This window comes from Limnohabitans sp. Rim8 (genome assembly GCF_943326455.1).
Classification (GTDB): domain Bacteria; phylum Pseudomonadota; class Gammaproteobacteria; order Burkholderiales; family Burkholderiaceae_C; genus Limnohabitans_A.
This window is the reverse complement of sequence record NZ_CALPTI020000026.1, coordinates 1-46,138: the sequence shown is the minus strand read 5'-3', so window position 1 is coordinate 46,138 and position 46,138 is coordinate 1. Positions and strand designations below refer to the sequence as shown.

Below are 46,138 nucleotides of genomic sequence, written 5' to 3'. Positions count from 1 at the left end.
CCCGAAGGCAAGACCATGTGCAGCCTGTGCTCGCGCCTGCGCCGGGGCATTTTGTACCGCGTGGCGCGCGAGTTGAAGTGCAACAAGCTGGCGCTCGGCCACCACCGCGACGACATGTTGCAGACCTTCTTTTTGAACATGTTCTTTGGTGGCAAGCTCAAGGGCATGCCACCCAAGCTGGTCAGCGACAACGGCGAGTTCATGGTGATCCGCCCACTGGCCTATGTGGCCGAGTCCGACCTGATACGTTGGGCAGCGCACCGACAGTTCCCTATCATCCCGTGCACCCTGTGTGGCAGCCAAGAAAATTTGCAACGTCTGCAGGTGGGCAACATGCTGCGCGAGTGGCAAAAGAAGCACCCTGGACGGATTGAAAACATGTTCTCGGCTTTGCAAAATGTGGTGCCCTCGCATCTGATGGACGCCAAATTGCACGGCTTCAAGGACCTGAAAATCACAGGCATCGAATCAGACGACGGCGATAAGGCTTTTGACGAGGAAGAGTTCAAGGAATCCTCCTTGCCTGGCATCCAGGTCATTTCAATGTGAACCACCAAGAGAGCATCTTCATGAACACGATCGTTCGGCGTTTTTTGTTGGCCTTGGCCGCAGCGGCCCTGGGTCTGCTGTCGGGCTGTGCTTCGATGCGCCTGATCGACAGCGATGTGATTTCGGTGCCAGCCGTTCCAGCGGGCATGAACCTGCAAGGTGCTACCTACCGTTTTGAGCGCCTCCCCTCTCAAGCCAGCAACCCGGAAGCGGGCTTGGCCGAACAACAAGCCCAAGCCGCCATGACCGCCGTAGGCTTGGTGCGCGACGATGCGGGGGCCCAATTGAGTGTGTTGGTGGGCTTCGTTGGCAACCGCTATTTAGCCGACCCTTGGGGCCGACCGCTCGCCCCAGGTTGGGCACCTTATGGCAGCATCGCCGTGGGTTCGGGCTTTGGCGGTGGATTTGGATCGCACATTGGCGTGGGCATGGGCATGCGCTTTCCGCCACCCACCCATTACCGACGAGAAGTCAGTTTGATCCTGCGTGACCTCAAATCTGGCCAAGTGGTCTACGAAACGCGGGCGAGCCACTCTGGGCCATGGAGCGACAGCGTGCCGATTTTTGCCACACTTTTTCAAGCCGCACTGGCCAATTTCCCCAACCCGCCATCGGGCTTGCGGCGGGTCAACATTGAATTGCCGCGCTGAGCGCATCCCCTATGGACGTCACCCGCATTCTGGCGATTCGCCACGGAGAAACCGCTTGGAACGTAGACACACGCCTCCAAGGTCACTTGGACATTCCACTCAACGAGACAGGGCTGCTGCAGGCCGATCGCTTGGCACGCGCATTGACTGGTCGTGAAATGGTGGATGCCATTTATGCCAGTGACTTGTCACGGGCGCACGCCACAGCACAAGCCCTGGCCAATGCCATGGGACAGACTGTGCGTACGCATGTGGGTTTGCGCGAACGGCATTTTGGCGTGTTCCAAGGGCGGACGTTTGCAGAAGTAGAAGCAGAGTGGCCTGAGCACGCTGTGCAATGGCGCAAACGCACACCCGAGTGGACGCCACCTGGTGGCGGCGAATCACTGCTGGTTTTGCATCAGCGCATCATGAACAGCGTGAACGAGTTGGCAGCTCAACATAAAGGGCAACAAATTGTGTTGGTGGCCCATGGCGGTGTGCTCGACATCTTGTATCGCGCGGCCACCCGCCTGGACCATCAGGCCCCGCGCACTTGGTCGCTCACCAACACCGCAGTCAACCGCTTGTTATGGACACCTGAAGGCCTGTCCTTGGTGGGATGGGGAGACACATCCCACCTGGACGCATTGGCCAAAGACGAGACGTCTTTATAAGGCGCTGTTTTGCAGCGCGGCGATGCGCTCTTCAATCGGCGGGTGCGTGCTGAACAACTGACCAATGCCACCCGCAATGCCCATGGCGGCCATGGTCTTGGGCAACTCGGCGGTGTGCACCCCCCCCAAACGGGCCAAGGCGTTGATCATGGGCTGCTTGCGCCCCATCAACTGCGCAGCGCTGGCATCGGCGCGGAACTCACGCTGACGGCTGAACCAGGCCACGATGATGGCGGCCACAAAGCCCAACAAAATGTCCATCACGATGGTGGTGATGTAGTAACCCATGCCGGGGCCCGTGTTTTCGCTGTCGCCTTTGCGCAAAAAGCTGTCCACCGCATAACCAACCACGCGCGAGATGAACACCACAAAGGTATTCATGACGCCCTGGATCAGGGTCATGGTGACCATGTCACCATTGGCAATGTGCGCCACTTCGTGTGCAATCACCGCTTCAATTTCCTCGTGCGTCATGTTTTGCAGCAAGCCTGTGGACACAGCCACCAAGGCGGAATCGCGGAAAGCGCCGGTGGCAAACGCATTGGGGTCTCCCTCAAAGATCCCCACTTCGGGCATGCCGATACCAGATTGGTCGGCGAACTTGCGCACCGTGTTCAAAATCCAGGCTTCGTCGGCATTGGCGGGCTGGGTAATGACTTTGACGCCCGAGGTCCACTTGGCCATAGGCTTGCTGATCAACAAGGAGATGATGGCGCCGCCAAAGCCCATGATCAGGGCAAAACCGAGCAGTGCGCCCAAGTTCAGACCATTGGCCGTCAAGAACCGGTTGACGCCCAGCAGGTTGGCCACAATGCCCAGCACGACCACCACAGCCAGGTTGGTCATGACAAAAAGAAAAATGCGTTTCATATTGAGTTTCACTTTCAGCCCGAAAGACGCGGGCACGTGGGATTGAATATTAGGGTCTCAAAATACAAATTCAAGACAGTGCTTCGTAATCCTGATCGGCGTGTGGTTTTTCGTTGGGGGTTGAGCGCCGTTTGGGCCTGAAAACGGTGGGGTCGGCGTAAAAAGAAGGGTTTTTGTTGTCGGGCCACCAACCGGGCAAGCCCAGCATCGGCAAAGGGCTGAAGGGTTTTTGCGACAGCTTGGTCTCGGTCAAGTCTTGCGCCAGCCAAGCATCGATGTCTTGTGGCGGCACACCCTGCGGCACACGCCACATGTGCACTGTGATCGACTTGTAGGGCTGCACGGCTTTCTCTAAAGCTGCATGGCCAAAGGCCCACACGCGTGTGTGCGCCCACTCACTTCTCAATCCCAGCAAGGCGTCAGCCCATCGGTGATCGGTCAGCGCCTCCCACAAAGCGTCAGACGGCTGGACCAGCAAAGCATTTTCATCGAACACGGTCGCCGCATCGCGCACCTTGCCGCGCACCTGACCCACACCAGCACGGGCGATTTCTTGGGCTTGCAACTGGTTCAGGCGCTTTTTGGCCAAAGGGAAATGCATCCAGCACAAGGCGTTGAAAAAGTCGTGCAAGCCTTCGCGGGTAGGCACTTGGCGCGTGGCAAAGATAAAGTCCTCGTAGGCTTGGCCTTCAGGCAGGTCGTCTTGGGGCACAAAACGCACGGGCGCACATTGGGCTGCATTCAACGCCTGGTGCTGAGGGCAACCCCACGCCACTTGTCGGGCCATGGGTTCGCCCACAGCGCGCCAGTCAGCCAGCCAAGGGGCGCACCAATTGATGTCACCCACGCGCAGCGCCGAAGCAGCTGCGCAGCGGCTCGCTGAACGGTTGGGGTTCAGGCGCTCAGCAGACGCCACGGCAGGCTCTCACCGGCGCGCAGGGGCTTGAGTTCGGCCTCACCAAACGCGTAACTCTCGGGCGGCGTCCAGTTTTCACGGCGCAAGGCGATGCGGTCGGTGTTGCGCGGCAAGCCGTAAAAATCGGCCCCAAAGAAGCTGGCAAAGCCCTCCAGCTTGTCCAATGCACCAGCCTGGTCAAATGCTTCGGCGTACATCTCGATGGCCGCGTGCGCGGTGTAACAACCGGCGCAGCCCGTGGCGTGCTCTTTCAAGTGGGCCGGATGGGGCGCACTGTCGGTGCCCAAGAAGAAGCGCGGGTCACCCGAGATGGCCGCCTGCACCAGCGCCTGGCGGTGCGTCTCGCGCTTGAGCACAGGCAGGCAGTAGTAATGCGGGCGAATGCCCCCCGTGAAAATCGCATTGCGGTTGTACAACAAATGGTGCACCGTGATGGTCGCCGCCAAGTTGCTGTCAGCTGCAGACACGTACTGCACAGCCTCCGAGGTGGTGATGTGTTCCATCACGATCTTCAATGCGGGGAAATCCCGGCGCAAAGGCATCAAGTGCCGCTCAATGAACACCGCTTCGCGGTCAAACAGGTCGATGTCGGACGTGGTCACTTCGCCATGCACCAAGAGCAACACGCCTTCGCGTTGCATGGCTTCGAGCACAGGGTAAATCTTGCGCAAATCCGTCACACCCGCGTCGCTGTTGGTGGTGGCACCCGCCGGATACAGCTTGCAAGCAACCACGCCTGCGGCTTTGGCACGGGCGATCTCTGCCGGGTCCAAGTTGTCTATGAGGTACAGCGTCATCAGCGGCTCAAAGGCCATACCCGGAGGCACGGCGTCCAAGATGCGCTGCTTGTAGGCCATCGCTTGCTCGGCCGTGGTCACGGGCGGCTTGAGGTTGGGCATGATGATGGCGCGGGCAAATTGCGCAGCGGTGTGCGGCACCACCACGTTCAGGGCGGCACCATCGCGCACATGCAGGTGCCAGTCGTCGGGACGGATAAGGGTGAGTTCTTGGGTCATGGGGCGTATTGTCGCAAACCTACAGGCAGGTCATTGGGGTTCACTGATTGGAACCAGAGTTGGGGTCACAGGCCGGGGCTCATACTCGCAAGCTCGCCAAATCGCCCCAACCCGTGACCCCAACACTGGTGCGAACGTTTGCGGTGGAATACTCTCAATGCCCGAGGATCTTGGACAAAAAGTCTTGTGCCCGGTCGGTTTGTGGCGCATCAAAGAATTGCTGAGGCGGGGCTTGTTCGACCACCTGACCCTGGTCCATGAAGATGACGCGATCGGCCACCGCCTTGGCGAAGCCCATTTCATGCGTCACACACAACATGGTCATGCCCTGGCTGGTCAGCTCGATCATCACATCCAACACTTCCTTGATCATCTCGGGGTCGAGCGCCGAGGTGGGCTCATCGAAGAGCATGATCTTGGGCGTCAAACACAGCGCACGGGCAATCGCCACGCGCTGTTGCTGGCCGCCGGACAACTGCAGGGGGTATTTGTTCGCATGCTCAGAAATCCGCACACGCTCCAGCTGCACCATGGCTTTGTCGATGGCTTCCTTGCGCGGCATCTTGGCCACCCAGGTGGGTGACAAGATCAGGTTCTCCATCACCGTCAGGTGGGGAAACAGGTTGAACTGCTGGAACACCATGCCGACTTCACGGCGTACTTTGTCAATGCCCTTGAGATCGTCACCCAGCAAGGTGCCATCTACGGTCAGCGTGCCTTCCTGGTACTCCTCGAGAGCGTTGATGCAGCGGATCAAGGTGGATTTGCCCGAGCCCGACGGGCCACAGATCACAACCTTTTCGCCTTTGGCAAATTGCAGGTTCACGTCGCGCAGTACGTGGTAGCCATTGCTGGCGTACCACTTGTTCACGCCTTTGAATTCAATGATAGGGTTCGCGTTAGAGGTCATAGGTGTCTTTCGTTCAGCGGACTTTGCTCACGGCCGTGCGTTCTTCGATCCACAGGCTGTAGCGCGACATGGCAAAGCAGAACGCGAAATAAATGAAGGTGATGAAGAGGTAGGCTTCGATCTTGAAGGGGCGCCAGTCGGCGTCCGAGTTCAGCGCCAAGCCCAACGCACCGGTCAGCTCATAGAGCGACACAATGGTGACCAACGAGGTGTCTTTGAACAAGCCAATGAAGGTGTTCATGATGGAGGGGACCACGGTGGCCAAGGCTTGCGGTAAAACAATCATGCGCTGGGTCTGCCAATAAGTCAGACCCAAAGTGGCTGCAGCTTCGGTTTGACCCTTTGGCAAGGCCTGAAGGCCACCACGAATCACCTCCGCCATGTAGGCCGCAGAAAACAGCGTGATACCCACTACCACGCGCACCAGCACGTCGATTTTCACGCCCTCGGGCATGAACAAGGGCAGCATGAACGAGGCCATGAACAGCACAGTGATCAGCGGCACGCCGCGGATCAACTCGACATACAGGGTGCACAAAGCCTTGATGGCGGGCATGTTGGAGCGACGGCCCAGCGCCACAAAGATGGCCAGCGGGAACGCCAGCGTCATGGAGATCACCGTGAGCATGACCGTGAGCGGAAAGCCGCCCCACTGGTCGGTGTCCACCTCGGTCAGGCCCATCCAGCCGCCCTTCATGAGAATGAAATAAACCACCAGCATGAGTGCCCAAATCAGTGGCAGCGCCTTGTTCCAGAAGCGCGGCATGCAGCTGATCACGACCACGCCGAGCATCAAGGCTGTGGCGATCACAGGACGCCAGTGCTCGGCCTCCGGATAACGACCCATCACGATCAAACGGCCTTTTTCGGTGATCACGCCCCAGCAGGCGCCAACGCCGCGCACGTCGTTACACGCCTGCAAATTGGCACCGAAAACCGCTTGCACCACGGCCCAGTCCATCGATGAGAACAAGACCCACAGGCACACGGCCAACAACAGCACCGACAACAGGCTGTTGCCAACGCTGGAAAACAAGTTGGCCCGAAACCAGGCCACCAGACCTGCGCTGCGCCCTGGCATGGGTCGCGCATCAGAGGATTTGAAAACAGTGGTCATGTCAGCGCTCCTGGATGGCGGCACTGGCGTTGAACCAGTTCATGAGCGCCGAGGTGATGAGAGAAAGGGTCAGGTACACCAACATCACAATCGACAGCGCTTCAATGGCGCGGCCGGTCTGGTTGAGCGTGGTGTTGGCAATCGACACCAGTTCGGGGTAGCCGATCGCCACGGCCAAAGACGAGTTTTTGGTCAGGTTCAGGTACTGGCTGGTGAGCGGCGGAATGATCACCCGCAAAGCCTGCGGCAACACCACCAAGCGCATGGACTGGTTTTTGGTCAAGCCCAAAGAGGCTGCGGCCTCATGCTGACCCAGCGACACCGAAGCGATGCCCGAACGAACCACCTCGGCAATGAAGGCGGCTGTGTAAAACACCAAGCCAAACAACAAGGCCATGAACTCGGGGCTGAAGGCGCCACCATCTTCGATTTGGAAATCACCCACCTTGGGCAAATCCCACTCCGAAGGGGCACCCCCTGCCAGCCAGCCCAACACAGACAAGCCCAGGGTAGCGGCCAGAGCTACCCACAAAACGGGACGCGGCTGACCTGTTCGGTCAAAGTGCGCGCGCGCCAAGCGCCGGTAATACAGCCCAAACACCAGGCCCAAACCCGCCCCCACCAAGGCCAGTGTTTGTCCCAACTGCCAGACAGGCCAAGGGAAAGAAATACCGTTTTTGCTCAGGTAAAAATGACCGGCATTCCAGGCGTTTTCCAGGTCCGGTAAGGCTTCAGCGAACACCAAATACCAGATCAGCAACTGCAAATAGACCGGCACGTTGCGGAAAAACTCCACAAAGGCATAACAAATTTTCTTGACCAAAAAGTTGGTCGAGAAACGGCCCACACCAATCAAGACCCCCAGCACGGTGGCCAAGGCGATGCCGATGATGGCCACCTTCAAGGTGTTGAGCATGCCAATGGCAAACGCCACAAAGTACGAACTGTTGTGTGCGTACTCGATCACCGTCTCGCTGATGTCAAAGCCAAACGGTTGGAATAAAAAGTCGTAGCCACTTTGGATACCTCGCAAACGCATGTTGGCAAGGGTATTGCGCACCAACAACGCCACCAGCGCAAAAGCCGACAAGATCGCCACGATCTGATAGATCACCGATCGCCCTTCGCGGCTTTTCCACGAAATCGACCGGTTTTTCTTATCGGGTGAGGGTCTGGCCTCGATCATTGAAAAATGGGACATGCTAGCTGCCTGATTAAAAACGGATTGGCAAAAAATACGCCCCAAGAAGGGGCGTATTCAAAGCCTTCAAAAAAGGCAGGACATCAACGCAGCGGTGCCGAATACAGCAAGCCGCCCTGATTCCATTGACGGTTCATGCCGCGTGGCAGGTTGATGGAAGTCTTGGGGCCGACATTGCGCTCAAAAATTTCACCGTAGTTGCCGGTAACTTTGATCGCACGGTAGAGCCACTCTTTGTCCAGACCCAAATGCTTGCCCAAGTCTTCGGTCACGCCCAACAAACGGCCCACTTGTGGGTTGTCGCTGGTCTTCATCTGGTCAGCATTGGCTTGGGTGATGCCGTACTCTTCGGCTTCGATCAGACCAGCCAAGACCCACTTGTTGATGGCCAACCACTCGTCGTCACCACGGCGAACCATCGGGCCCAAGGGCTCTTTGGAGACCAGGTCGGGCAAGATCACGTGGGCTGCTGGGTCCTTGGCTTCCTTGGCACGCACAGAGGCCAAGCCGGAAGTGTCGGTGGTGTAAGCCTGGCAACGGCCCGCGAAGTAAGCGCCAGTCGCGGCTTCGACTTTTTCAAACACCACAGGCTTCAGGTTGAGTTTGTAGGTGCGTGAGTAATCGGTCAGGTTTTTCTCGGTGGTGGTGCCAGATTGCACGCAGACCGTAGCGCCTTTGAGTTGCTTGGCGCTGGTGATTTTGCCTTTGGGAACCATGAAGCCTTGGCCGTCATAGTAGTTCACGCCAGCAAAGTGCAGACCCAAAGAGGCGTCACGGCTGAGCGTGCTGGTGCTGTTGCGGGCCAACACGTCGATCTCGCCAGACTGCAAGGCCGTAAAGCGCTGTTGGGCGGTCAGGGGCACGTATTTGACTTTGGTGGCGTCGCTCAAAACGGCAGCAGCCACTGCGCGGCAATGGTCCACATCGAGACCCGACCAGTTGCCGCTGGAGTCAGCGGCCGAAAAACCTGCCAAGCCTGTGTTCACCCCGCAAACAATCTGACCACGCTGCTTGATTTGGTCCAGAGTTTTGCCGGCCATCGCAGATGTGCCTGCCAACAAACCGGCCGTAGCCAGTACGGTACCGATCACGGTGTGTGCATATTTCTTCATAGGTTGAATCCTCTTCATAACGATTGAGCAGCAAAACGCCACACTCAGATTAAATGACAAATCCGGACATGGATTGCCTAGGTAAGTTCCCTAGGTCTTTTGATGAACAAGGGTTTCAGCAGGATTTGCACCAAGATGGCGCATCACCCTCTCCTCCACACCGGTCTTTTGCACAAAGCGTGCCTGTCCAGTCAAGGGAGTGAATATAGCCTGTTGTGAGGTCTTTTTTTCTCAGGTTTTCCCTGAGAGTCGAACAGCAAACATTAACAAAAGATGAACACTCAACGAGAAGAATGAATGGGGCCAGTGCTTTGAGTCAAATGCTGCCAAAGCAAGTACGCTGGGCTTGGTGCTGAAGGTTTTGAGAGCGGTTTTTCCCGGTAAGCCCGCACCTCCATGTTGAGCGCCAAAGATTGTCCTTCAGGCAGCGCCAGCTCGACCAAGGCACCCGCATGGACTTCTTTCTTCACCGCACTGCGGGGCAAAAATGCCACGCCATGCCCTTCCATCGCCATCACCTTCAAGCCCTCGGCCATGTCGGTCTCGTAGACCCGCTCTAAATGCACCGGCGTTCCGGCCTGCTTCAAGATCCAGTCAGTGATCTCACCCAAATAAGCGCCTGGCGCATAACCCAAATAAGGCAGTGGCTTGGCAGCGAGACCTGGCAAGCTGAACAGCGCGCGCCCATCCGGGCGAGAGGGGGCGTAAGGCGCCAAGACCTCGTGCCCCAGCACGACCATGTCATAACGCTCCGGGTCAATCTGCAAAGGCAGCGACGGGTGGTGGTATGCGATCAGCACATCGCACCCGCCTTCGGCCATGCGCATGGCCGCATCGTGCACATGGAGCGCGCTCAATCGGCTTTTGATCGGACCAAAGCTTTCTCGCAAAGCCGCCATCCAAGCCGGGAAAAAAGTGAAAGCCAAGGTGTGGGGCACAGCAAACTGGATGAAATCTTGACCCACGGCATTGTGGCCACGCAGCATGGCCCTGGTGTTTTGCAGCGCCTGCAGCATTTCCAACGCCTGCGCGTACAGGGTCACGCCCGCTGGCGTGAGTTGGGTGGGGTAAGAACTTCGGTCCACCAAGTTAGCTCCCGCCCAAGCTTCGAGCGACTGGATGCGGCGTGAGAACGCGGGTTGTGTGACATGGCGCAGCTGCGCCGAACGGCTGAAACTGCGGGTTTCAGCCAAGCTCACAAAATCTTCCAACCACTTGGTTTCCATAAACGCCTCAGAGCAAACGCACTTTCACACTCTTGCCTTTGATCTTGCCATGTGACAACTGGGCTTCTACCTTCTTGGCCAAGCCCGCTTGCACCGCCACATAGGTCGAAAACTCGTTCACATTGATTTTGCCCACCTGCTCACGCGTCAAACCGCACTCACCCGCCAACGCACCCATCACGTCACCCGCGCGAATCTTCTCTTTGCGTCCACCCACAATTTGCAAGGTACGCATGGGCGGCTGCAGCAGTCCACCCGCACCAGGCACCAGGTCGGCCAAAGGTGCCCAGGTTGATTCGCGGCCCTGCATCACCTCGATCTTGCCGACCGAGCCCATCTCGTCCATGCTGGCCAGCGTGAGCGCCAGGCCTTCGGCATCGCCCCGGCCCGTGCGACCAATGCGGTGGATATGGATTTCCGGGTCGGGCGTCACATCGACATTGATGACCGCCTCCAGCCCTTCCACGTCCAGCCCGCGCGAAGCCACATCGGTGGCCACCAGCACTGAGCAACTGCGGTTGGCAAACTGCACCAGCACCTGGTCGCGCTCGCGCTGCTCCAACTCGCCAAACAGCGCCAGCGCGCTGTAGCCTTGGGCCTGCAGCACCGCCACCAAGTCGCGGCACTGCTGCTTGGTGTTGCAAAAAGCCAGCGTGCGTTCGGGGCGGAAATGCGCCAACAGTTTGGACACGGCATCCAGGCGCTGGCTTTCGTTCACTTCGTAAAAAATTTGACGGATCTTGTGCGCGCTGTGTTGCGCCTGCACCTTCACGGTCTGCGGCGACCGCATGAACTGCGCGGCCAATTTGGCGATGCCTTCGGGGTAGGTGGCCGAAAACAGCAAGGTCTGGCGGTCTTTGGCGCACTGGCGCACGACTTTGGCGATGTCGTCAAAAAAGCCCATGTCCAGCATGCGATCGGCCTCGTCCAGCACCAGCGTGTTGACGCCTGCCAAGCTCAAAGAGCCGCGCTCCAAGTGGTCCAAAATGCGACCGGGCGTGCCCACCACCACATCGGCGCCATGCTCCAGACTCAACGTTTGGCCGCGCAGGGCCACACCACCACACAGGGTGACGACTTTGACGTTTTGGCGAGCACGGGCCAGGCGACGGATTTCTTGAGTGACCTGGTCAGCCAGCTCTCGGGTGGGGCACAAGATCACCGCTTGGATGGCGGCGCTGGGCGAGCCAGCTGTTTGCAGGCGCTCGATCAGGGGCAGGCCAAATGCGGCGGTTTTGCCACTGCCAGTGCTGGCTTGGGCGATCAGGTCTTGCCCAGCCAAGGTCAGCGGCAAGCTGGCCGCTTGAATGGGCGTCATCTGGGTGTAGCCCAGTTGCGCCAAGTTTTGCAAAGTGGCCGAAGCCAGTTTCAACTGGGCAAAGCCAATCGATGTCGCGTCTTGAGGGGTTTCAGTCATGGAGCGATTATCGGGGCCAAGCCAGTGCCGATAACCGGTTAATCACTGCCCAAAGTTTTTCGGCGGTGTAACACCCAAATGCCGGAACGCTGCCAGCGTGGCGATTCGGCCGCGCGGGGTGCGCTGCAAATAGCCTTGCTGGATCAAATACGGCTCGATCACGTCTTCGATCGTGTCACGCTCCTCGCCAATGCTGGCGGCGATGTTGTCCAAACCCACAGGCCCGCCGTCAAAGCGGTGAATCACGGCTTCGAGAAGTTTGCGGTCCATCAGGTCAAAGCCTTCAGGGTCCACATCCAGCATGACCAAGGCTTTTTGTGCCAGGCCTTTGTCGATGGTGCCGTCGCCCTTGACGTCAGCATAGTCACGCACCCGACGCAGCAAGCGGTTGGCGATGCGCGGCGTACCGCGTGAGCGGCGGGCGATCTCAAACGAGCCCTCCGGGTCAATCGGCGCTTTGAGCAAACCGGCGCTGCGCGTCACGATGCGGGTCAGCTCCTCGGGCGTGTAAAACTCGAGCCGCGACACGATGCCAAAGCGGTCACGCAGCGGGTTGGTGAGCATGCCCGCTCGGGTGGTCGCACCCACCAAGGTGAATGGCTGCAGGTCGAGCTTGATGCTGCGGGCCGCAGGTCCTTCGCCGATCATGATGTCGATCTGGTAGTCCTCCAGCGCCGGGTACAAAATCTCTTCGACCACGGGCGACAGGCGATGGATCTCGTCAATAAAGAGCACATCGTTGCGCTCCAAATTGGTCAGCAGCGCTGCCAAGTCTTTGGGTTTTTCCAGCACCGGACCGCTGGTCTGGCGCAAGTTCACGCCCAACTCGGCGGCGATGATGTGGCTGAGTGTGGTCTTGCCCAGACCGGGCGGGCCAAACAGCAGCACATGGTCAAGCGGCTCTTCGCGCATTTTGGCCGCGCTGATGAAAATCTCCAGCTGTTCGCGCACCTTGACCTGGCCGACGTATTCGTCCAGCAGCTTGGGGCGCAGGGCGCGTTCAATCGCCTCTTCCTGGTGCGATACCGGGGCGGCAGAAATCACCCGAGGTTCGGGCTGCGGTGCAAAGTCATCGGTGCGAATGCTCATGGGGTGACCAATTCGAGGATGTCGTTGAGCTCAAGACGTGCAGTCTGGAAGATGTCATTGCTGACGCGCTTCCAAGGATGCGGCTTGGCACCACGCTGTCGCCAGTCGAAGCTCTTGGGTTGATTGCAAATGATGTAACTCGGCTGCTTGGCCGTTTTGCTGTTGTCAATCGCAAAAGGGTTGGTGGCGTTGTAGGCTGCCGTGGACATGGGAAAGCCAATCACGATGGACGTTCTGTCGTTGAAGGCTTTGGGCGAAAGCACCAACATCGGGTGTATGTCGCGCATCTCGCGGCCCACCTGCGGGTTGAAGTTGATCCAGATGATGTCTTGCCGCTCAGGCACCCAAAAGGCTCGGCTCACTTGAAGCCCTCGGCGCCAGCACCGAACTCCACCCCTTGCGGCGCATCGGACATGACCTCACCGCCATGCACTTGGGGGTCAAAAGCGGCCAGCTTGTCTTGCAGGCTAGGCCTCTGAGCGACAGCACGCAACTCCAGACAACCTTTGGCCACCACCGTGGCCTGCAAAGGCGTGCCGGGCGTGATGCCGAGCGACTGCATCAGCTCACGGCTGAGCCGGATGCCGTGGCTGTTGCCCCAGGTAGAAATAGTCAGTGCAGTGGTTTTCATGACATTAGTATATCCAGCGGATATCCAAATGCAAGGCTACCCGAATGCTTATTTGTTCAAGGCCTTGAGCGCCAGCTTAATGCCCTCGCTCACACCCACATCCGAGGGCAAGCTCTTGAGGGTCGCAGCGGCTTCTTTGTCGCTGTAGCCCAGCGCCAGCAAAGCTTGTTGGATGTCGTTTTGCGCGTCGCTGGTGTTGACGGCAAACAGGCCGCCCAGGTCGCCGCCCAGCTTGCCTTTGAGTTCGAGCAGCAAGCGCTCGGCGGTTTTTTTGCCGATGCCGGGTACTTTGACCAAACGCCCCACTTCTTGGGTGGTGATGGCTTGTGCCAAATCGCTCACGCTCATGCCCGACAACACGCTCAGGGCCGTGCGGGGGCCAACACCGGAAATCTTGATCAGCTGACGAAAGGCTTCACGCTCGCTCAAGGTGGCAAAGCCATACAAGATTTGCGCGTCTTCACGCACCACAAAGTGTGTGACCAGCGTGACTTTTTCTCCCGTGGCGGGCAGGTTGTAAAAGGTGCTCATGGGCACGTTCACCTCATAGCCCACACCGTGGCAGTCCACCACCACCTCCGGTGGGTTTTTGTCGCTCAAAATGCCGGTGAGTTTGCCAATCATGGAGGGTGACGCCTTAAATGCCTGTGATGGGAGAGAATGCGCTTTTGCCTTGGCCATTTGGGCCATACACCGCGCACAGCTAGGATTATCAACTTGATTGTCAGACACACCTTCACGCCGCACAACAACACCCGTTTGTCTCATCTGTGCGGCCCCATGGATGCGCACCTGCGCACCATCGAAGCGGGTCTTCAAGTGAGCATCGCGCACCGACACGAACAGTTCAAGGTGGACGGCCCCAAAGCGTTGGCCATGCAGGCCATGGAGATTTTGCAGGCCATCTACGAACGCGCAGACCGACCGATTGCGCCAGACATGGTGCAACTCATGCTGCTGGGCGACAACGGGGGCGAGGAACCCAACTTGCCTGCGCTGCAAACACGCCGCGCCGACCTGAAGGCCCGCACCCCGGTGCAAGCGGCCTATCTGGAGAGCATCGCCAGCCATGACATCAGCTTTGGCATCGGGCCTGCGGGCACAGGCAAAACCTATTTGGCCGTGGCCTGCGCGGTGGACGCGCTGGAGCGCGCCAGCGTGCAGCGCATTGTGCTGACGCGCCCGGCGGTGGAAGCCGGTGAGCGCCTGGGCTTTTTGCCGGGCGACTTGTCTCAAAAAGTGGATCCGTATTTGCGTCCTCTCTACGACGCCTTGTACGACCTGATGGGTCACGACAAGGTGCAAAAAGCCTTCGAACGCAACGCCATCGAAGTCGCTCCACTGGCCTTCATGCGCGGGCGCACGCTGAACAACGCGTTTGTCATCCTGGACGAAGCGCAGAACACCAGCACCGAGCAGATGAAGATGTTTTTGACGCGCATCGGCTTTGGGGCCAAGGCCGTCATCACAGGCGATGTCAGCCAGATCGATTTACCCAAGGGACAGCTGTCTGGATTGATCGACGCCGAACGGGTTCTGAAGCGCGTCAAAGGCATTGCCTTCACACGTTTCAGCAGCGCCGATGTGGTGCGCCACCCCTTGGTGGCCCGGATTGTGGATGCTTATGACGCACAAGGCAGCGCAGCCTTGCGCGCGGGCATTACCACACGCCGCAAATCCCTGCCAACTGACGACTGACACCACAACCCCAAAAAATGGCCCTCCAGCAACTCCAACTGTCTCTGCAATTTGGCGACTTTCCACACCAAGCCCGCCACCGCGCAGCCTTGCCCCGCCACGCGGTCACCCGCGCCATTCGCCATGCGCTGGCCGATGACGCCGAAATCACGGTGCGCATCGTGGGCGAAGAAGAAGGCCGCGCACTCAACCAGAGTTACCGCAAAAAGGACTACGCCACCAATGTGCTGACCTTTGATTACGAGCAAGAACCGGTGGTGATGGCAGACTTGGTGCTCTGTGCACCGGTGGTGGCGCGTGAGGCCAAAGAACAAGGCAAAACGCTGGCAGCGCATTACACGCATTTGCTGGTGCACGGCACACTGCACGCGCAGGGCTGGGACCACGAAACCAGCACCGCTGACGCGCAAGAGATGGAAGCCTACGAGGTGGCCATCCTCGCCGGGTTGGGGTTGTCGAACCCCTACCTTTGAGCGAGGATGCCCACGGGCTGGATGGCCCGGTGGATCAAATCCTCAATAACGGTAGCCAATGCCCACGCCATAGAGCAAAGGGTCCACCCGCAAGCGGCCCAAGCTGCTGCCATCGGCATACACATCGGTTCGGATGTAGGCCTTTTTCACATCCAGGTTGATGGACCAATTTTTATCGATCGGAAAATCCACACCCACTTGGAAGGCCGTCCCCCAATTGTGGCTGTCCAAAGAAAGACCCGGGGGCAATGACACACTGCTGAAGTGGGTGTAGGCGATACCGCCGCCCACATAAGGCTTGAAACCATCAAAGTCTGTGAAGTGGTACTGCAGCAGCAAAGTCGGTGGCAAATGCTTGAAGGAACCGATGTCGGTGCCGTTGGCATAGACCCGCTGCTTCTGGTCCATGGTCAAGCTCAGTTCTGCGGCCATGTTCTTGTTGAAAAAATACGAGAAATCGATGGTTGCAAATGACTTGTTGTCGATGGACAGACCCAAAGAAGTCGTGTCCTTGTTGACACTGTCCAAATGCACGGAGCGCAAACGAATTTGCCAAGGACTCTCGCTCAGGCTTTGAGCCATCACGCCGGAGACCGATCCCGCCAGCAACAGTGCTACCCACCCAGTTTGTTTATTCATGTCGAATTTCCTTGTGTAAGCGAGAGACAAACCTCTCGATTCCATTGGAATATCGGCAAAGAAGTGCCAACTTGAGGCACATCAAATGCACTCAGGCAGGGATTGCCGCAGCAGAACCCTTTGATGTGCATCAAAGGTCTGCGTTGCTTTTTGGTGATTTGTGCGTCAAGCCACTGAGACAGGGATCAACGGCCGTTCAGGCGTTCCACAATGTCCAGCGTAGGGGCACTCTGGTTCATGGTGTAGAAGTGGATGGCGGGCACGCCGCCATTGATCAGTTGCTCGCACAAGTCAGACACGACATCCAAGCCGAAGGCCTTGATCGAAGCCACGTCGTCGCCATAGGCTTGCAGGCGCAACCTGATCCAGCGTGGGATCTCGGCCCCGCATGCGTCTGAAAAGCGCAGCAACTGCGAAGAACTCGTGATGGGCATGATACCGGGCACCACGGGCACATCCACGCCCAGTTTGTAGGCGTCGTCCACAAAACGGAAATACGCATCGCTGTTGTAGAAGTATTGCGTGATGGCCGAATCAGCACCGGCTTTCACCTTGGTGGCAAAGGCCTGTAAATCGGCTTCGGGCGACTTGGCTTGAGGATGGATCTCGGGGTAAGCGGCCACCTCGATGTGGAAATCGTCGCCGGTCTCTGCGCGGATGAAAGCCACCAGATCGCTGGCATAGTGGAACTCACCCCCTGCGCCATAACCGCTGGGCAAGTCGCCCCGCAAAGCCACCAAACGTTTGACGCCCATGGCCTTGAGTGTGGCCAGCTCGGCGCGCACCGAAACCTTGGTCGCGCCAATGCACGAGAAGTGACAAGCGGCGCTCAAACCCTCGGCCTGGATCGCACCCACCGTGGCAAAAGTGCCCTCTTGAGTAGAGCCACCTGCACCATAGGTCACCGAGCAAAACTCGGGCTTGAGGGCATACAGCTTCTCACGCACACCGCGCAATTTTTCGGTGCCTTCAGGGGTTTTGGGTGGGAAAAATTCCAGGCTGATCGGCAGCTTCAAACCAGACATCGCTTCACCTTCAAATTCAATAATCGTTGGCCTTGGCATACGCCTTGGCGGCCAGATCGGCCTCATGCGCCACACGCGTTTTTTCACGCGCAGGCTGCACCGCAGCAGGGTCAGGCCAGCAGGCCTGCACAAAAAATTCACGGTTGCCGTCACCGCCCTCGATGGGACTGTCCATCCACGCACTCACCTGCAAGCCCAAATCGGTCAAGGCGGTGCGCACACGGTTTTCAATGAAAGGGTAATGGCTCTCGTCTTTGACGATGCCGCCCTTGCCCACTTGGCCCGGTTGCAACTCAAACTGGGGTTTGACCAGCATCAGCAACTGGCCCGTGGGCTTGAGCAAATGCACCACACCCGGCAAAACCAGCGTGAGCGAGATGAACGACACATCACCCACCACCAGGTCAAAACCTTCGAGTGCGTCAGGCACCCGTTCGTCACCCGGCACCACATCGCGGGCGTTCACGCCCTCAATGCACACCACCCGCTCGTCTTGGCTGATGCGCGGATGCACTTGGGCATGGCCCACATCAATGCCGACCACTTCGGCTGCACCGTGTTGCAACAAACAGTCGGTGAAACCACCGGTGCTTTGCCCGACATCCAGGCAGCGCAAGCCTTGCACCTGCACGGCCGTGGCCTTCAAAGCCCCTTCGAGCTTGAGGCCACCGCGCGAAACATAACGCGACTCGGCATCGTCGAGCAGCTGCAGTGCAGCGCTCTCGGGCACCTCATCGCGGTTTTTCACCACCGCACGCCAAATTCCGTCGGGCTGCTGCCACTGCACGCCCCCGGCGATCAGTCGCTGAGCCTGGGAGCGAGAAGCGGCCAGGCCGCGCTCGACAAGAAGTTGGTCAATGCGCATGCGTGGTGTTCAATAACGGTACGTGTCGGCTTTGTAAGGGCCGTTTTTCGACACGCCGATGTAGGCGGCTTGCTCTTCGCTCAGTTCGGTCAGCATGGCGCCCACTTTCTTCAGGTGCAAACGCGCCACTTTTTCGTCCAGGTGCTTGGGCAACACATAGACCTTGCCGTTTTCGTACTGGTCTTGCTTGGTGAACAGCTCGATCTGGGCGATGGTCTGGTTGGCAAACGAGGACGACATCACGAAGCTGGGGTGGCCAGTGGCGCAGCCCAAGTTCACCAGGCGGCCTTTGGCCAGCAGGGTGATCTTCTTGCCATCGGGGAAGATGACGTGATCGACCTGGGGCTTGATCTCGTCCCACTGCAGCTTTTCCAGCGAAGCCACGTCGATTTCGTTGTCGAAGTGACCGATGTTGCACACAATGGCCTCGTCTTTCATGGCGGCCATGTGCTCGTAGCGGATCACGTTCTTGTTGCCGGTGGCGGACACAAAGATGTCGCACTTGTCGGCAGCGTATTCCATGGTCACCACTTTGAAGCCTTCCATCGCCGCTTGCAGGGCGTTGATCGGGTCAATCTCGGTCACCCAGACTTGGGCACTCAGGGCGCGCAGGGCTTGGGCCGAGCCCTTGCCCACATCACCGTAACCAGCGACCACGGCCACTTTGCCTGCAATCATCACGTCGGTGGCGCGCTTGATGGAATCCACCAAAGATTCGCGGCAGCCATACAGGTTGTCAAACTTGCTCTTGGTCACCGAATCGTTCACGTTGATGGCGCGGAACATCAAGCTGCCCTTGGCGGCCATTTCGTTCAGGCGCAACACGCCGGTGGTGGTCTCTTCGGTCACGCCGATGATCTGCGCACCCTTGCGGCTGTACCAAGTGGGGTCCACGGCCAGCTTGGCTTTGATGGCATCGAACAAGCAGACTTCTTCTTCGCTGGTCGGGTTGGCGATCAAAGAGGCGTCTGTTTCGGCGCGCTTGCCCAGGTGCATGAGCAAGGTGGCGTCGCCGCCGTCGTCCAAGATCATGTTGGGGCCTTCGCCTTCGGTGCCAGCGGCGCCAAAGTCAAAGATGCGGTGGGTGTAGTCCCAGTAGTCGGCCAGGGTTTCGCCCTTGATGGCGAACACGGGCGTGCCTTTGGCAGCAATCGCAGCGGCGGCATGGTCTTGGGTGGAGAAGATGTTGCAAGAGGCCCAGCGCACGTCGGCACCCAAGGCTTGCAAGGTTTCAATCAGCACGGCCGTCTGGATGGTCATGTGCAACGAACCGGTGATGCGCGCGCCCTTCAAAGGCTGGGCCTTGTTGAACTCTTCGCGGATGGCCATGAGTCCGGGCATTTCGGTCTCGGCGATTTTGATTTCTTTGCGGCCCCAATCGGCCAGGCCGATGTCGGCGATCACGCAATCGGTGTGGACGGCGGTAGGAATACGTGCATTCATGAGAAAAGCTCCAAGCAATGTGAATGAACCACAGGCGTGGGCACGGGCACTGAATTGGGAAAAACAGGCTCACCACACGTCAAGTGGATGAGCGTCGTTGCTGTTGAAGTGTTCCGAGCCTCACGCCCCGCTGCCGGCTTGGGTGACAAGCCAGGGGGCGCTGCAACGCTCCTCGGAAGCGCATATTCTAGCCCAGACCTTGGGTCTACAAAGCCCATTTGGCAGCAGCCCCGGTGAGCCGCAGGTCTTTGGCCTTGGCTTTTGCTAGACTGAATTGGCCCCAAAGACTCACCCACGACATCACAGAACCCATGAACCACCTTGCAGCTTATTGGCACCTGTGGACCGTCACCGCCGTGATCGTGTGGATCGCACTGCACTGCACCACGCACTTTGTTTTGCCCGCTTTGCGCCTGAAAGTCCAATTGGCCCAAGCCAACACCCACTTGAGCCAATGGCTTGGGCAAAGTCCGGGGGCACCCATCGATTTGGACGCCATTGAACAAAGCGCCATGACCACGCCCGCGTTGCGTCACGCTTGGCAGCAATACGCCACCAGCCTGCAACCACAATGGGAAAGCGCCGACACTGGGCCCCTGGGTGCAGCCAGGCAACGCGTCAGCCATTTGTCCCGCGCTTTTTTTGCGAACATGAACATGCGCTCTGACGGCGGGCGATTGGACCTTGCCGACATGGAGCACTTGGCCTCAGCTGATGAAGAAATGGCCGCACTCTGGGCCGAATACCAACAAGCGGTGGACACCCTGCAACACCTCGAATCGACCTCACAGGCCCGTGCCGGGCAGTGGCAAGCCAGCAGCCACGCTGAAAACTTTTTCACCGACCAGTCCTTGGTGGATTCGCCGCTCCAAACCCATTTTTTCGCCCATATTCCGGGCATTTTGACTGGGGTCGGCATCATCGGCACGTTCACCGGACTGATTGCGGGCTTGATTGGCTTTGATGTGTCCAACCCCGCTCAAGTGCAAAGCGAGTTGAGCCAATTGGTACAAACCGTAGGCCATGCATTTTTGGTCTCCGCCTTGGCCATCACCTTGGCCATGGTGTTCACCTGGCTTGAAAAATCTCTGCTGACGGGTCGCTACCAGCAAGTGGAGCAACTGCAGCAAAACCTGGACAGCCTGTTCACACCCCATGTCGGAGCACAGCAGCTTGAAAGGCTCACACTGGCGACAGAGATGCAAGCCAGTCTGTCGCACAAAATTTTGCAGCAATTGCGCAGTGGGGCTCCTGCTGCCCGCTCGCGCTGAACCTGCACATGCTGAATACCCCAAAAACACCGCTCAAAAGGCGCAAAAACGAGGCTGAAAAACCCTTCTGGATCTCGTTTGCCGACCTGATGACCGCGCTGATGGTCTTGTTTTTGGTGGCCATGGCGGTGGCCTTGCTCAGCGTGACCGAAGGCTTGCGACAACAAGACGACCAGCGGGTCCAGCGCGACAAGGGCATTTCGACCTGCCTTCAAGACATCGCCCAAATGACCCAAGAAAAGTCATTGGCAGGCGTTCAACTGCGTGGGCAAACACTGGAATTGGGCACCTTGGCCGAGTTCCCCAAGGACAGCCACCAACTGGATGCACAACGGGCTGATTTTTTGCGTGACTTCGTGCCCAAAATGCTGGACGTCGCGCGGACACCTGCCTGTCAAATGTGGCTCAAACGCTTCGTTTTAGAGGGCTACGCCAGCCCAGAAGGCTCTTACCTTTACAACCTCAACCTCAGTTTGGCGCGGTCCCAACGGGTGCTGTGTGTCTTGCTCGATGACACTGCAGCCAAAGCACCCCGTCAATCTGACCGCCAGGCCGTGCGCGACATGTTTTTTGTGGGTGGCTCGTCATTCAATTCGGCCATCCTGAACCAACCCGAAAAAAGTCGCCGAGTCGAACTCAGGCTGGAGTTCAAAGAGCTCGACCCCAGCTGCAGCGCCTCTGGGGCTTGCGCGGCCATGCCTGCCAAGCCCATTCCTTGGGACGACGACGTCAAGTGTCCGCTGGCCACTCGCTGACAAAACTCAGGCGAATGGCGACCCCCCGGCCTTCTTTGACAGGGCTTTGCAAGCGCCACTGCGCACCGTGTTGGAGCGCGATTTCTCTCACAATGGCCAATCCCAAACCACTGCCCACCACACCTGAAGGCGCCGCCCTGTAAAACCGCTCCCAAACATGCGCCTGATGCTCTGGCGCAATGCCTGGGCCATCGTCTTCTACCTCGACCCAACCGGGGCCCACACGCGTCGTGATGCGCGCCCCCGCAGGGCCATGGTGCAAAGCGTTGTCGATCAAGTTGGCCACCGCTTCTTGCAAAAGCACAGCCACACCTGACACCTTGCAGCTTGGCACCAGCGCATCAAAACCCAGATCGCAAGCCCGCTGATGGGCGCGCAGTGCGTAGGACTCGGTGATCTGCCTTACCAGCTGCACCAGATCCAGCGGTTGAGCAGGGTGTATTTCGCGCGCATGCTCAACACGGGCCAAGGCCAACATTTGTTCGGTCAAGCGCACCGCCCCTTCGGTGGTTTGATGGGCCGCCTGCAACAATGCGCCCGCTTGCTCGGGTTCGGCATTGCGCTGGGCCAAACTCAGCTGGGTTTTGAGCACCGTCAAGGGCGTGCGAAGTTGGTGCGCCGCATTGTCCAGAAAGCGCTTGCGGATCTCGATCAAACGCCCCAATCGGTCCACATAGGCGTTGAGCGTGTCCATCAAAGGCCTCAGCTCACGCGGCATATCGGGGGTGTGAACGGGCGAGAAATCGTCGTCGCGTTTTTTGGCCCATTGCTGCCTGAAAGCCTCCAATGGCCGAATTCCCCGACCCACCGCCCAATTCACCAACAAGGCCGCCGCCAGCAACAACAAGCCCTGGCTTCGCAAGGTGTCACCCAGAATGCGTTGAATCATCTGCTGGCGAGACTCTCGGGTCTCTGCCACCGTGATGTGTATGAGCGGGTCCGACAGGCTTGCATCGGGCATGACATGGGTTAGCTGCACCAAACGGACCGACTGCCCCGAGTATTGAACATCCCCGAAACGCACCAAGGCAAAAAATTGAACCGAAGCCTCTTGGCGTTCGGGCAAATGGGGCAAATCACGGGCCCCTGCCAACCACTGCCCTTGCACGGTGCTGAGCTTGTAAAACAATCGCGAGCCCGTGTGGTTCTCAAACAAATACCCGGCCGCCTTCATCAACTCGAGCTGGGCTTGCCCATCCACCCACACCAATTCTTCGGCCAAAGTCCGGGCGGCCAAATACAAAGATCGGTCATAGGCTTCGTTGGCCGCCTGCACCGCGTGGTCATAACCCACCCAAGCGTTCAGGGCAATCAGCGCCGTCAGGGGACCCAAAATCCAAGCCAACAAACGCCCACGCAAAGACGCCATGGAAGCTGACCTTTCAGGCAAAGCAGCGCTCACATCAAACCTGCGTGGCCAATGGGGTCAGCATGTACCCCAAGCCCCGAAAAGTGGTGATTGCCACCCCCGGTGACCCGTTGCCCAAAGGCTCGGCCGATTCGAGCTTTTTGCGCAAACGGTAGATCAAGACCTCCACCGCTTCCAGGCCAGCGCTGTCATCGGCAAACACTTCGGCATGCAAATGTTCTTTGCTCACGGCGCGCTGGGGCGATTCGAGCAACACCCTGAGCGCCGCAGCTTCGCGCTTGGTCAGCGCCAAAGGCTGGCCGTGCACCCAAACTGCAGCGCTGTCGGGCTCCATTTCCAGAGGTCCCCAACGCAGACTGGCCGCTTTGGACTTGCCTTGCCTGCGCAACAACACCTGCAAACGCGCCTCCAATTCACTCAGGTCAAAGGGCTTGGGCAGGTAATCATCGGCGCCCATGTTCAGGCCCAACACCCGGTCCGGCACACTGGCGCGGGCCGTCAAAATCAACACCGGCACGGTGTCTCCCCGTGCACGCAGCGCTTGCAAAACAGCCAAACCGTCTTGTCCTGGCAACTGCAAATCGAGCAACACCGCATCCATGCCGTGCCCCGCTTGCAGACAACGATCGGCCTGCCAACCATCGGTGGCAAAGGCCACCTCCATGCCCCCTTGGCGCAAAGCTGTACCGAGCCACAAGGCAATTTCAGGCGTGTCTTCCACCAACAGTACGCGGGGCTTGAGGGTATTCACTGAACAGCTTTGACAGGTGATTGACAGCTTGGTGCGGCGCTGAGCGCCAGAATCGAGACATCTGCACAAGGCATGGGCCTTGACAGTGGTTTTTTATTTTCACACAGGAGACCTCCATGCACATTTCCAAACGCGATTTTCTGGCCCTCAGCGCTGCCACGGGTGCCTCTTTGGCCCTGCCTGCTTGGGCACAAGGCAAACCCATGTTTGAAACGCTCAACATGTTTGTGCCTGCGGCCCCCGGTGGCGGTTGGGACGGCACAGCCCGCGCCATCGAGCGCGCTGCCAAGGCTGCTGGCTTGGTGGGCAATATGGCCTTTGAAAACGTCGGCGGCGCTGGCGGCATGGTGGGCCTGCCCCGCTTTGTCAACCAGCGCAAAGGCCAGGGCAACATCCTGATGGTGGGTGGCTCGGTGATGATTGGTGCAGGCATCGCCAACAAGAGCCCCGTGACCATCAAAGACGTCACGCCCATTGCACGCCTGACCGAAGAAGCCGGCGTGATCGTGGTGCCTGCAGCGGGCAAGATCAAAACTTGGAAAGAGCTGGAAGCCGCCATCAAAGCCAACCCCAAAGCCGTCTCGGTGGCCGGTGGCAGCGCAGGCGGCACCGACCACCTGATCCTGGGCATGCTGATCAAAGCGCTGGGCAAAAACCCGCGCGAAGCCGCTTATGTGGCCTTTGCAGGCGGCGGCCCCGCCAACGCGGCCATTCTGGGCAACCAGGTGGTGGCGGGTATTTCTGGCTATTCCGAGTTTGAAGAACAAATCAAGGCCGGCAAGATGATCCCTCTGGCCGTATCGGGCAAGAGCCGCATACCTGGCGTGAACGTGCCGACCTTGAACGAACTGGGCATCAACGTGAGCGAATCCAACTGGCGCGGCGTGTTTGCAGCCCCCGGTATCAACGATGCACAGCGCAACAACTTGATCGACTTTGTGACCCGTCTGACCCAATCGGCCGGTTGGAAGCAAGAACTCGAGACCCGCAAATGGACCAATGCCTTCATGACTGAGCGCCCTTTTGAGCGCGATTTGGCCAAAGACATTGCCGACAAAGAAATCTTGATGAAAGAACTGGGTCTGGCATGACGCCATTGCGCCTGGCCTTATTGCTGTTGGCCGTGTGCGGCGTCGCCGCATGGCAGCTCACGGTCATTCCGCAATCGCTGATGCAGATGACCGTGGGCCCGGTGCTGGCCCCTGCCGCCATCGTGGCGGGGCTGACCCTGGTGGCGCTGCTCTACGGCTTGAGCGCTTGGCGCGGCCAACAGGTGGACTTGAGCCAGGAAGCCGGGCAAGAAGCCCTGCCCGGCTCAACCACCCGCCTGCTCAGCTTGTTGGGCGGTGGGGTGGCCTTCATCGTGTTGGTCATACCCATGGGTTTTATACTGCCGGCCACCCTGTGCGGCATGTGCATTGCCCGTGCTTTTGATGCCCCTTTCAATGGCAAGTCACTGCTCGTGTGCGGCTTGATTGCCAGCGTGTTCTGGTTTGTGTTTGCCCGTTTGCTGGGCGTGGGCCTTGGGCCTGCACTGCCTTGGTTGATTTGAATCGGATACCCCATGGAAGCTTTTGACGCCCTGATGGGTGGCTTTGCCATTGCTTTGCAACCCACCACCCTGATGTGGGGTTTCATTGGCTGCTTTGTCGGCACACTGGTGGGTGTGTTGCCCGGCATTGGCCCGGCGCTCACCATCGCCTTGCTGCTGCCCCTGACTTACCATGTGCCCGCCACCAGCATGTTCGTCATGTTCGCCGGCATCTACTACGGCGCAGCCTATGGTGGTTCCACCACATCCATCTTGCTCAACACCCCGGGTGAATCGGCAGCGGTGGTCACCGCCTTAGAGGGCAACAAAATGGCCCGCCGTGGCCGCGCTGGTCAAGCCCTGGCCACCGCCGCCATCGGCAGCTTTGTGGCCGGCACCATCGGCACACTGGCCCTCACCTTTTTTGCGCCTCTGGTGGTCGATGCGGCTTTGGCCTTTGGCCCGGCCGAATACTTCAGCCTCATGGTGCTGTCGCTGGTGGCCGTGTCCGCCGTACTGGGCAACTCCATGTTGCGCGGCTTGGTGGCCCTGAGCCTGGGCTTGCTGCTGGGCATGATCGGCGTCGACCTGCAAACCGGCCAGCCGCGCTTTACCTTTGGTCGCCCCGAACTGCTCGACGGCATCGAAGTCACCGTGGCTGCGGTGGGCTTGTTTGCTGTGGGCGAAGCGCTGTACTTGGCCTGGCAAGGGCGCGAGTCCAAGGGCGGCGAAGTCATGAAGCTTTCGGGCAGCCTCTGGATGAGCAAAAAAGACTGGGGCCGCTCCTGGAAGGCGTGGTTCCGGGGCGCATTCTTTGGCTTTCCGATCGGCGCCATGCCCGCAGGTGGAGCCGAGTTGCCCACCCTCTTGTCTTATTACACCGAGAAAAAACTCTCCAAACACCCAGAAGAATTTGGCCAAGGTGCAATTGAAGGGGTGGCTGGGCCTGAGGCCGCCAACAACGCCGCAGCAGCAGGTGTGCTCATGCCCTTGCTCACTTTAGGCATCCCCACATCGGCCACCGCCGCCATCATGCTGTCGGCCTTTGAAGGTTATGGCATCCAGACCGGACCACAGCTTTTCAGCCAGCAAGGCGGCCTGGTCTGGACACTGATCGCCAGCCTGTACATCGGCAACGTCATCTTGCTGGTCTTGAACTTGCCCTTGGTCAGCCTGTGGGTCAAGTTGCTCAAAATCCCGCCGCCTTGGCTGTATGCAGGCATCATCGTCATCTCGACAGCGGGTGTTTACGGCGCAGGCAACTCGGTGTTCAACGTCGGCATGTTGTTTGTCTTTGGCCTGCTGGGTTACTTGATGCGCCGCTTTGACTTTCCGGCCGCGCCCCTCATCGTTGGCTTGATTTTGGCGCCCATGGCCGAGCAGTCCATGCGCCAAGCACTGACCATCAGCCAGGGTGAATGGTCCACCTTCTTCACCCGGCCCTTGTCGGGCAGTCTGATGGCGGTATCTTTGTTGCTGTTGGTGGCGCCAACGCTTTGGCGACAAATTCGCAGCAACAAATCCCTATTGAAGTAAAGCTTTTGATACGTATTTCCCCTCTTCAAACAGCATGCTTTTTTTGATTTGATATGCACTTTCTATTGTCTTAGAACCAAATTTAAAAACATGAGTCACGACGACAACTCCCCCATTCAAAGACGCGACTACCTCAAGTGGATGGGCGCGGCCGGTCTGGCCGCAACGGGTGTGTCGGGCCATGCCCAATCGGCCTGGCCCAGCAAGCCCATCCGCTGGATCATCCCTTTTGCGCCTGGCGGCACCTCCAGCATCGTGGCCCGCGGCATTGCAGCCCAGCTGACCAAGCAAATGGGCCAGTCTTTTGTCATTGACAACAAAGGCGGTGGTGGCGGTGTACCCGCCATGCAAGAAATGCTCCGCGCTCCAGCCGACGGCTACACCATCGTCATGAGCCACATCGGCCTGATGGCGGTCAACCCCCTGATCTACCCCGACAGCGGCTACGACGTGAACAAAGACTTTGTGCCCGTGACCTTGCTGTCCCGCGTGCCCAGCCTGTTTGTGGTGCACAAAGACGTGCCCGTGACCGACATGAAGTCCTTGGTCGCCTACGTCCGCGCCCGCCCCGGTCAGCTCAACTACGCATCTGCCGGCAACGCCAGCGCAGGCCACCTGGCCATGGAAGCCCTCAAACTGGCCACCGGCATGTTCATCACGCACATCCCCTACCGCGGCACAGGCCCCGCGCTGAACGACGTGCTGGCGGGTCGCATTCAACTGATGTCTGCAGGCACACCGGCCCTTTTGCCGCACATCAAGAGCGGTGTTTTGCGCTGCATTGCCACAGGCACCACCGAGCGCATTCCGGTGCTGCCCGACGTCCCAACCGTCATGGAGGGTGGCTACAAAGACTTTGAAACCGTGCAGTGGTACGGCATCCACGCCCGCGCCGGCACACCTCCAGAGATCATCAACCGGCTGCAGCAAGAGTGCGCCAAGGCCGTCAAATCGCCCGAGGTCATTGCGCAAAACGCCGCCGAAAGCGCCATTGCCGGTGGCGGCACGCCTGCCGAGTACGGCGCCTACGTGGCCCGTGAACAAGCCCGCTGGAAAGACGTGGTCATCAAAGGCCAGATCCGACCCGGCTGAAGCCTGCGCGGCCTGGTCTTCTATCGAGGCCAGCAGCCCTCGCCCCCAATCAACCCCTGCAGGGCAGCTTGCAGGGGTTTTTTTGAGGGTGCTGCCTCACTCACACCTCAGCTTTTGGACGTGCGCCGGCTTTGCAGCATGGCCACGTTCATCTCGCCGTCGAGCGCTGACGCATAAAAACGCTCGATCATCTGCACCGATGTTCTGGCGTTGCGGGCCAATGTCAGCATGTCGATGCCCTGGCCATAAAGCAGCCGAAACATGATGGACGTGTGCCGCAAACAATACAGCGTGCGCAAACGGCCCATCGCATCTTCTGGGGCCACACCCGCCTCGCGCATCACCCATTTGAACCAAAAACCCAACACGGCCAAGGCGTAATTGCGATCCGTCTCGGCGGGCAAAAACACGTAGTCTTCTGGCCCGCCACGGCCATCGCGCTGCGCCTGCGCCAGTGCAGCCTCATAGACCTGCACCGCCGGGCGCAATGTCACCATGGGCGCGTCGTGGCGCTTGGTCTGCGGCAAGGTCATGCGCAAATACACACTGCTGCCCCGCACCACCTGCACATGCTTGTGCTTGAGTTGGCGCAAATCACCGGGACGCACAAAACTGTTGACCATGAAGCGAATGGCCCAAGCCATGTCGGGTGGCAAACTCAGGTTGCGCGGCTGCACCCAAAAACGCTCGCGGTGACCGGCAGAGGCCTTGACCTCGGGGGCCTTGTCACCGTGGCGGGCCAGGCGGTGCGCGGTGCGCACCACAGCCGCATACTCCTTCAGACTCAGCATGGAGCGGGGCCGGTTGGCCACCTTGATCGTGGGCAACTCGGGCACTTCACGCAAAAAACCGTGGCGAATGGCCAGCTTGAGCAGTTTGCGCACCACCACCAGGTATTGCGACACCGTGGTCGAACTCAAATGGGCGTCTGTCAAGCGCTTGACAAACGCGTCCATCATCACCGGCGTGACCTGAGAGGGCGGAATGTATTTGAAATACGGCAACACATGGGCGTCGAGGCGGTTTTTCAAAATACCCACCGAAGCCGCACTCAACTCGCCGCGTTGGACGCGCTGGTTTTCTTGCGCAATCAACTGATCGGCCAATACATCGAAGTTATTTGAGCGCATCGCCCCTTGCGTCATGACCGAATCGGTCATGACCGATCGCTTGCGCGGATGGCTTTTGGACCGATGTGGGGTCGAAGGGGCGTCGTCCAAACCATCAGACCCCTCCTCGTCTTCAAATTTATTGTTTTTAATGTTTTGAGTTGACCCCCTCTGTCCCCTCGACATCTCCCGCCATGCATCAGGACTGACCACATAAAACACCGGCTGATTGGCATCCAAAATGGCCACGGCAGATGCACCCGATTCCCCTACGATGTTCAAGGGTTTTACCAAGAAGTCGTCAAGGCTTGCGCACAAGAAACCGAAGAGAGGGCGGACGGTCATGAGAAGCTATAAAAAAATAGAATGACATTCACATAATAACTCTTTATTCTCAAATAATGTCAAAAATGTAGCTGCTCTGGCTACATTGGCAGCCACTGGCACCGCTTTCGCACAGTCGTCCGTCAGCATCACTGGTACAGCTGACATCGCTTACATGAACGTGGGTGGTGGCAGCTCGGTTGTTAAGAACCAGACTCTTAACTCAAGCTACAACGGTTCTTCTACCTCTGCTATCAACTTCGTTTCTTCTGAAGATCTGGGCGGTGGCTTGCGCGCAACTGCTCGCGTCGAGCTTGATCCCCGCGCTATTCTGGTTGATGGCGGCAGCATTGCTACTCACCAAACGTTTGTTGAACTCAGCGGCGGGTTCGGTGCTGTCAAACTTGGTCGCGTCAATACTCCATCACTTGACGCCTTCGGCGCTGCTTCTCCATTGGGTACCGCTGTAGGTGGTGGCTATGGCCTGACAAACGCTGGCGTGGGCATGGCTACTCGTCACGCACGTTCCGTTCGTTACGACACTAAAGCAATGAATGGCTTCACTGCAGCCGTTCAGTATGCTCCTGGTGCTGACAACACTACCGCCGATTCTTTTGCAGGCATCCCCAACCAGCGTCAAGTAACTGAAGTGGGTCTGCGTTACGCCAAAGGCCCCCTGACTGTTGCCTTCGCCAACATCAGCTCTGACGGTACAACCAACTTGGTCACGGCGACCGTTGTGCCTGTCAACACCGCAAAATCCAGTTTCCAGACCATTGGCGTCAACTACGCGATCGGCAGCACGACCCTGTTTGCTGGTTGGAACAAGGGTGACACCATCGGTGCCGCTGCATCTGCTGCAGGCTTGTTCCCACTGGGCGCAATTAACGCAAACCAAGCGACCGACGGTACCCGTTTTGGTCTGCGCCATGTGATGGGTGTTATCACCCTGAATGGTAGCTACGCAAAGCAGGACATTGGTGCGATCACACGCAAAGTGACTGGTTTACGTGCTGAATACGCTCTGAGCAAGCGCTCTGCAGTTTACGCCGCCTACGAAAACTTCGACACTGGCCGCGCAGCCTCTGCAGCTACCAATGCGCTTGAAGGTGGCAAGATCAATACCACTGCTATCGGTGTTCGCCACACTTTCTAATCACACACTGGCGCAAGCCAGTTGAGGTTTAGAAAATCAAAAACCCACCGTGACAACGCGGTGGGTTTTTTTTACGCTTGAACGCTGTCTCTGCAGCGACTGAATCTATTCAACGACAAGGGATAACGCGGGTGACGCTCAAGGCAGCGGCTGATAGATTGAAACGTCCATAGGATGTTCAACATGCACCCAGCTTTTTTCTCTGCCCGCACCCTACAAGCTGCCGCGCAGTCTGTATCGCACTTCCCAGCAAAACACGCCATTCAACTCGGCCTGTCCATTGCAGGCCTCATGTTATTGACGGGTTGCGTCAGCCTGCCCAAAGAAGCCCCTCCAGCCAAAGTGGCCTGTCCTGAGGGCGTTCCTGCGGGCACAGAGTGTTTGCGGGGGCAAGACTCGGCGGGCTCGCATTATTTGATCGCCACGCCCGCCAAATGGAGCGGTGTGCTGGTGGTGCACGCCCATGGCGGCCCTGCACTGGGTGAACCCAAAGCGTCACGGGCTGATGAAGACATCAAGCGCTGGGCCATCACCCTGACAGAAGGCCATGCTTGGGCGGGGTCGGTGTTCAGGCAAGGCGGCTTTGCCGTGACCACGGCGGCCGAAGACACCGAGCGTGTCCGCCGCATCTTTGTGGACCATGTGGCCAAGCCCCAACGCACTTTGTTGCACGGGCAATCTTGGGGCGCCATGGTGGCCACCCGGGCGGCTGAGCTTTACCCCAAATCATGGGAAGGCATTTTGCTGACCAGCGGCGTGGTGGCCGGACCCACCACCTACGATTTCCGTTTGGACTTGCGTGCCATCTACCAGCACCTGTGCCGCAACCATCCCCGGCCCGATGAGCCGCAGTACCCCTTGTCTTTGGGCTTGCCTGCCGACAGCAAAATGACCGCCGCCGAATTGGCCAATCGGGTCAACGCTTGTCTGGGCTTGCGCAAACCAGCAGCACAACGCACGGCCGAGGAAGCCCAAAAAATTAAAACCATCGTCTATGTCTTGAAAATCCCAGAAAACTCGATCGTGGGCCATGTCAACTGGGGCACCTTCACCTTGCGCGATGTGGTTGAAAAAAGCGGCGGGGCCAGTCCCTTCGGCAATGACACCGTCAACTACAGTGGCTCCGCCAACGATGCGGCCTTGAATGCCGAAGTGCTTCGCTTCAAGGCCGATGCCAAGGCAAGCGCCAGGTTTGATGCCGACGTGAACCACCAAGGCCGTTTCAAAGTGCCGGTCTTGACCACCCACGGCATCGGCGACTCCACCGTCTTTGTCGAGGGCAGCGACACCCTTCGCCAACGCATGGAAGCGTCTGGCAACGGCGCGCGCCTGGTGCAAACGTATGTGAACTCCTCAGAGCACAGCTATCTGGGCGATGCGATTTACCCACCGCTGTTTGAGGCGCTCTTGACATGGGTCAACCAAGGCACCAAGCCCACACCTGGCGGTATTGCCGCGCGATGCCCAGCCTTGCGGCCTGCGCAAGCGGCTGAGTGCCGGTTTGACACCGCTTACACGCCTCGCCCTCTGGCCAGCCGCATCGCGCCGCGCTGAACGAGGGCAACAATCTAGAGCAGTCCCCTCAAGCGCCACGAGGTTGGCGCTTGCAGGGGCGTCCTATACTTCGCGCTTGTCCAGCGGGTACGTTGGCATCCGGCGCTGCGTCAGCGCTACCCAGACTGTTGCAAAGTTTATGGAACCCAGCCACCCCGTCACCATCGATCCTTTAGCCGCTCCAGCGGCAGCCAAAGAGACCGGCCGCACCAACGACCCGGCGCGCACCATGGCCGAGATCCTGGCCGTGGCCACGCACGAGTTTGCTGACAAGGGGCTCACGGGGGCGAGGATCGACGCGATTGCGGCAGCCACGCGCACCAGCAAGCGCATGATCTATTACTACTTCGGCAGCAAGGACGGGCTTTACCTGGCCGTGCTCGAAGAGGCTTACCGCCGCATGCGGGCCATTGAGTCGGATCTGCACTTGGGCGATCTGCCGCCGCTGGCGGCCTTACAAAAATTGGTCGAGTTCACGTATGACCACCACCGCGACAACGAGGACTTCATCCGCCTGGTGATGAACGAGAACATCCAGCGCGGCGACTACCTGCGTCAAAGCAACAACATCCAGCAGCTCAACTCCACGGCCATTCGCGCTGTGCGCGATGTGTACGAGCGTGGGGTGCAGGACGGCGTGTTTCGCCCAGGGCTAGAGCCAGTGGACATCCACTCGGCCATTTCGGCCTTCACGTTTTTTAACGTCTCCAACCGCCACACCTTTGGCGTGATTTTTCAGGACAAAGCCAGCCCCACCAAGGCCCAGACCCTCAAGCGCGAGCATGTGGTGGAACTGATCCTGCGCTTTGTCAGTCATTCCGTTACGGCATAACAGTTAGCCCGTCATAACGTCAAAACCTAGGGTAATCACCAATCCCTGAAAAACTAACCAGTTCGTACATTATCGAGAGTCCTGAATCGGAGACGTGTGTTGGTTCAAAAATTCATTGATGGTTTTTGCAAATTCCTGAGCGTTGTCATCGCCCTGTGTCTGGCCGTGATGGTGGTGTTGGTGTTTGGCAATGTGGTCATGCGCTACGGGTTCAACTCGGGCATCACCTTGTCTGAAGAATTGTCGCGCTGGTTGTTCGTCTGGATGACCTTCATGGGCGCGGTGGTGGCCCTCAGAGAACATGGACACCTGGGCACCGACATGTTGTTGAGCCGCTTGGGCCCGCTGGGCAAAAAGTGTTGCTTGGGTTTGTCTTACCTCACCATGCTCTTCATCTGCTGGCTGCTGTTCAAAGGCGCCTACCAACAAACCGTCATCAACCTGGGCAGCACCAGCGCAGTGATGGAAGTGTCTATGGCTTGGGTGTACGCCCCTGGCGTGGTGTTTGCGGTCTTGGGTGGTTTGATATTGCTGACCGACTTGTTTCGCTTGCTCACCGGTCAAGTGCGCGATGAAGACCTGGTCATGGTGCAAGAGTCCGAATCGGTACCCCACAACAGCCACGGCAAAGATTGAAGGCACAGGACACGCACATGACGATCGCTGTTTTTATTTTTTCCTTGCTGGGCGCCATGGCCATTGGCATTCCGATCGCTTTTGCGCTGATGGTTTGCGGCGTGGCGCTGATGTGGCACCTGAACATGTTCGATGCCCAGATCCTCGCGCAAAACCTGCTCGAAGGCGCCAACAGCTTCCCTTTGCTGGCCGTACCGTTTTTCATGCTGGCGGGCGAGATCATGAACGCAGGCGGCTTGTCGCGCCGTATCGTGAACTTTGCGATGGCCTGCGTGGGCCACATCAAAGGTGGCCTGGGCTATGTGACCATCATGGCGGCCGTGATCATGGCGGCCCTGTCGGGCTCGGCCGTGGCCGATGCGGCAGCGCTGTCGGCCCTGCTTTTGCCGATGATGGTGGCCGCTGGCCATGACCGGGCTCGCTCGGCGGGCTTGATCGCGTCGGCCAGCATCATCGCCCCGGTCATTCCCCCCAGCATCGGGTTCGTGATCTTTGGGGTGGCGGGCAATGTATCTATCTCCAAGCTGTTCATGGCTGGCATCGTGCCCGGCATCATGCTGGGAGCTGCACTGTGGGTCACTTGGTGGTGGTTGGCGCGTCGTGAGATGGTGCAGGTGCCGCCACGCAAATCCTTGGGCGAGGTCCTGGTGGCGATGCGCGAGGCCACTTGGGCGCTGGTCATGCCGCTCATCGTGGTGTTGGGCCTGAAGTTCGGCGTGTTCACCCCCACCGAAGCGGCGGTGGTGGCGGCCGTCTATGCCTTGTTCATTTCCACATTCGTTTACCGCGAGTTGGGCCTCAAAGACCTGTACCCCTTGTTTGTCAGCTCGGCCAAAACCAGCGCGGTGGTGATGTTCTTGGTGGCCGCCGCCATGGTGTCGGCCTGGCTCATCACCGTGGCCAACTTGCCAGCGCAATTGATCGAGATTTTGCAGCCCCTGCTCGACAGCCCCCGTTTGCTCATGTTCACCATCATGGTGATCATCATTGTGGTGGGCACCGCACTCGACATGACGCCCACCATCTTGCTGTTGACCCCGGTGCTCATGCCGGTGGTCAAGGCCGCAGGCATCGACCCGGTTTATTTCGGTGTGCTGTTCATCATCAATTGCGCCATTGGCCTGATCACACCGCCCGTGGGCACGGTGCTCAACGCGGTGGCGGGTGTTGGAAAAATCAGCATGGACGAAGTCACCCGAGGCGTGATGCCGTTCATGATCGCCCAGTTCACCATCATGTTTGCCATGGTGCTCTTCCCGGCCTTGGTCATGGTGCCAGCCCGCTGGTTTTATTGATTTTTCGGGGGTCGTCTGACCGGGTACGCCAGACGACGAGCCCCACAAATGACAAGCGTACGTCCGATTCACTTTAACTTTGGAGACATCTCATGAAACGTGTATTCATCAAATCCTTGATCGCGACCGTGGCTTTGGCGGCGGTGGGTGTGGCTTCGGCGCAAGACAAAACCATCAAGTTCGCCAACCAGAATGCGGCGGGTCACCCCATCGTTCAGGGCATGGAGAAGTTCAAGGAAATCGTCGAGAAAAACTCGGGCGGCAAGATCAAAGTCAACATCTTCCCCGGTGGTGCACTGGGCAGCGACCAGGCCAACGTGTCGGCCCTGCAAGGCGGCACGCTGGAGATGGCGTCCATGAACTCGGGCATCTTTGCCTCGCAAGTGCGTGAATTTTCCGTGTTTGACTTCCCCTTCATGTTCGCCAGCGGCCAAGAAGCCGATGTGGTGGTGGACGGTGCTTTTGGCAAAAAAATGCACGCCCGACTGGAAGAAAAAGGCTTGGTGGGACTGGGCTTTTATGAGCTGGGCTTTCGCCACCTGACCAACGGCCGCCGCGCCATCAACAAGGTGTCGGACATCGAAGGCCTGAAGCTGCGTGTGATCCCCAACCCGATCAACGTGGACTGGGTCAAAGCGCTGGGTGCCAACCCCACACCGCTGCCCTTCCCCGAGCTGTACGCTGCGCTGGAACAAAAAGCCGTGGACGGCCAGGAAAACCCAGTGGCCACCATCAACGGCGCCAAACTGTTTGAAGTGCAAAAGCACATGGCCCTGACCGGTCACCAGTACAACCCCCAGTCGGTCGTGATGAGCAAGAAGTTTTGGGACACCTTGTCTGCCGCTGAAAAGAAAATCGTGAGCGACGCGGCTGCCGAGTCCTCCAAGTTCCAGCGCACCCAAGCGCGCGCCCAAGAGGCCAGTTTGCTGGAGAACCTGAAGAAAAACGGCATGCTCGTGACCAGCTTGCCACCGGCCGAAGTGGCCATCTTGCGCGACAAGATGAAGCCCGTGATTGCCAAGCACGGCGAGGCGATTGCCGCCACCGTGACCGAGCTGCAGGCCGAGCTGGCCAAGCTGCGCAAGTGATGGCGCAGGCCATGGTCCAGCGCAAGCTGGCCATGGCTTTTTCCTCTGAACGGCATTCGCCCACCTGGCTTCACCCTGCAACATGATCAACGGCAATACCGAACTCATCGCCCACATTGGCTACCCCACGCACACCTTCAAGTCGCCGATGATTTACAACCCGTACTTCAACGAGGCGGGCATCAACGCCGTGGTGGTGCCGATGGGTTGCAAGCCAGAGAACTACGGCGCACTCTTGAAGTCGGTGTTCATGCTGGAGAACATCCGGGGCGCGCTGATCACCATGCCGCACAAGGTCAGTACCGTGGGTTTGATCGATGAAGTCACCGCCACCGTGCGGGTGGCGGGGGCTTGCAACGCGGTCAAGCGCTTGGCCGATGGCCGCTTGGTGGGCGACATGTTTGACGGCGCAGGCTTTGTGCGCGGCGTCCAGCGCAAGGGCTTTGACCTGAGCGCCAAACGCGCACTGGTGGTGGGCACGGGCGGTGTGGGCTCTGCCATTGCGGCATCGCTCGCGGGTGCGGGCGTTGCGGCCATCGGTTTGTTTGACGTCCACAGCGCTTGCAGCCAAGCACTGGCCCAGCGACTCCAAGACAACTACCCCCATATTGAGGTGCGCACCGGGTCGAACGATCCAGCGGGGCACGATCTGGTCGTCAACGCCACGCCCTTGGGCATGAACGAAGGCGATCCGCTGCCCCTGGATGTCTCGCGGCTGTCGCCCGAGACTTTTGTGGGCGAGGTGGTGATGAAGGCCGAGACCACCGCATTTTTGGCGGCCGCCCAAGCGCGCGGCTGCCGCACACAGGTGGGCACTGACATGTTGTACGAGCAAATCCCTGCCTACCTGGAATTTTTTGGCCTGCCCACGACCACTGCCGAAGTGCTGCGCCGTGTGGCGCAATTGAGTTATTGAATAGCCCACTGGAGCCTTGAGATGAGCTTGAACAAAGTGGACCGCGAGGCCGTCCCAGAAATGCCCAACCGATTGGGCATCGCAGGCATTGAATTCATCGAATACGCCACCAGCCGCCCGCAGGCCTTGGGTCAGGTGCTCGAAAACATGGGCTTTCGCCCGGTGGCCCGTCACCGCTCTCGCGAGGTGACGCTGTACCGCCAGGGCAGCATGAACCTGGTGGTCAACGCCAGCCCCGACGATGCGCGGGTCAGTGGCACGGTGGATGGCCAACCCGTGATCTCTGCGGTGGCATTCCGCGTGCATGATGCTCTGAAGGCGCACACCCGCTGCCTTGAGCTGGGTGCCTGGACCGTGGACAGCCACGCGCAGGCCATGGAACTGCACATCCCCGCCATCCATGGCCCGGGTGGCAGTCGCTTTTACTTTGTAGACCGCTGGCAAGAGTTCTCGATCTACGACATCGACTTCAAGCCCATTCCCACGGTCGATCCGAACCCGCCTGCGCTGGCAGGCATGCGCTACTTTGGCGTGGTGCAGTACATCGGTGCCGCCCGCAGCGCCGACTGGCTGACCTATTACGAACACATGTTCGACTTCAACAGCATTCCCGACGAAGAGCGCTTTGGCATCTTGCCCAAGGGCAAGCTGATGAAAAGCCCCTGCGGCAGCTTCTTGTGGCAACTGGTGGAGCCTGAGCCCTGGATGGATGCCGATGACAGCCCAGAATCTTTGCAGCGCATGGGCTTGGGCGTGCCCGATGTGGGCCAGGCCGTGGCGGCGCTCAAGGCGCGTGGGGTGGAGTTTGTCGAATCCACCCGGTTGCATCCTGAAGACCGGGGTGCGCTCACCCGCGCCACGCTGGGCTCGGTGGCCTTTGAACTGGTTCACCAGTGAGGCCGCGCATGAACATGCTTGACGGCTACGGCATGGACACCATCACCATGGCAGGCACGCTAGAGGCCAAGCTGGCCGCCATGAAGGCGGTCGGTTTTTCTCAGGTGATGCTGATGGCGCGCGATCTGGTGACTCACCCTGGGGGCGTGAAGGCTGCGGTGGAGGCCGTGCGCGAAAGCGGCATGCGGCCCACAGGCTTTCAGGTGTTGCGCGATTTTGAAGGCCTGTCAGGGCACCTGCACAGCTACAAACTCGACATCGCCAAATCGATGCTCGAGATGTGCGCCGCCACTGGCAGCCAAGTTTTGCTGGTGTGTTCGTCCACTTCGCGTCACGCCACACAAGACCTTGACGCCATCGCCGCCGACCTGAAAAAACTCGCCATGTTGGCCGTGCCGCTGGGCATCCAGATCGCCTACGAAGCCCTGTCTTGGGGCCGCACGGTCAACGAGTTCACCACCAGCTGGGATGTGGTGTGCCGCGCCGATTGCCCCAATCTGGGCATTGGCATCGACGCCTTCCACATCTTCGCGGCCAAGACTTCCTTGGACGCCATCGAAGAACTGGACCCGTCCAAGATTTTTTTGGTACAGCTGTCGGACTTCATGTGGCAAGAAACCCCGACCTTTGAAGAACGCATGACCACGGCACGCACTTTCCGTGTGTTTCCAGGTGAGGGCGTGCACAGCGAGCAGCTGGCCGATCTGGTGCTGCGCTTGGACCGCATCGGTTACCGGGGCGATTACAGCTTCGAAGTGTTCAACGACGACTACCAGCAACTGCCGCTGGACACGGTGGCCGAGCGCGCCCGCAAGAGTGCCACTTGGTTGCATCAAGACGTGCTGCACAAAGCGGCACCCTTGCCTGCTTGGGTGCGGGGAATTTGAGGTCGAAGCTTATTGGGGCTTTCCCTGATGCGGCTTGTATGGCATTGGACTGGCCCTAAGATCGTTCAACGCCGTCATCTCATTTTGGGCGTTGCCTTCCATTCATCACAGGAGATATTCATGAATTTTGTTCGCCGCAGTTTGACGCTGGCATCCTTGGTGGTGGCCAGCGGTGTGGCATCTGCCCAAGCCTTCCCGGACCGTGAGTTGTCGGGTGTGATCATGTGGGGCGCCGGTGGCGCTACCGATGTGGTGGCGCGCGCAGTGGCCCCGTTTGCCGAAGAAGCCTTGGGCAAAAAAATCATCATGCAAAACAGGTCAGGCGGTGCAGGGGCCATCTCGACCAATTTTGTGAACCAGCAGCCATCGGACGGTTATACCTTGCTGATGGGGGCAGAAAACCCACAGTTGCACGGTGTGTTGGGCTTGGGTGAACTGGACTATTCCAAGTTTTATCCGGTGAACATTTTGGGCCGTGGCATTGTGGTCATCGTGGCCAACAAGGACAAGCCTTGGAAGTCTTTCAAAGACGTGCTGGCCGAGGCCCAAGCCAACCCCGGCAAAGTCAAGATGGGCTCGACCGGCCCCGGCGGACTGCCGCACAGCGTGGGCTCCATGATTGGCACCCTCACCAAGATGCCTGTGACCGCCGTGCCCTTTGACGGCGAAGGCCCAGGCCTGACAGCTTTGCAAGGCGGGCATGTGGACTTCATGCCCGTGGGCTTGGGCGCTGCGTCTGAGCACATCAAGGCAGGACGCGTGAAGGCCTTGGCGGTGCTGAGCGACAGGCCTTACGAGGGCATTCCGGCCTTGACCGCTGATCTGCCGGGCATTGGCAAGTATTTGCCTTGGGGTCCGTTTTATGGCGTGTTCGTCAAGCGGGATGTGCCCGATGCCGTCAAGGCCAAGCTGACGGCTTCCTTCAAAACCGCGGCCAGCAACCCCCAGTTCGTCAAACTGATGACCGACCGCGGCAACGTCATGATGAACGTATCGGGCAACGAGGCCGATGCCTTCTTGAAAAAGTGGCAGTCGGTCACTGCCTGGACACTCCAAGAGGCTGGTGTCGCCAAGAAGTCGCCCGCCGATCTGGGCATTGCCAAGCCCTGATGCAGGCTTGCAGCGGAGATGACCATGCCTGAGAAGAAATCACGTTTGCCCGGTGAGTTGACGTTCACACTGTTGCTGATGCTGGGCAGTTTGTATTTATTACATCAGGCCTATGGCATCTCCGGTTTTGAATCCATCACCTCGGCCGGCGTTTTTCCTATGATGTCGGCCTTGGTGATGGTGATCACGGCCCTGATCGCCTTGTTTGGTGTCGCCCAGCACCCGCTGGTCGCGCCGGATGATGGCGAAAGCCCTTCAAGCCATTTCATCCGGCGCATCACCCCGCAGGTGTGGGTCATGTTCACCACAACGGTTGTGCTCTTCATGTTGCTGTTGTCCAAATTGGGCTTCGTGTTGTCGGCCTATTTGTTTTTGGTGCTGTCCATGCGATTGCTGGGCAGCACGCGCTGGCTCTTCAACGCGCTGTTGAGCGCGGTCTCGTTGGCCGTGGTGTACCTGATTTTTCAGACGGTGTTTTCTGTCATCTTGCCCAAAGGCACCTGGTTGACGGGGTTGTGGACATGATGCAAGCGCTTGAATTTTTCTTGATTTCGTGGACCAGCCCCTATCTGGTTTTCTTGATCGCGGCGGGCACCTTTGCTGGCATTTACATTGGCGCCATTCCCGGTCTTTCCGTGACCATGGCGGTGTCTATCCTGATTTCATTCACCTTCAAATGGCCTGTCAACGATGCCTTGGCCCTGATCTCGGGCATTTTTCTGGGGGGCGTTTATGGCGGTTCGCGCAGCGCCATCTTGCTCAATATCCCAGGCGCACCGGCAGCCGTCGCCACAACGCTGGATGGCTACCCCATGGCCAAGCGGGGTGAGGCGGGTGCAGCCATTGGCTTGACCACCGTGATGTCGGTCATCGGCGGTTTTGTCGGCATTGCCGCCTTGGCGGTCGCTGCGCCAGCCTTGTCTGATTTTGCATTGATGTTTGCTCCGCGCGACTACCTGATGCTGGCCATTTGGGGAATTTTGCTGGTGGGCGCTTTGTCGGGCGGCTCATTGGCCAAGGGCATCTTTGCAGGTGCGTTGGGCGTGCTCATTGGCATGGTCGGTCTGGACCCGATGACCGCCGAGCCGCGCATGACGTTTGGCAACATGCAATTGACCGCTGGTATTTCTTATGTGGCTGCGATGATCGGTTTTTTTGGTGTGGCCGAGGTGTTGGTTCAACTGCATGAACTCAAACTCAAAGCGGTCAAGCAAAACGTCAGCAAGATCATTCCTTCTTGGGGTCTGATTCGCAAGTACTTGCCTTTGTCACTGCGCACCTCGGGCATTGGCGTGGTGGTGGGTGCTTTGCCGGGTGCGGGTGGTGATATCGCAGCATTGATGGCCTATGACCATGCCAAGCGAACCGTCAAAAACCCCTCACACCCTTTTGGTGAAGGCGCTCACGAGGGGCTGGTGGCACCTGAATCGGCCAACAACGCGGCGGTGGGTGGTGCCTACATTCCGATGATGACACTGGGCATTCCAGGCGATGCTGTGACGGCCGTGATCATCGGCGCACTCTACATTCATGGCCTCAAACCAGGTCCGATGTTGATGATCGAAACGCCCCATCTGTTTTGGTTCATTGTGGGCACGCTGGTGTTGGCCAATTTCTTCTTGCTCTTTTTTGGCCTGACCGGCATCAAGCTGTTTGCCAAACTGGTGGAAACACCCAAACCGATTTTGTTACCGATGATTCTGATCTTGTCGGCTGTGGGTGCTTACGCCATCAACAACAACCCGGTCGATGTCTATTGGATGTTGGGTTTCGGTATCTTTGGTTACTTCCTCAAGATGTACGGCTACCAAGTCGGCCCGATCATCCTGGGCATGATCTTGGGCCCCTTGATGGACCGCAGCTACCGTCAGGCCATGATTTCGGCCGAAGGCCAAGTGGGGCAATTTTTGGGCGAGTTCTTCACATCCCCCTTGTCAACGGTCATTTTATTGGCCTTGACACTGACCATCGTGAGTCAAACCGCTTTATGGAAACGCCTGATGCGACGTCCGTGAAGGTGAGCCTTCGGTCCACTGGTTGGGAGCGCTTCAGAGGACTGCTTCCAGTCCTTTTCTTTCAAGCAAACTAAGCAACTTGAGTGATGGGCCACTGGGCTTTTTGTCCCCCAACTCCCACTTCTGAATGGTTGAAATGCTGGTGTTGAGAATGGCCGCAAAAACGGCCTGACTCACATGCTCTTTTTCACGCAATTGACGAATCTGACCCGGGGAGATCGGTTTGACCTCCAGATTGCACAGGGCATCAAATTCAGCCATGCGTCTTTTGCTGATCAATCCAGCACGGTTAAGACCCATCGCTGTTTCATGGACTTCCGACAAAATTCTGCTTTTGCGTTTGGTCGACATTATTCTTCTCCTTGCAATTGAAACAACTGACCGGCGTCTACGGCCACGGCAATGGCTTGTTGATCAAAGTCCAGCAGCGTAGCCGCCAATTCCTGCAACACTTTGAGTTCGCTGGCATCGATGTTGGATCGTTCATTCTTTTCAAAACCGAATAAAAAAATCCAACGCTGTTCGAACTTGGTTGCAACAATTGTCCGAGCCCCAGCGCTTTTACCGCGGCCACGCAGTGCCACTCGCTTTTTGACCAAGTGACCGCCCAGATTGGCGTCAATCAAACCCTGCACCATTTCTTCCGCAGCACCCAAAATGTCCAAATGGGTGACTTGGCTCTTTCGCATCCAGCGTGCGAAGGCTTGGTAACAAAGACTTGCACGATTTCAGACATGATCGAATCATTGCACTAAGTGCAATAATTTCCAAGCAATCATTCAACGGTTAAGGCACCTGTGCTGTTCAAAAACTTCTGGCACGTCACAGGTGGCTCGCACAAGCGGTGGCGGTAGCCCAAAGATTGGGAGCTACGTCACCAACAGATCACTGCTGCGGTATGCCCGCCTTTTGAATCACATCGGTCCAGCGTTTGATGTCGGCATCGAGCAACTGGGCCAGTTGGGTGGGGGTGCTGGACTGGGCTTGAACGTTGAAGCCGGCCAGGCGCTGCACCATGTCGGGCATGGCCAAGACCTTGACCAACTCGGCGTTCAGGCGGCTGACCACGGCTGCGGGCGTCTTGCCGGGGGCGGCCAAGGCGTTCCATGACGACACGTTGAAATCGCTCAGGCCGGGCAACTCGCGCACCACCGGGGTTTGTGGCAAGTCCTTGGGGCGCTTGGCACCCATCACGCCCAGCAGGCGCACGGCTTTGGCGTTGATCTGGGGTTTGAGCGGGCCCAAGATTTCAACCGCCACATCGACCTGACCACCGCGCAAGGCGTTGATGACGGCGGGTGTGCCGTTGTAGGGAATGATCTGAGCAATCAAATTGGCCTGCGTGCGAAACAACTCGCCCGCCAAGTGCTGCGTGCTGCCAATGTTGATGGTGCCCATGTTGAGCTTGCCCGGGTTGGCGCGGCCAAAGCTGACCAAGTCAGCCAAGGTCTTGTGCGGCGATGTCTCGGGCACCACGATGGCGATGTCAAACAGGCCGAGCAAAGACACAGGCGCAAAATCGGTACGGGGGTTGAAGGGCAAGGCCTTGAACAAGCCCGCACTCACGGCCGTGCCGTTGGACATGAGCAACAAAGTGTGGCCATCGGGCTCGGCACGGGCCACCTGCTCGGCCGCCACGATGCCGCCCGCGCCAGGTCGGTTGTCGATCACCACCGGTTGACCCACGTTGACCGAAAGCTGTTGGGCCACGGCCCGCACCGTCAAGTCGGCCACGCCACCTGCCCCAAAGGGCACCACAATGCGCAGAGGTTTGCTGGGGAAACTGCTTTGGGCCCAGGCGGTGTTCAATGCCCCTGCAGACAAAAGGGCGGCTTGTACGAGGCGGCGGCGATTTAACATCTTGTCACTTTCGTCAGATCAAATCGGCTCATGATAAACGGCTACAAAGCGGCTCACCATTCGCTGAAACCCTCGGCAATGCCTTCGACCACCTTCGCCAGGTGCTTGTGGGTGTTGGCTTGGTGTTGGGGTCTGGTCGCTTGTTCGGGGATGCCCCAAAGCCCGCAGGCCGATAGCCCTCCTAAACCCGCACCTTTGCAGCAGCTGCCCTTGCATTTCAGCGCCAAAGACACCGCGCAATGGGACAAAATGGTTTTGCCGGGCAAGCTGCGCACGGCCTACAAACTTGAGCGCCAACCCCAAGGCTATGCCCTGCAAGCGCAGGCCGAGGCATCGGCCAGCATGCTGCGCCAGCGTTTGCGCATCGCACCTGAGCAATTGGGCCGCCTGACGTTTGATTGGCGGGTGGAGCGTCTGATTCCCGGGGCTGACATGCAGCAACGCGACACCGAAGACTCGCCGGTGCGCCTGATTTTGGTGTTCGAAGGCGACCGCCAGCTGTTCAGCCCCAAAAACGCCATGCTGAGCGAACTCACCCACAGCCTGACCGGTGAGCCCATGCCCTATGCCACCCTGATGTACGTGTGGTGCAACCAGTGCCCGCCCGAGTCGGTGATCGTCAACCCCCGCACCGACCGCATCCGCAAACTGGCAGTGGAGTCTGGCCCCGGCCGTGTGGGCACCTGGTTGAGCTACACCCGGAGCATTCGGGCTGATTTCGAAAAAGCCTTTGGCGAAGCCCCCGGCGCCCTGTTGGGGGTGGGCCTGATGACCGACACCGACAACACCCGCAGCACCACACGGGCTTGGTACGGCAAGGTGCACCTTGACTGAATGCACCAGTCCGGTGCGCGACAGGCACTTTGGGGGAATTCCCTCTGTCTGCAACAGGCACAAATGTTGCACACTTATCTGTCATACAACTGCAACGAACGAGGTGATTGAATGAAGAAATTAGCGCCCCAATGGCTGTCCGGTGTCCTCACCACTTCTTTGGTTTTGGCCGGTTTGGTTTCTGCAGGCATGGTTCAGGCCAAGCCCTTCAAATGGACCAGCGCCAGTGACATCCCCACGCTGGACATCCATTCTCAAAACAACGCCTTGGGCAACGGGGTGCACGCCGCCATTTTTGACTCGCTGCTCTACTACAACAGCAAAACCTTCAAGATCGAGCCGCGTTTGGCCACTTCGTGGCGCGAAGTCACGCCCACACAGCACCGGTTCAATCTGCGCAAAGGGGTCAAGTTCAGTGACGGCACCGATTTGACGGCCGATGACGTGGTCTTTTCTTTGGATCGCGCACGCGCCAAAACCTCCAACTTCAACATTTACGCCCAAGGCATCAGCCGCGTCGTCAAGGTGGACGCCCACACGGTCGACGTCATGCTGAGCGGCCCCAACCCGGTGCTGATCAACCAATTGACCGAGCTGCGCATCATGAGCCGGGCTTGGGCTGAAAAGAACAAATCCATGGAGCCCAAGGACATCCGCTCCAAGGAAGAAAACTTTGCCCACCGCAACGCCATGGGCAGCGGCCCCTACATGGTCAAGGAATGGCAGCCTGACCAAAAGTTGGTTCTGGTGAAAAACCCGCTGTGGTGGGGTTGGGCCAATGCACCGACCAACGTGACCGAAATCATCTACACCCCCATCAAGAACGAAGCCACCCGCGCCGCCGCTTTGCTGTCGGGTGAGATTGACTTTATCCTGGACCCCAGCCCGCAAGACTTGGGCCGCATGCGCAACAACGCCAACCTGAGGGTGGTGGACGGCATTGAAAACCGCACCATCTTCTTAGGGATGGACCAGCACCGTGAAGAATTGCCGGGCTCCAACGTCAAGGGCAAAAACCCCCTCAAGGACGTCAAGGTGCGCAAGGCGCTGTACCAAGCCATCGACATCGACACCATCCACCGCGTCACCATGCGCGGCCTGTCGCAAAATACCGGCGCCTTGGTGGCGCCACAAGTCAACGGCTGGACGCAAGGCGTGAACACGCGCTTCCCTTATTCACTCGACGCCTCCAAAAAGCTGTTGGCCGAAGCCGGTTACCCCAACGGCTTCGAGGTGGACTTTGCCTGCCCCAACAACCGCTACATCAACGACGAAGAGATCTGCCAGGCCATCACCGCCATGTGGGCCAAAGTGGGCGTGCGTGCCAAGCTGCGCACCTTGCCCTTGGTCACTTACTTCCCCATGATCCAGCGCTACGAAGCCAGCATCTACATGCTGGGCTGGGGCGTGCCCACCTTCGATGCACTCTACAGCCTGCAGTCGCTGACACGCAGCGTGGGCACAGGGGGAGATGGCAACTACAACGTGGGACGCTACAGCAATGCCCGAATGGACTACGTGGTGGACCGCGCCAAGACCGAGACGGATCTGCCGGTGCGCAACCGTTTGCTGACCGAAGGTTTGCAACTGTCCAACGACACCGTGTCGCACATCCCGCTGCACAACCAAGTGATTCCTTGGGCCATGAAGAAAAACGTGGAAGTGGTACACCGCCCTGACAACCGTCTGGATTGGACGCTGATCAAGGTCAACTGATGCTCGCTTTCATCTTGCAGCGGCTGATCCAGGCCGTGATCGTCATGGTCACGGTGGCCTTCATCGCGTTTTTGTTGTTCCAGTATGTGGGCGATCCGGTG

Annotated in this window: 47 protein-coding genes, 2 pseudogenes and 1 riboswitch; of the genes and pseudogenes, 26 read left to right on the top strand and 23 right to left on the bottom strand. The window is 58.6% G+C overall.

Annotated elements, in window-relative coordinates; translation table 11 throughout:
• The 3 genes from ttcA to Q1M54_RS14545 all read left to right on the top strand — a co-directional run.
• The coding region (gene ttcA / locus Q1M54_RS14555) for a tRNA 2-thiocytidine(32) synthetase TtcA (protein ID WP_300558651.1) at positions 1-549 on the top strand (549 nt) is incomplete at its 5' end.
• A gap of 20 nt (positions 550-569) precedes the next feature.
• A complete protein-coding gene (locus Q1M54_RS14550; protein WP_300558649.1) occupies positions 570-1,199 on the top strand; it encodes a DUF4136 domain-containing protein in 630 nt (209 codons plus the stop codon).
• A gap of 11 nt (positions 1,200-1,210) precedes the next feature.
• On the top strand, positions 1,211-1,855 hold the full coding sequence (locus Q1M54_RS14545; protein ID WP_300558647.1) for a histidine phosphatase family protein: 645 nt from the start codon (positions 1,211-1,213) through the stop codon (positions 1,853-1,855).
• Here the strand turns inward: Q1M54_RS14545 and htpX are convergent.
• From htpX to ruvA, 13 genes are all read right to left on the bottom strand, one after another.
• On the bottom strand, positions 1,850-2,725 hold the full coding sequence (gene htpX, locus Q1M54_RS14540) for a protease HtpX (protein WP_300558645.1): 876 nt from the start codon (positions 2,723-2,725) through the stop codon (positions 1,850-1,852). The two genes, Q1M54_RS14545 and htpX, sit on opposite strands and share 6 nt — an antisense overlap.
• A 70-nt stretch (positions 2,726-2,795) precedes the next feature.
• On the bottom strand, positions 2,796-3,641 hold the full coding sequence (locus Q1M54_RS14535; protein ID WP_366146261.1) for a DUF3025 domain-containing protein: 846 nt from the start codon (positions 3,639-3,641) through the stop codon (positions 2,796-2,798).
• Entirely contained in the window at positions 3,620-4,657 is a 1,038-nt protein-coding gene (gene pyrC, locus Q1M54_RS14530) for a dihydroorotase (RefSeq protein WP_300558643.1), read from the bottom strand. The genes Q1M54_RS14535 and pyrC overlap by 22 nt, the downstream gene beginning before the upstream one ends.
• Positions 4,658-4,811: 154 nt before the next feature.
• The gene (locus Q1M54_RS14525; RefSeq protein WP_300558640.1) at positions 4,812-5,567 is read right to left on the bottom strand and encodes an amino acid ABC transporter ATP-binding protein; all 756 of its coding nucleotides are present in this window, start codon (positions 5,565-5,567) and stop codon (positions 4,812-4,814) included.
• A gap of 13 nt (positions 5,568-5,580) precedes the next feature.
• A complete protein-coding gene (locus Q1M54_RS14520) occupies positions 5,581-6,684 on the bottom strand; it encodes an amino acid ABC transporter permease (protein ID WP_300558637.1) in 1,104 nt (367 codons plus the stop codon).
• A 1-nt stretch (position 6,685) separates the two neighbouring features.
• Positions 6,686-7,885 (bottom strand): ABC transporter permease subunit, encoded by a 1,200-nt coding sequence (locus Q1M54_RS14515; RefSeq protein WP_300558634.1) that lies wholly within the window; start codon positions 7,883-7,885, stop codon positions 6,686-6,688.
• Between the two features lie 83 nt (positions 7,886-7,968).
• Positions 7,969-8,997, bottom strand: coding sequence for an amino acid ABC transporter substrate-binding protein (locus Q1M54_RS14510; protein ID WP_300558632.1), 1,029 nt, complete (start codon positions 8,995-8,997; stop codon positions 7,969-7,971).
• Between the two features lie 281 nt (positions 8,998-9,278).
• Entirely contained in the window at positions 9,279-10,223 is a 945-nt protein-coding gene (locus tag Q1M54_RS14505) for a LysR substrate-binding domain-containing protein (protein ID WP_300558629.1), read from the bottom strand.
• Between the two features lie 7 nt (positions 10,224-10,230).
• Complete coding sequence (gene dbpA / locus Q1M54_RS14500; protein WP_300558626.1) at positions 10,231-11,640, bottom strand: ATP-dependent RNA helicase DbpA; 1,410 nt, start codon at positions 11,638-11,640, stop codon at positions 10,231-10,233.
• 42 nt (positions 11,641-11,682) lie between these two features.
• Positions 11,683-12,729: a Holliday junction branch migration DNA helicase RuvB gene (ruvB, locus tag Q1M54_RS14495; RefSeq protein WP_019426527.1), complete on the bottom strand. Its 1,047-nt coding sequence runs from the start codon at positions 12,727-12,729 to the stop codon at positions 11,683-11,685.
• Complete coding sequence (locus tag Q1M54_RS14490; protein ID WP_300558622.1) at positions 12,726-13,091, bottom strand: type II toxin-antitoxin system PemK/MazF family toxin; 366 nt, start codon at positions 13,089-13,091, stop codon at positions 12,726-12,728. The genes ruvB and Q1M54_RS14490 overlap by 4 nt, the downstream gene beginning before the upstream one ends.
• Complete coding sequence (locus tag Q1M54_RS14485) at positions 13,088-13,360, bottom strand: hypothetical protein (RefSeq protein WP_300558619.1); 273 nt, start codon at positions 13,358-13,360, stop codon at positions 13,088-13,090. Before Q1M54_RS14485 ends, Q1M54_RS14490 begins: the two co-directional genes overlap by 4 nt.
• Positions 13,361-13,408: 48 nt before the next feature.
• On the bottom strand, positions 13,409-13,984 hold the full coding sequence (ruvA, locus tag Q1M54_RS14480; RefSeq protein ID WP_300558616.1) for a Holliday junction branch migration protein RuvA: 576 nt from the start codon (positions 13,982-13,984) through the stop codon (positions 13,409-13,411).
• Positions 13,985-14,077: 93 nt separating this feature from the next.
• On the opposite strand from ruvA, the gene Q1M54_RS14475 reads away from it, so the two are divergent.
• Complete coding sequence (locus Q1M54_RS14475) at positions 14,078-15,058, top strand: PhoH family protein (RefSeq protein ID WP_300558614.1); 981 nt, start codon at positions 14,078-14,080, stop codon at positions 15,056-15,058.
• A 17-nt stretch (positions 15,059-15,075) separates the two neighbouring features.
• Positions 15,076-15,531: an rRNA maturation RNase YbeY gene (ybeY, locus tag Q1M54_RS14470; RefSeq protein WP_300558612.1), complete on the top strand. Its 456-nt coding sequence runs from the start codon at positions 15,076-15,078 to the stop codon at positions 15,529-15,531.
• Positions 15,532-15,573: 42 nt separating this feature from the next.
• Here ybeY and Q1M54_RS14465 read toward each other — a convergent pair whose 3' ends face one another.
• The 4 genes from Q1M54_RS14465 to ahcY all read right to left on the bottom strand — a co-directional run bounded on the left by Q1M54_RS14465 (position 15,574) and on the right by ahcY (position 19,503).
• Entirely contained in the window at positions 15,574-16,170 is a 597-nt protein-coding gene (locus Q1M54_RS14465; protein ID WP_300558610.1) for an OmpW family outer membrane protein, read from the bottom strand.
• Positions 16,171-16,355: 185 nt separating this feature from the next.
• Positions 16,356-17,195 (bottom strand): methylenetetrahydrofolate reductase [NAD(P)H], encoded by an 840-nt coding sequence (gene metF, locus Q1M54_RS14460; protein ID WP_300558607.1) that lies wholly within the window; start codon positions 17,193-17,195, stop codon positions 16,356-16,358.
• Between the two features lie 16 nt (positions 17,196-17,211).
• Complete coding sequence (locus Q1M54_RS14455) at positions 17,212-18,060, bottom strand: TlyA family RNA methyltransferase (RefSeq protein ID WP_300558605.1); 849 nt, start codon at positions 18,058-18,060, stop codon at positions 17,212-17,214.
• Positions 18,061-18,069: 9 nt separating this feature from the next.
• Entirely contained in the window at positions 18,070-19,503 is a 1,434-nt protein-coding gene (ahcY, locus tag Q1M54_RS14450; RefSeq protein WP_300558602.1) for an adenosylhomocysteinase, read from the bottom strand.
• Between the two features lie 82 nt (positions 19,504-19,585).
• Positions 19,586-19,683: riboswitch (S-adenosyl-L-homocysteine riboswitch) on the bottom strand.
• A 131-nt stretch (positions 19,684-19,814) separates the two neighbouring features.
• Between ahcY and Q1M54_RS14445 the strand changes: the two genes are divergently transcribed.
• Positions 19,815-20,774: a MotA/TolQ/ExbB proton channel family protein gene (locus Q1M54_RS14445; protein WP_300558600.1), complete on the top strand. Its 960-nt coding sequence runs from the start codon at positions 19,815-19,817 to the stop codon at positions 20,772-20,774.
• 8 nt (positions 20,775-20,782) lie between these two features.
• Complete coding sequence (locus tag Q1M54_RS14440) at positions 20,783-21,529, top strand: flagellar motor protein MotB (RefSeq protein WP_300558598.1); 747 nt, start codon at positions 20,783-20,785, stop codon at positions 21,527-21,529.
• On the opposite strand, the gene Q1M54_RS14435 is transcribed toward Q1M54_RS14440, so the two are convergent.
• Positions 21,504-22,898, bottom strand: a complete 1,395-nt coding sequence (locus Q1M54_RS14435; RefSeq protein ID WP_300558595.1) for a sensor histidine kinase — start codon at positions 22,896-22,898, stop codon at positions 21,504-21,506. The two genes, Q1M54_RS14440 and Q1M54_RS14435, sit on opposite strands and share 26 nt — an antisense overlap.
• A gap of 34 nt (positions 22,899-22,932) precedes the next feature.
• Positions 22,933-23,649: a response regulator transcription factor gene (locus Q1M54_RS14430; protein WP_300558593.1), complete on the bottom strand. Its 717-nt coding sequence runs from the start codon at positions 23,647-23,649 to the stop codon at positions 22,933-22,935.
• 116 nt (positions 23,650-23,765) lie between these two features.
• Here Q1M54_RS14430 and Q1M54_RS14425 point away from each other — a divergent pair, with 116 nt between their 5' ends.
• From Q1M54_RS14425 to Q1M54_RS14410, 4 genes are all read left to right on the top strand, one after another.
• On the top strand, positions 23,766-24,740 hold the full coding sequence (locus Q1M54_RS14425) for a tripartite tricarboxylate transporter substrate-binding protein (protein ID WP_300558591.1): 975 nt from the start codon (positions 23,766-23,768) through the stop codon (positions 24,738-24,740).
• Complete coding sequence (locus Q1M54_RS14420; protein WP_300558589.1) at positions 24,737-25,201, top strand: tripartite tricarboxylate transporter TctB family protein; 465 nt, start codon at positions 24,737-24,739, stop codon at positions 25,199-25,201. The genes Q1M54_RS14425 and Q1M54_RS14420 overlap by 4 nt, the downstream gene beginning before the upstream one ends.
• 12 nt (positions 25,202-25,213) lie before the next feature.
• A complete protein-coding gene (locus Q1M54_RS14415) occupies positions 25,214-26,716 on the top strand; it encodes a tripartite tricarboxylate transporter permease (protein WP_300558588.1) in 1,503 nt (500 codons plus the stop codon).
• Between the two features lie 90 nt (positions 26,717-26,806).
• On the top strand, positions 26,807-27,808 hold the full coding sequence (locus Q1M54_RS14410) for a tripartite tricarboxylate transporter substrate binding protein (RefSeq protein ID WP_300558586.1): 1,002 nt from the start codon (positions 26,807-26,809) through the stop codon (positions 27,806-27,808).
• Between the two features lie 107 nt (positions 27,809-27,915).
• On the opposite strand, the gene Q1M54_RS14405 is transcribed toward Q1M54_RS14410, so the two are convergent.
• The gene (locus tag Q1M54_RS14405; RefSeq protein ID WP_300558585.1) at positions 27,916-28,968 is read right to left on the bottom strand and encodes a phage integrase SAM-like domain-containing protein; all 1,053 of its coding nucleotides are present in this window, start codon (positions 28,966-28,968) and stop codon (positions 27,916-27,918) included.
• A gap of 370 nt (positions 28,969-29,338) precedes the next feature.
• Between Q1M54_RS14405 and Q1M54_RS14400 the strand changes: the two genes are divergently transcribed.
• The 12 genes from Q1M54_RS14400 to Q1M54_RS14345 all read left to right on the top strand — a co-directional run bounded on the left by Q1M54_RS14400 (position 29,339) and on the right by Q1M54_RS14345 (position 41,627).
• Complete coding sequence (locus tag Q1M54_RS14400; RefSeq protein ID WP_300558653.1) at positions 29,339-30,397, top strand: porin; 1,059 nt, start codon at positions 29,339-29,341, stop codon at positions 30,395-30,397.
• A gap of 183 nt (positions 30,398-30,580) precedes the next feature.
• Positions 30,581-31,951: a hypothetical protein gene (locus Q1M54_RS14395; RefSeq protein ID WP_300558584.1), complete on the top strand. Its 1,371-nt coding sequence runs from the start codon at positions 30,581-30,583 to the stop codon at positions 31,949-31,951.
• A gap of 139 nt (positions 31,952-32,090) precedes the next feature.
• Entirely contained in the window at positions 32,091-32,783 is a 693-nt protein-coding gene (locus tag Q1M54_RS14390; RefSeq protein ID WP_300558582.1) for a TetR/AcrR family transcriptional regulator, read from the top strand.
• 99 nt (positions 32,784-32,882) lie between these two features.
• Entirely contained in the window at positions 32,883-33,419 is a 537-nt protein-coding gene (locus Q1M54_RS14385; RefSeq protein ID WP_300558580.1) for a TRAP transporter small permease, read from the top strand.
• Positions 33,420-33,436: 17 nt separating this feature from the next.
• The gene (locus tag Q1M54_RS14380) at positions 33,437-34,714 is read left to right on the top strand and encodes a TRAP transporter large permease subunit (RefSeq protein WP_300558579.1); all 1,278 of its coding nucleotides are present in this window, start codon (positions 33,437-33,439) and stop codon (positions 34,712-34,714) included.
• 92 nt (positions 34,715-34,806) lie between these two features.
• Positions 34,807-35,802 (top strand): TRAP transporter substrate-binding protein, encoded by a 996-nt coding sequence (locus Q1M54_RS14375; RefSeq protein WP_300558577.1) that lies wholly within the window; start codon positions 34,807-34,809, stop codon positions 35,800-35,802.
• Between the two features lie 82 nt (positions 35,803-35,884).
• Positions 35,885-36,718, top strand: coding sequence for a shikimate dehydrogenase (locus Q1M54_RS14370; protein ID WP_300558575.1), 834 nt, complete (start codon positions 35,885-35,887; stop codon positions 36,716-36,718).
• A 21-nt stretch (positions 36,719-36,739) separates the two neighbouring features.
• The gene (locus tag Q1M54_RS14365; RefSeq protein ID WP_300558573.1) at positions 36,740-37,615 is read left to right on the top strand and encodes a 4-hydroxyphenylpyruvate dioxygenase; all 876 of its coding nucleotides are present in this window, start codon (positions 36,740-36,742) and stop codon (positions 37,613-37,615) included.
• A gap of 8 nt (positions 37,616-37,623) precedes the next feature.
• Positions 37,624-38,502 carry a sugar phosphate isomerase/epimerase family protein gene (locus tag Q1M54_RS14360; protein WP_300558571.1) on the top strand — a complete coding sequence of 293 codons (879 nt, stop codon included), beginning with the start codon at positions 37,624-37,626 and terminating at the stop codon, positions 38,500-38,502.
• Between the two features lie 120 nt (positions 38,503-38,622).
• Complete coding sequence (locus tag Q1M54_RS14355) at positions 38,623-39,612, top strand: tripartite tricarboxylate transporter substrate binding protein (protein WP_300558569.1); 990 nt, start codon at positions 38,623-38,625, stop codon at positions 39,610-39,612.
• A gap of 24 nt (positions 39,613-39,636) precedes the next feature.
• Entirely contained in the window at positions 39,637-40,137 is a 501-nt protein-coding gene (locus Q1M54_RS14350; RefSeq protein WP_300558567.1) for a tripartite tricarboxylate transporter TctB family protein, read from the top strand.
• The gene (locus Q1M54_RS14345; RefSeq protein ID WP_300558565.1) at positions 40,134-41,627 is read left to right on the top strand and encodes a tripartite tricarboxylate transporter permease; all 1,494 of its coding nucleotides are present in this window, start codon (positions 40,134-40,136) and stop codon (positions 41,625-41,627) included. The genes Q1M54_RS14350 and Q1M54_RS14345 overlap by 4 nt, the downstream gene beginning before the upstream one ends.
• Before the next feature lie 33 nt (positions 41,628-41,660).
• Here the strand turns inward: Q1M54_RS14345 and Q1M54_RS14340 are convergent, their stop codons facing one another.
• From Q1M54_RS14340 to Q1M54_RS14330, 3 genes and pseudogenes are all read right to left on the bottom strand, one after another.
• Positions 41,661-41,888: a helix-turn-helix domain-containing protein gene (locus tag Q1M54_RS14340; protein WP_366146260.1), complete on the bottom strand. Its 228-nt coding sequence runs from the start codon at positions 41,886-41,888 to the stop codon at positions 41,661-41,663.
• Positions 41,889-41,977: 89 nt separating this feature from the next.
• Positions 41,978-42,322 (bottom strand): annotated as a pseudogene (locus tag Q1M54_RS14335) (type II toxin-antitoxin system RelE/ParE family toxin); the annotation flags it as partial.
• Positions 42,323-42,512: 190 nt separating this feature from the next.
• On the bottom strand, positions 42,513-43,487 hold the full coding sequence (locus tag Q1M54_RS14330; protein ID WP_300558564.1) for a tripartite tricarboxylate transporter substrate binding protein: 975 nt from the start codon (positions 43,485-43,487) through the stop codon (positions 42,513-42,515).
• Between the two features lie 78 nt (positions 43,488-43,565).
• On the opposite strand from Q1M54_RS14330, the gene Q1M54_RS14325 reads away from it, so the two are divergent.
• From Q1M54_RS14325 to Q1M54_RS14315, 3 genes and pseudogenes are all read left to right on the top strand, one after another.
• Complete coding sequence (locus tag Q1M54_RS14325; RefSeq protein WP_300558562.1) at positions 43,566-44,321, top strand: DUF3047 domain-containing protein; 756 nt, start codon at positions 43,566-43,568, stop codon at positions 44,319-44,321.
• 111 nt (positions 44,322-44,432) lie between these two features.
• Complete coding sequence (locus Q1M54_RS14320; RefSeq protein WP_300558560.1) at positions 44,433-46,037, top strand: ABC transporter substrate-binding protein; 1,605 nt, start codon at positions 44,433-44,435, stop codon at positions 46,035-46,037.
• Positions 46,037-46,138, top strand: a pseudogene (locus Q1M54_RS14315) (ABC transporter permease); the annotation flags it as partial. The gene Q1M54_RS14320 and the pseudogene Q1M54_RS14315, both read left to right, overlap by 1 nt.

Bases quoted from the DNA above. Each gene is read 5' to 3' on its own strand.
- Q1M54_RS14455 (WP_300558605.1), bottom strand. From the start codon at position 18,060: ATGCGCATTGACCAACTTCTTGTCGAGCGCGGCCTGGCCGCTTCTCGC.
- ruvA (WP_300558616.1), bottom strand. From the start codon at position 13,984: ATGATTGGCAAACTCACCGGCATTTTGAGCGACAAAAACCCACCGGAG.
- Q1M54_RS14465 (WP_300558610.1), bottom strand. From the start codon at position 16,170: ATGAATAAACAAACTGGGTGGGTAGCACTGTTGCTGGCGGGATCGGTC.
- dbpA (WP_300558626.1), bottom strand. From the start codon at position 11,640: ATGACTGAAACCCCTCAAGACGCGACATCGATTGGCTTTGCCCAGTTG.
- pyrC (WP_300558643.1), bottom strand. From the start codon at position 4,657: ATGACCCAAGAACTCACCCTTATCCGTCCCGACGACTGGCACCTGCAT.
- Q1M54_RS14410 (WP_300558586.1), top strand. From the start codon at position 26,807: ATGAGTCACGACGACAACTCCCCCATTCAAAGACGCGACTACCTCAAG.
- Q1M54_RS14365 (WP_300558573.1), top strand. From the start codon at position 36,740: ATGAGCTTGAACAAAGTGGACCGCGAGGCCGTCCCAGAAATGCCCAAC.
- Q1M54_RS14390 (WP_300558582.1), top strand. From the start codon at position 32,091: ATGGAACCCAGCCACCCCGTCACCATCGATCCTTTAGCCGCTCCAGCG.
- Q1M54_RS14510 (WP_300558632.1), bottom strand. From the start codon at position 8,997: ATGAAGAAATATGCACACACCGTGATCGGTACCGTACTGGCTACGGCC.
- Q1M54_RS14355 (WP_300558569.1), top strand. From the start codon at position 38,623: ATGAATTTTGTTCGCCGCAGTTTGACGCTGGCATCCTTGGTGGTGGCC.
- Q1M54_RS14370 (WP_300558575.1), top strand. From the start codon at position 35,885: ATGATCAACGGCAATACCGAACTCATCGCCCACATTGGCTACCCCACG.
- Q1M54_RS14325 (WP_300558562.1), top strand. From the start codon at position 43,566: ATGCCTTCGACCACCTTCGCCAGGTGCTTGTGGGTGTTGGCTTGGTGT.
- Q1M54_RS14550 (WP_300558649.1), top strand. From the start codon at position 570: ATGAACACGATCGTTCGGCGTTTTTTGTTGGCCTTGGCCGCAGCGGCC.
- Q1M54_RS14525 (WP_300558640.1), bottom strand. From the start codon at position 5,567: ATGACCTCTAACGCGAACCCTATCATTGAATTCAAAGGCGTGAACAAG.
- Q1M54_RS14380 (WP_300558579.1), top strand. From the start codon at position 33,437: ATGACGATCGCTGTTTTTATTTTTTCCTTGCTGGGCGCCATGGCCATT.
- Q1M54_RS14485 (WP_300558619.1), bottom strand. From the start codon at position 13,360: ATGAAAACCACTGCACTGACTATTTCTACCTGGGGCAACAGCCACGGC.
- Q1M54_RS14415 (WP_300558588.1), top strand. From the start codon at position 25,214: ATGGAAGCTTTTGACGCCCTGATGGGTGGCTTTGCCATTGCTTTGCAA.
- Q1M54_RS14515 (WP_300558634.1), bottom strand. From the start codon at position 7,885: ATGTCCCATTTTTCAATGATCGAGGCCAGACCCTCACCCGATAAGAAA.
- Q1M54_RS14435 (WP_300558595.1), bottom strand. From the start codon at position 22,898: ATGGCGTCTTTGCGTGGGCGTTTGTTGGCTTGGATTTTGGGTCCCCTG.
- Q1M54_RS14320 (WP_300558560.1), top strand. From the start codon at position 44,433: ATGAAGAAATTAGCGCCCCAATGGCTGTCCGGTGTCCTCACCACTTCT.
- Q1M54_RS14520 (WP_300558637.1), bottom strand. From the start codon at position 6,684: ATGACCACTGTTTTCAAATCCTCTGATGCGCGACCCATGCCAGGGCGC.
- Q1M54_RS14340 (WP_366146260.1), bottom strand. From the start codon at position 41,888: ATGGCTGAATTTGATGCCCTGTGCAATCTGGAGGTCAAACCGATCTCC.
- Q1M54_RS14345 (WP_300558565.1), top strand. From the start codon at position 40,134: ATGATGCAAGCGCTTGAATTTTTCTTGATTTCGTGGACCAGCCCCTAT.
- Q1M54_RS14505 (WP_300558629.1), bottom strand. From the start codon at position 10,223: ATGGAAACCAAGTGGTTGGAAGATTTTGTGAGCTTGGCTGAAACCCGC.
- Q1M54_RS14360 (WP_300558571.1), top strand. From the start codon at position 37,624: ATGAACATGCTTGACGGCTACGGCATGGACACCATCACCATGGCAGGC.
- Q1M54_RS14395 (WP_300558584.1), top strand. From the start codon at position 30,581: ATGCACCCAGCTTTTTTCTCTGCCCGCACCCTACAAGCTGCCGCGCAG.
- Q1M54_RS14445 (WP_300558600.1), top strand. From the start codon at position 19,815: ATGAACCACCTTGCAGCTTATTGGCACCTGTGGACCGTCACCGCCGTG.
- Q1M54_RS14420 (WP_300558589.1), top strand. From the start codon at position 24,737: ATGACGCCATTGCGCCTGGCCTTATTGCTGTTGGCCGTGTGCGGCGTC.
- ruvB (WP_019426527.1), bottom strand. From the start codon at position 12,729: ATGAGCATTCGCACCGATGACTTTGCACCGCAGCCCGAACCTCGGGTG.
- Q1M54_RS14350 (WP_300558567.1), top strand. From the start codon at position 39,637: ATGCCTGAGAAGAAATCACGTTTGCCCGGTGAGTTGACGTTCACACTG.
- Q1M54_RS14425 (WP_300558591.1), top strand. From the start codon at position 23,766: ATGCACATTTCCAAACGCGATTTTCTGGCCCTCAGCGCTGCCACGGGT.
- ahcY (WP_300558602.1), bottom strand. From the start codon at position 19,503: ATGAATGCACGTATTCCTACCGCCGTCCACACCGATTGCGTGATCGCC.
- ybeY (WP_300558612.1), top strand. From the start codon at position 15,076: ATGGCCCTCCAGCAACTCCAACTGTCTCTGCAATTTGGCGACTTTCCA.
- Q1M54_RS14440 (WP_300558598.1), top strand. From the start codon at position 20,783: ATGCTGAATACCCCAAAAACACCGCTCAAAAGGCGCAAAAACGAGGCT.
- metF (WP_300558607.1), bottom strand. From the start codon at position 17,195: ATGTCTGGTTTGAAGCTGCCGATCAGCCTGGAATTTTTCCCACCCAAA.
- Q1M54_RS14330 (WP_300558564.1), bottom strand. From the start codon at position 43,487: ATGTTAAATCGCCGCCGCCTCGTACAAGCCGCCCTTTTGTCTGCAGGG.
- Q1M54_RS14405 (WP_300558585.1), bottom strand. From the start codon at position 28,968: ATGACCGATTCGGTCATGACGCAAGGGGCGATGCGCTCAAATAACTTC.
- Q1M54_RS14545 (WP_300558647.1), top strand. From the start codon at position 1,211: ATGGACGTCACCCGCATTCTGGCGATTCGCCACGGAGAAACCGCTTGG.
- htpX (WP_300558645.1), bottom strand. From the start codon at position 2,725: ATGAAACGCATTTTTCTTTTTGTCATGACCAACCTGGCTGTGGTGGTC.
- Q1M54_RS14375 (WP_300558577.1), top strand. From the start codon at position 34,807: ATGAAACGTGTATTCATCAAATCCTTGATCGCGACCGTGGCTTTGGCG.